We start from the raw sequence: 57671 nt of genomic DNA on the forward strand, positions 1-57671 counted from the left end.
GTAGATCAGCTTGGTGGCGCTCCCTGGATGATGAAAGCTCGTGGTCGCGCCCAGCTTATGCATCAATACACGGCGTTCGAGATCCGGCGTCATCCCCATGAACACGGTGGTGTGAAAGCGGTTTGTCATCACGTAAACGTAGTACGGCTTGCTTCCTGGCACTGTTACCCCTCCATATAGCCCCTAACCCGAAGGGCCTATTCTGGGGAGGTTACCAACGCTGGGCCGTACGAGGCTCGCGCATAAACGTGTCAGACATCTCTGACAATAGGCTTAAGAGATTGCCCTCATTTGCCTGTGAAGTGAGCCAGCCCACAAGAAGAATGCAGACCACTTACTGTACTTTTAATATATCTCAAGGCATTGATATCATTGAAAAATCACCGCGCCATCAGCCCCCTGGCATCACCATCAACGCCATAAAATCCGAGACTGTGGTCGCTTCCAGCCGCTGTTGATCGTTGCACAACGCCCAGATCCGCTCACTACGGGCGTGCGTAAAACAGGTACGCAGATTCCTGCGAAACTTTTCTTCCAGTAGCGGGATACCCTCCTCCCGCCGGCGGCGGTGCCCCAGAGGATATATCACCTCGATCTTTTCGGTGTGCGTGCCGTCGTTGAAAAAAACCTGCACCGCATTGGCTATGGCGCGCTTGTCGGGATCAAGGTAGTCAACGGAATACTGCCGATCTTCCTGCACCTGCATCTTGTCTCGCAGCACATCAATCATCGGCTGCGCTGCGTGAAAGGCATCTTCGTAATGCTCCGCCTCCAGCGCACCGAAGATCAGCGGCACAGCCACCATATATTGCAGGCAGTGATCCCGGTCGGCCGGATTCGCCAATGGCCCGGTCTTGGAAATGATGCAGATGGCCGATTCGTGTGTGGTCAGCTCGATACGCAGGATATCGTTGAGCCGGGGCGCCACCAGGGGATGCAATATCATGGCCGCTTCACAAGCGGTCTGCGCATGAAACTCCGCTGGAAATGCGATCTTGAAGAGAATATTTTCCATGACATAGCTGCCGTACGCCCGCGGAAAGCGGAACTGCCGTTCCGATTCCGGCTTGAGCGCAAGATCCTTGCAGGTATGACTGAAAGCCACATCATAAAAGCCCCACTGGGCTGCGGTCAGCGCGCCGGGGATACCCATTTCATCCCGCAGGGCGATATCGGCAAGCCGTACGCCCCGGCTGCTGGCATCACCGGCTGCCCAGGATTTGCGCGAGCCTGCATTCGGTGCATGACGATAAGTACGCAACGCCGAGCCATCCACCCAGGCATGGGAAACGGCTGCCATGATCTGCTCACGGGTGCCACCCATCAGCTGTGCCGCCACGGCGGTGGATGCCACACGCACCAGCAGCACATGGCAGAGGCCCACCCGGTTGAAGCTGTTTTCCAGTGCGAGCACGCCCTGTATCTCGTGAGCCTTGACCATTGCCTCCAGCACATCGCGCATGGTCAGGGGCGGCCTGCCCTGCCGCTGGTTCTTTTGCGAGAGATGATCCGCCACAGCGAGAATGGCGCCGAGGTTGTCGGAGGGATGCCCCCATTCGGCGGCGAGCCAGGTATCGTTGTAATCCAGCCAGCGGATAGTGCAGCCGATATCCCAGGCTGCCTTGACCGGGTCGAGACGATACGGTGTGCCCGGCACGCGCACACCATCAGGCACAATGGTGCCCTCCACCAGCGGCCCGAGGTGTTTGACGCAGTCGGGGAAGGTCAGCGCCAGCACGGCGCAGCCGAGCGAGTCCATGAGGCAATACCGTGCAGTGGCCAGCGCCTCTGCCGAGGTCACACGGTAATCAAGAACGTAATCGACAATATCCTGAATGGGCTGGTCGTAATCGGGACGGGTGTTCAGATCGGCATTGGCTGCCGAAGCGGGCATCTCGGACACGGGCAGGCTCCTTCCGTGGTGGATGGGACCAGCACGATGCCGCAAAGTCCGGGGGTTCCCGGGCGGCATCGCCGCCAGAGATTTACCCTAGCACAACTAAAATCAGGCTGCGCATCCCGATCGCGGGGTTATGCATCGCCTCACGTCATTCTCGCACCGCACGACTTTGCAGCACATTTTCGCCCGTCGGCGCTGCTTCGGTCACATCTCTCATCAAGGCTCTCGGGGTTCTCAGCACCGAGCCGTCAAGAGTGCCCTGAATGCATCTTTCGAGAATGCTCCGAGAGTGCTCCCCCGGGAATGCATGTCCGCACCGTCACCGAGGCGCAGTCGTTTTCTGAAGAAAAGCCCGCCTCGGGGATATGTAAAAAGGCAACTATCTAAAAAGCATCGCCCGGCACGCGCACCCAGCCTTCCATCAACACCCGCGCACTACGGCTCATCACCGCTTTGGTCACCGCCCAATCATTGCCCGCCTGCTGGGCGGCGGCCCCCACGCGCAGCGTGCCGGATGGATGGCCGAAACGCACGGAGGTGCGCTCGCCCCCGCCGGCGGCCTGATTGACCAGTGTGCCGGGAATGGCTGCGGCGGTGCCGATCGCCACCGCTGCGGTGCCCATCATGGCATGGTGCAATTTGCCCATCGACAGCGCCCGCACCAGCAGATCCACATCTGCCGCTTCGACCGCCTTGCCGCTGGACGCGGTGTACGCAGCCGGCGGCGCCACAATAGCAATTTTTGGTGTGTGCTGGCGGCTGGCTGCTTCCTCTATATTCCGGATCAGGCCCATGCGCACCGCGCCGTAAGCCCGAATCGTCTCGAACATCGCCAGCGCTTTTGCATCGCTGTTGATGTCATCCTGAAGCTCCGTACCTTTATAGCCCAGTGCTTCGGCATTGACGAAAATGGTCGGGATCCCGGCATTGATCAATGTCGCGGCCAGCACCCCCACACCAGGAACCTCCAGCTCGTCCACCAGATTTCCCGTGGGGAAAATGGCGCCCTCGCCGTCGGCCGGGTCCATGAATTCGATCTGCACTTCCGCAGCGGGGAAGGTAACGCCATCCAGCTCGAAGTCGCCGGTTTCCTGCACTGCGCCTTGCGTGATGGGCACGTGCGCAATAATGGTTTTTTCGATATTGGCTTGCCAGATGCGCACCGTGCAGATGCCGTCATCCGGAATGCGTGTCTTGTCGACCAGCCCATTACTGATCGCGAACGCGCCCACCGCTGCGGTGAGATTGCCGCAGTTTCCGCTCCAGTCGATGAAGGGCTTGTCGATGGACACCTGCCCGAACAGATAATCCACATCATGCTCCGGGCGGCTGCTTCGCGAGAGAATGACTGTCTTGCTGGTGCTGGAGGTCGCCCCGCCCATGCCATCAGTGTGCTTGCCGTAAGGATCGGGGCTGCCGATCACGCGTAGCAACAACTGATCGCGTGCCGGCCCGGGCTGCTGGGCTGCCGGAGGCAGATCGGTCAGGCTGAAAAACACACCTTTGCTGGTGCCGCCACGCATATAGGTGGCGGGAATCCTGATTTGTGGCGCGTGCTGCGGCATGGTTGTGTTCCTTGATGACAATTCTGGTGGATGGTGAAAACAAGCCTGTTCTTCCTGGTCTCTCCCCGCCTTCTCGCCCTGATCCCTTATGCGCTACGCTCACCCTTCGGCTGTTCTGCGCAGCACATGCCTTACCAAGAGGATAGAGGCTAGAAGCGGTTGCAAACTTCGGCAAGAATGCCGCCTGCATGCGCTGATATTCCGTCAGCTGCATTCAGGCGGCGCCGCTGTGCCTGCTTGGTCCGCCGTTAACCGGCTTCTGCCATGAACTCCTTGGCGAATTTTTGCAAGATACCGCCAGCGGCATACACCGACACTTCTTCCGCTGTATCCAGGCGGCAAATAACGGGCACGCGCTCCACATCACCGTTCTGACGACGTATCACCAGTGTCAGTGTTGCGCCCGGTGCTGGCTCACCTTCCACATCGAACACCTCGGTACCATCAATGGCTAGCGTCTTGCGGGTCGTGCCCTCTTCGAACTGTAGCGGCATTACACCCATACCAATCAGGTTGGTGCGGTGGATGCGCTCGAAGCCCTCGGCCACGATTGCTTCAACACCGGCCAGAGCCACCCCTTTTGCAGCCCAGTCACGAGATGAGCCTTGCCCGTAATCTGCGCCGGCAATGATGATCAGTGGCTGCTTGCGCTCCATGTAGGTTTCGATGGCCTCCCACATGCGCATGACTTCACCTTCCGGCTCTACCCGCGCCAGCGAACCCTGGATCACTTTGCCCTGTTCATCCCGAACCATTTCATTGAACAGTTTCGGGTTGGCCAGGGTGGCACGCTGGGCGGTCAGGTGGTCGCCCCGGTGGGTGGCGTAGGAGTTGAAATCCTCCTCCGGCAAGCCCATTTTGGCGAGGTATTCACCCGCTGCGCTATCCGGCAGAATCGCGTTGGAGGGCGACAGGTGATCGGTGGTGATGTTGTCCGGCAGCACTGCCAGGGGGCGCATGTTTTTCAGCGCTCGCTGCGCGGCCATGCTGCCTTCCCAGTATGGCGGCCGGCGGATATAGGTGGACATCGGGCGCCAGTCGTACAGCGGGCTGGTAGCCTTCTTGTCGTCCCCTTTTTTCTCGAACATCGGAATATAAGTCTGGCGGAATTGCTCCGGCTTCACCGAGGCCTTGACGATGGCGTCGATTTCTTCATCGCTCGGCCAGATGTCTTTCAACGTCACGGGCTGACCATTGGCATCGTGGCCCAGCACGTCCTTCTCGATATCGAAACGGATAGTGCCGGCGATAGCGTACGCCACTACCAGCGGTGGCGAGGCCAGGAATGCCTGCTTTGCATAAGGATGAATGCGCCCATCAAAGTTGCGGTTGCCCGACAGCACTGCTGTGGCGTAGAGATCCCGCTCGATGATCTCTTGCTGAATAGCCGGGTCGAGCGCGCCGCTCATGCCGTTGCAGGTGGTACAGGCAAAGGCCACTACATCAAAACCAAGCTGTTGTAGCTCGGGCAACAGATCAGCCTCCTCCAGATACATCTTCACTGTTTTTGAGCCAGGCGCCAGCGAGGTTTTTACCCAGGGCTTGCGCAGCAAGCCAAGCTTGTTGGCGTTCCGCGCAATCAGGCCCGCCGCAATCATGTTGCGCGGGTTGCTGGTGTTGGTGCAGCTGGTGATAGCAGCGATGATGACGGCACCATCCGGCATCAGGCCTTCCTGTTCTTCCCAGGGCTTGGCGATGCCACGTTCCGTCAGCTCCGACACCGGCAGCAGGGCATGTGGATTGGAAGGCCCGGCCAGATTACGCTCCACGGTAGACATATCAAACCGGAGCACGCGTTCGTACTCCGCTGTTTTCAGGCTGTCTGCCCACAGGCCGGTATGCTTGGCGAACTTCTCTACCAGAGCGACCTGCTCATCGTCGCGCCCGGTCAGCTTGAGGTAATCGATCGTCTGGCCATCGATAAAGAACATCGCGGCCGTGGCGCCATATTCCGGGGTCATGTTGGAGATCGTGGCGCGATCACCAACCGTCAGCGCGTCGGCACCTTCGCCGTAAAATTCCAGATAGGCGCCCACTACCCGCTCGCGACGCAGGAATTCCGTCAACGCCAGCACCAGGTCTGTGCCAGTGATGCCCGGCTTGAGCTTCCCGACCAACTCGACGCCGACGATATCGGGCAGGCGCATCATGGAAGGGTTGCCGAGCATGACGTTTTCAGCTTCCAGGCCGCCTACACCCACGGAAATCACACCAAGCGCATCCACCATGGGGGTGTGGCTATCGGTGCCTACACATGTATCCGGGTAGGCAACACCGTCCGCTACCTGTACCACCGGCGACATCTTCTCCAGATTGATCTGATGCATGATGCCATTGCCAGGCGGGATCACATCGACGTTATCAAACGCGGTTTTGGTCCAGTTGATGAAGTGGAAGCGATCTTCGTTGCGGCGTTCTTCCACCGCACGGTTTTTCTCGAACGCGTTTTCTTCAAAACCGGCGTGTTCGACGGCCAGCGAATGATCGACGATGAGCTGTGTCGGCACCACCGGATTGACCTTGGAAGGATCGCCGCCCTGCTCCGCGATTGCATCGCGCAAGCCCGCCAGATCCACCAGCGCCGTCTGGCCGAGAATGTCGTGGCACACTACACGGGCGGGATACCACGGGAAATCCAGATCACGCTTACGCTCGATCAGCTGCTTGAGCGAATCGGTCAGTGCTGCCGGTGCGCAGCGGCGCACCAGTTGCTCGGCAAGGATTCGGGAGGTGTACGGCAGCTTGTCATACGCACCCGGCTGGATGGCATCGACAGCCTCACGGGCATCGAAGTAATCCAGCTGCGTGCCGGGCAGTGATTTGCGATATTCAGTATTCATGGGTCGTGGTCACCTGAGTAGCGTTACCGGGGTTACCCGTTCAACTTTTTGGCCTCGCGCCGACCGGTGCGGCTTTGTTGCAGCCTGGCACCGTTCTGGCGGAGCACTGTTCAACGATTTCACTATTTAACAACTTCACTGGCGCCTGAAAAACGCGGCAAGACAGGCAAGTCTGTCTTGAGCCAGCGGACACTCCGAGGCGCGGCCTTCCCCTCTCCCCCAACCCCTCTCCCACAAGGGGAGAGGGGAGCAGGAATGATGCCAGCTCTCCCCTTTTTTGGGACGAGCGAAGCGCAGAACAGCCGTAGGCTGGTTCGAAGGGTGAGCGTAGCGAATAAGGGGCTGGGGAGAGAGGAGGTCAAATGGCACCTCTTTCCCGCATGAAAAAACCTCAACGAACCATCACCTCATTCCCCCTCTGTCAGAGAGGAGTTCTGTGCAGTGGAAAGCTTGCGACAAACCACCCTCCACACGTTGGAAACCTTAACAAGCCCCCTTTCTTTCTAGCCCCTCTCCCCTTGTGGGAGAGGGGTTGGGGAGAGGGGGGAAAGCTCAGCGCTGCTCGATTGCCGTTACCTTGCGCGGTGCCTCGCCAACATACTCCGCGCTCGGGCGGATAATACGGTTGTCCGCGCGTTGCTCGAACACATGCGCAGCCCAGCCAGTCAGCCGGCTCATCACGAAAATCGGCGTGAACAGCTTGGTCGGAATACCCATGAAGTGATAAGCAGAAGCATGGAAGAAATCGGCGTTACAGAACAGTTTCTTCTCGCGCCACATCACCTCTTCACATCGTACCGACACCGGGTAGAGCACGGTATCGCCTACGTCTGCGGCAAGCTTCTCCGACCACTGCTTGATGATCGCGTTACGGGGATCGGATTCACGGTAGATGGCGTGGCCGAAGCCCATGATCTTTTCCTTGCGTGCCAGCATGCCCAGCATTTCCTGCTCGGCATGATCCGGGTCGCGGAACTTTTCGATCATATCCATTGCCGCTTCGTTGGCGCCGCCGTGCAGCGGGCCGCGCAACGAGCCGATCGCACCCGTGATGCAGCTGTGCAGATCCGAAAGCGTGGAGGCGCAAACGCGGGCGGTGAAGGTCGAGGCGTTGAACTCGTGCTCGGCATACAGGATCAGCGACACGTTCATGACCTGCTCGTGCAAAGCATTGGGCTTCTCGCCGCGCAGCAGATGCAGGAAATGGGCGCCGATGGAATCATCGTCGGTTTCCACATCAATGCGCACGCCATCATGGCTATAGCGGTACCAGTAGCAGATCATCGACGGGAACGACGCCAGCAGACGGTCCGCTGCGTCACCTTGTTGGCTGAAATCGGTTTCTGTTTCCAGGTTGCCGAGCACCGAGCAACCAGTGCGCATCACGTCCATCGGATGTGCTTCCCTGGGCAGGCGCTCCAGTACTTCTTTCAATGCCTGTGGCAGTCCACGCATGCTTTTCAGGCGTGCCTTGTAGCTGTCCAGCTCAGCCTGAGTCGGCAGCTTGCCTTTCAGGATCAGGTAAGCCACCTCTTCAAACTGACAGTTCTCAGCCAGATCCTGTACATCATAACCACGATAGGTCAGCCCGGAACCGGATTGGCCGACGGTGGACAACGCTGTCTTGCCCGCGACCTGGCCGCGCAGGCCGGCACCACTGAGTTGCTTTGCTTCTGCCATGCTTGTTCTCCTTCAATAATCCCGGATTTTTAGGCCCGCTCCCGTGACAGGAGGGGGTTGGGAAAAGATGCCCCAGGCCGAAAGCGCTGCCGCGCAGCATATTATCGGCGCTGCCTCCTTCTCCCTGCCCTCTCCTGAATGGGAGAGGGTAAAGAAACCCAACAGCTCCCGTTTCAGATACAGCGAAAGCGAAGAAGCTGAAAAACCTTTTCCGTCGTGTCATGCCAACCCAACGGGGCTGACATCGTCTTGCCAAACGCATCTTTTCTCTGGCAAGCAGAGGCAGGACACTACTCCACGCTCTCTGCGCGGCAACTTCACCGGCAGAGGCGCGGCGTCAGGCTTTGCCCTGGCTGAACAGTTCATCCAGCTTTTGCTCGTACTCGTGGTAGCCGAGGAAGTCGTACAGCTCCATGCGTGTCTGCATGGTATCGACCACGCCCTTCTGGTGGCCATCCTTGCGAATCGCCTCATACACCGCGAGCGCAGCCTTGTTCATGGCGCGAAACGCAGACAACGGGTACAACACCATATTTGCGCCTGCCCCGGCCAGCTCCTCGCGGCTGAACAGCGGTGTAGCACCGAACTCGGTGATGTTGGCCAGCAGCGGCGCGCCGCCGATCCCGTCGGAAAAGGCCCGGTAGTCATCCAGGGTATGAACGGCCTCGGCAAAAATACCGTCAGCGCCCGCTTCAAGGCAGGCCCGTGCACGCTCGATGGCCGCTTCCAACCCTTCTTTCTGGAAAGAATCGGTACGCGCAATAATGAAAAAGTCGGCATCAAAACGGGCATCAGCCGCAGCCTTCACGCGATCGACCATTTCATCTTTGCTGACAATCTCCTTGTTGGGGCGATGCCCGCAGCGCTTCTGCGCCACCTGGTCTTCCAGGTGCACGGCGCCTGCACCGGCGCGGATCATCTCTTTCACTGTGCGGCCGATATTGAACGCGCCGCCCCAGCCGGTATCGATATCCACCAGCAGCGGCACTTCCGTGGCACCACTGATGCGGCGCACATCTTCCAGCACATCATTGAGGCTGGTCATGCCCAGATCCGGCAGCCCGTACGACGCATTGGCAACGCCGCCACCGGACAAATAAATGGCGCGGTAGCCCACGCGCTCGGCCATCATGGCGCAATACGCATTGATCGTGCCCATGATCTGTAGCGGCTGTTCCTCCGCGAGTGCCTTGCGGAACCGTCCGCCAGCGGTGAGTGCTGTCATGTGCTGCTTCTCCTGTGTCTGTTCTGTTGCTCTTGGCTGTGCGCTGTTCTTTCCTCTAAGGAACAGAACATGGTTGTTTCTTCTGCTCCCCTCTCAAGCGTGAGAGACGAAGCCAGTGTTTGTGCTTGCATCTGTGCACCCTAACCCTGCCGGCAATTCTATCCATCTGCTGTACCAGCGCTCTGTGTGGTCTGTTGTTCAATATTCTGGCGTGCCCGGCTGATATGCCGGCGCATCAGCAATTCGGCCATTTCACCATCCCGGGCTTCCAGCGCCTCCACGATGCCGCGATGCTCGCGCAAGGCGCGCTGCGGGCGATTCGTCACGGTGGAGAACTGATACCGATACATGCGCACCATGTGATACAGGCCACCGATCAGCATCTGGATCAGCGTTTCGTTATGGCTGCCCTGAATGATCCGGTAATGAAAATCCAGATCCCCTTCGCGCTGGAAGTAAGCAACATCTTCCTTGAGATCCTGCTGCTGCTCATGCTGCACCAGCAGATCGGCCAGGCTGGCGATTTCTGCATCGGTCATGAATTGCGCTGCGAGCCGGGCGGCCATGCCTTCCAGCGCTTCGCGCACATGGTAGATTTCGATCAGTGCAGGCAGCGACAGCGACGCGACGCGCGTGCCCACATGCGGCACCCGCTCAAGCAGTTTGCGGGATTCGAGGCGACGAATGGCCTCACGCAGTGGCCCACGGCTCACGCCGTAGCGGCTGGCAAGCTCGGTTTCGCCCAGCTTTGTGCCCGGCAGCAGGTGGCCGCGCACGATATCGTCCTGGAGCCGGGAGAACACCCGATCTGCCAAGGTGCGGCCATCGCTCTCGATCAGGTCAAGGCTTGGCTCGGCGGCAGTATTCTGGTGGGGTGCAGACATCGGTCACGGCCCGGTTGTAGACAATTACAAGCTATGGGCCGTGACTTTACCTCTGCGGAGGGGCAGTTTCAAGAGGATTGTTGACAATCAGAGCGGACAAGTCGCTCCGACATACTGCCATTCTACCGAACCTCGAACATGGGCCAGCAGGCGCTGCTTCTGCTCGTTGCTCAGCTCATCGACGCTGTCGACACCCTGCGCCTGGTAATATTTCTGTGGCATATAGATATCGATCCACTGGGCTGCTACCTGATCCGCGAAGTGCTCGTCAGAGAGGCGATAGATAGGCCGATCATTCTCGCCCGTGCCGTTCAGCGCGATTCGGCCCTGAATCTCGGTGCCGAAATGCCGCAGGTCGCCCTGCTCGTCAGCCTGCCCCGACAACATCAGCATCACGCCAGCACTTTCGATTACACCTTCCTCCACGACGGTTCGGCTGATGTAACCGACCGGGAAATCATTTTGTGGATCGCCAGTGGGGCATTGACCGTTGCGGCCAGCGTAGACAATCCCATGGCCGCCTACCTGACGGATCTCAAGAAACATTGTCGCATCACCGCCGTTATCAAGCCCGCCACCGCGAGGCGTGTCTTGGCTGAATGTGAAATTGACAGCCTCTGTGGTATCTGTCCCCGCCTCGATCTCGTAGCCGCCTTCGTAGTTGTAGTTCTTCTCATTCTTTTCTTCGATCAGCTCGCAGCTACCGGGATCATCAGCGATTTCCGCGTCGGTACAGCCGCGACGCAGTGTCAGCTGATAGAAGCCGACAGCAGCGTCGAGCGCTGCGGGGTCCAGGCTCGTTGCACCAAGCTCGACCCGCGCCATCCGCACCGGCAAGCCCTCGGGCGCCGGGTCGGGCTTTTTATGCAGCAGATCGGCCACAGGCGAGCCGAGGAAGGTTCCGAGAATACGGCCGAAATCATCCGCCACCGGACGGTAGTACATGGTCGGATACATCAAGGCGTAATCGACACCGTTCTGGCCCGGCACACCATGGTGAAGAACATTGCCCAGAAAGCGGCCGCTGACCGAGATATCCGTGGTGACGTCATTGTTCATCAACCCTTGCAACGCCACATTTTCGAGCACCAGCTCATCATCCAGGCGCGCATCACGGGAGAAGCTGAGCATGTCCTTCTCGGTCTCGGCGGGATCACTGCCGCCCTGAACATGGGATAACAGCACGGAGGCCAGCCCGACGACCTCGCCGGTCGGCAACGCCAACATGGTGCCGCTCAACGTACCGAGGGGATCTGCAGCGGGCTGCTTGTCTGTACTGATCAGGTCAAAAATCGTCGCCTGGTAGTCAACTTCGTAGAAGCCGGCGCGAGTCAGTTCGGTGCTATAGGCCAGACGCGCCAGCACATCACTTTCAGTGGCAAAGATATAAGGCGCGTTATTCCCGCCCACTTCCTCGCCTACCGCATCCAGCAGCGGGCTCCAGGCATCTTTGAACTCGACAAAATCAGTGGCCTCCAGCGACCTGCCTCGCACCAGTTCATTGTAACGCTGATTGATAATACCTTCGGCGCCATGCAGTACGTCGGGCAGTTCGATGTCAGCCGTGCTGGTATCACTGTCCAGCGCCAGCAACAACGCGGCGCGGTTTCTGATCCGTGCATCGGTGGCCGGCAGCCGCCGTGGCGATTCCAGCACATCCGCGAGCGACAGGCGCTGCACACCCCAGACAGTGCCATCCTCACCCAAGGTCGTGAGAATCGCCAGTTGCGGCAAAGCGGCGCGGCCAATCGGCAGCACGTTGCCGAGATAAACCCCGTAGCCCAGGAAGAACTCGATGCTGGTCGCACTTTCCGGGCATACTGCAGCCCCGGCCGGCACTATGCGCCCGTCCACCTCGGTGGGCTCGGTGTAGGTGCGCCCGAGGGAGGCGCCACAGCGGTAGCCGAGATTCAGCAAGCGCGGCCCGACGAACTCCACCAGCATATCCCCGCGCGGTGTCTCCTCACACAGCGCCCCTGCCGGGCAGCCCGGCAAATCCACATTGGAGAAATCTTCCTTGCCATTACAGCCTGCGAGCACCGCAAGTAGCACGGTGGCGCCAGCGGCGGAAAGGAAACGGGTCAATTTCATCATGTCGAAAATTCTCGGTTAGATTTCGCCTGTGGCTGGGCACAGTACCCGGCGCGGCAAGCAGGGTAAACCCTGGCCTGTCGCCATATTGCCGCCACTTAATATCCTCTCACCACTACACTGCCTTCTATCGCCAGCTCGCTGTCCGGCTCGCCCACCAGCCCAGGCAGCCCACCCTCGGCATAGCCCAGATAGACGACCAGGTAACGCTGACCCGGCTCCCGTGGCAGAGTTCCCTCAATGTAAGCGTAGCGCAACCAGCTTTCCTGGAAGCGTCGCGTAAAGACGTTATCCACTTGCAGCAACGGCTGGCCCTGTTCATCGAGCAACAGCAGCTGGGGGTGAAGGTAGCGGCCACGCTGTTTGAAACTCAGTACGCGCACGCCGCTCAATTCATCCGATAGCGCCAGCACTCGCGCTGGCAACCAGCTACCGCCGAGGTAAATACGGGCGCTCTGCCCGTCCGCGTACTGCAGCAGCCGCTCCTTGCCGGGCCGCAACGCCTGAGCTTCCTCCAGCAGCGTCAGGCAACAGCCTGCCTCCACGGGAGTGACAGTTTCCAGGTAAGCGCCGTCCAGCGCCGGCTCGATAGGCTCGTAGGCCGGCACCCGCGCCTCGTTGGCGCGCCGCTCGGCGGCAAGATCAACACGCTGCCGGGTTACCTGCCCGTCACCATCAATGTAGGTGACGAAGCGCTCCTGTTCCGGCACCTCTTCTCGATCCCGTGGTGGCGCGTGCTCGACCGGTTCACGATCGCCAGCTTCTTCCACCTGGTAGGCGAGCAGCTCGTCGTCCGTGATGGCAGGCGCCACAACGGATTCCTCCGTGTGCTGCACAGGCTGCTGCCTAGCCGGCTCGGCCGGTATCTCGCCCGTGACCAGATTGCCCTGCTCGTCCATATAGACGTACAAGCCACCGCCCTGTCCGCCTGTCGAGCAGGCAGACAGCAGCAGGCACAGCAGCGCGATGCTGATCCCGTTACGCATCAGAACCGGGTACGAAAAGCCAGGCCGAACATGGTAATCGACGCCTTGGTTGAAATATCCAGGCCCGCATAGGGGTTGTAGACCAGGTTGTTGATGCCGGTGCAGTTGGCGGCGCAACTGGTGCCCGCCGGAATATCATCCCGGCTCTGCAGCACACCCACAGCAAGATCCACCTCGGTATTCTTGTCCCAGCGATAGCCCAGCCCGAGGCTGTAATATCGCGCCTTGTTGATCGGTACCAGCGGCGCACGCCGATCATCCGGTATCGCCGAGGCACGCGGCTCGAATCCTGCTCGCAGGGCAAGGCGGTCGGTCATCGCGTATTCGGCACCGAAGGCAAGGTTCCAGGTGGATTCATATCCGAGTGGAAAATAAAGGCTGGTGGGCGTAGAGCCTGGTGAGAACAGGCGTGCCAATGCCAGCGCCGCGTTCGTGCCGTCAAACTGGAAGTTGAACGCATCCCACTCCTTGTAATCTACCCACACTGCGTCGATATTCAGCTGCAAGCGCTCGGTCGGCTTGAACTTTATGCCAGTTTGAAAATGCGCCGGCATAACCAGATCCATGTTCAGCTGCCCCACATCTTCCGGCGCGAGATAACTTGGCACCCCCAGCACCGCCAGCGCGATGGCACCCGTCGGGCTGGAACCGATACCGTTTACCGTTTCCCGCGCTGCGTTGGAATAAGCGATCCGGTAGCGGCCACGCATATGCACTTTGGTCGGCGCGTGCCACACCGCACCCCACGCAAAGCGCTCGTTCGGCTCCCACAACACGCCCAGATTGTACGACGGGCTGAAACGCTGATGCATGGCAACATCCATGGAGGCCAGGCTCTTGAACGGCCCGAGCCCTTCGTTCGGGCGACAGATACCGAACAGGATAATATCCAGCGCAAAATTCGACTCGCCCTTGAACGGTGCGCACAGGCTTTCATCGATGATGCGCGCAAAGCCAAGCAATTCATTCGGCGACCGGAAATCGGTTTCCAGGGCAACAGCCTGATAAGAGAAACCGATCGAGGCACCAATGGCGAGCGTGTCGTTGACCTGATAACCCACCGACGGCGCCAGATAGGTGATCCGGTTCAGTGCCACCCTGCGGCCCATGAAATTGCCCGGATCGCCATCGTCACGATAAAAACCTGCGGCCATGGGCAAATAAGTCGCCGTGGCAAACGTGAACTTCGAGCCTGGGGGCTTGATCGAGAATGCCGGGATCGGCCCAGCCACAAGTGGCCCCGGCGGCAAATCCACCAGATCATTCACGATCGGCAGATAAAGCGACACACCCGCAATGGTGCTGGTACTGCTGCGAAAGTTGCGGCACACATCCGAGCCGTCGTTGGGTGTATCGGCGCACACCACCGGGTCGTCGGAAAAGCCGAAGACGTTATAACCTGGCGGCGCGCTGAATTTTGATTCAACGGACATATCCACCGCCAGGAACTGGAGGTCCATGCGGCGCCCTTCCAGCCGTGCCAGACCAGCAGGATTGAAGTGAATCGACATGATACCCGGCGGGTCCGCGGTCACCGCATGCGCCATGCTCATGGCTCGCACATCAATGCCCAGGTTGGTCGCCAGCTGTGCGCTCGCGGTGAAACTGGCGAACATCAGCCCCAGCGCCAGGCCGAGCTTCGCAAATCTACTGCTCATGGACATCAGCCCCCCTCTGGCCGGCCACATCATCAAGCGCCCGGCTTCAGGCCCGTCACATCAATCGGCAGCGAAATGCCGAGCAACACGTCTGGCGAATCCTCGGTCAGGCCAAAACCAAAGCTGATATTGATGATCCGGTTGCTGGAGGTGCGCAAACCCAGGGAAGTGTTGAGAATACTGCTGGTGGAATCGCTGGATTCCGCCACATAACGACCGCCGTGCTGATTGCTGTCGAAATGGAAACGGGAGGCGAAGTTGTACGACTGCTGATAGCTCGCCGATACCGACACTTCGTAAGACAGCGCATAAGCCAGGCCCATGGAAAAACTGATGCTGTCACCGGGCTCCACCCGCCGCAATGTGCCCGTGCCCCGGCGCTGACGCAGGCCCGTAGCATTGAACGCCTTGGTGTAGCCAATTGAGCCGAACAGCACCACCGGATCAACAATCTTGCTCATGCTGACGCCGCCGCCCAGGGAGTAATAGCCTTTTCCGCTGGATAGCTCGTTCAACACATTGATGTCGTAGGGGCTGTCACCTGTGGCGGTAGAAAGCGTGGTGTAAAGGGTCGTGTTGACGCCGCCCGGCCGCACCGGAAACGGCTGATAGCGCAGCCCGAAGCTGACATCACCCAAGGCCACCGATTGCGTGTCCTTGTTGGTGTCGTATTTGTATTGCACAGGCAGCCGGGTGTTGAACGTCAGGTTATTACGCAGCCCGTAATCCACCGATAGCGATGCGCCGAACGCATGCTCCGCGTCGTTCTCGATGCGGTAGCGATTCAGCGAACCACTGGATTCATCAATGCCGATATCAATCGTATCGTTGCGGTAGTAGCTGTAATCACCCGAGAAGTTCACTGCCAGCCGGCCAGCTGCCAGGAGCGAATACTGCCGCTCGGAAGCCTGGAAAACCTCTTCCAGGTTACTTTCTTCCGTAACGTCCGTCTCGCGCTGCTGCAATGCCTCGCGCGCGGCCTCTGTCTCATCTTCAGGCGCAACCTGTGCCGACGCACCGGCCGCTGCCAAGAGCCATGCCAGAAGAATCATGCTCTGGCCTGCCCACCCCCGGAAACGCTGAAAGCACATCATCATTCGTTATTCTCGTTGTTGTAAAATCAATGAGAGTCTGTTGGGTCTCAGTTGGTACTTGAGCTGTTATTTGTTGCGGTAATAGGTTCTCGTCGGCACATTGATGACCCGCTCGACCCCTTCACGATCCGTGGTCAATACTGGCACCAGTGTGCCCGCTCTATCCGCCCACTGCTCCATCGGCCGGGTGAATACCGGAAACTCCTGAAACGCCAGCATATTGATGGTCTGCTCATCAATCTGGCGCAGGTCATAATCGGTCAGCGCGAGGCCATCACGCGGCTCGAAGCCGTTCGGGAAAACGATGAACAGCACGTTCTGGTCCCAGATTTCCTCGAACTTGGATTCGGTAAAGCTGATATTGCCAAGCGCCGGGTCGGCCACGTAAATGTGCCCGTCGCGCCACTCACGCAGCACCACGAAATGTTTGAAACCGCCATAGGCAATCGGCACGATCGCCGGGTGATCCAGTGTGCGCAGGTCTTTCATCTGAGCGCGAAACCCGCCGCTGGGATGCCCCAACGCGGTAGCGAGCCGGCGCATGTCGAGCAGGGAAAATCCGCGCCGCTCGACGATCTTGTCCGTTTCGCCAAAGCGCAGCAGGCCCTCCATGATCTGGCGCTCGTCGAACTGCCGTCCCAGATACTGGTTCAGAACAGTTGTCAGCGCAGCAGAACCACAGGAATAGTCATATGCCTGGCGGGTCAGGTTGCGGTAGCGGAATTCGGAAACAGGCTTGGCCAGAATGTCGCGCTCGGCGACGGGGCCCTCGTGCGTGGGGTGCTCATAATGGATATAACCGCGGGGGTGTTCCTCCACCACGGCAATCTGATTGACGGCAAAGAAGATCAATGCCACGCCCAGCACACTTACCAGCATCTGCGATGCCCTTTTTATTATATATGTTTGTTATTTCACTGATCTGGCGCGGCCAGATCCCACCCGGTTTCAAAATTCATCCGCCGCTCCTGGTTACCGAAGCGCTACGGGATGTTGCATGGTAGCTCAGGAAAGGCAGCACATTGTTGGCTTTTTGTAACGACCAGCTCCGAAAAGCAAACGGGCCCGGTACTGATACCGGACCCGCTTGCGGTCATCAAGCTGGCAAAACTTACTTGCCGTTGATGGAGACGACGGTACCACCCAGATCAAGGCCGGAGATGTAGACGTTACCCAGATAGGCCTGGTTTGCGCCCGCATTGGCGTTCAACGAAACGCGATCCATGGCGATCTCGATACCGCTCATTCCTGCACCCAGTGCCAACTCCAGCCCGTTGTCAGTCAGCGAGCCTGTGGTGCCGGTCAGGTTAACACCGGTGATCTCGATCTCGTCGATACCAATGGCGCCGCCAACAACACCGCCACTCAGATCATTCAACTTGAAGTTGCTGATACCCAGGGTGCCGATTTGACCAGCGGTAATATTCAGGAAATCAGAGGCACCTGCACCCAGCTCGATCTCCATGCTGAAGTCATCAATATTGATGTCCATCGAATCGAGAATGCGGGTGTTGCCATCGGCTTGGCCCACCTGGGTGTTCAGGTTAGCCATGCCAGCCTCGAGATCATTGCCGTCGGTGCCCGGCATGACATGGATGTCCCCCGTGGCAATCTTCAACTGGTCCACATTCACACCAACGCGCAGCACACCATCGCCACCGCGAGTACCGGAATCCAGATCAATACGCAGGCCGCCATCAATCACAAGATCGGTGAGCAACAACAACCCGGGATCGGTGAAGACCGGGTCGTTATCTACATCGACACCAGTCTGGAAACCATCAGTGTCTTCGATACCGACGTTGAGAGTAATCTGGTCGAGGTCCATGATGATTGAAATACCATCCTGACCGGTCACCCCGGAAAGAGCCGCATCGTCCATTGCCTGCATGGCGAAGCCGGTCGCCGGCAGAGTAGCAATAGCGGATACGAGCGCGAGTTTCCTGAAAGCTTTCATTTATTATCTCCTAGGCGTGCACAACGCTTATTATTTTTTCGTTTTTGCAGTGCCCTCTGTCGTGGCGTGCTGCGGAGATCACATTAACACTACCGATACAAAACCACCAACAACCGTTACGAACGTTCACTCGCTAATCACAAAACAGTAAGTCACTGTTTTAAAAGGAATTAAAAGCAGGCGATCCAAGCATCGCATGATCCGTCGAACTGCCGTTCGTCGCTTTGTCATCACCGAGAGTTACAGTCGGTAACGTACGCCAGTACAAAAATCAGGCGCGCCGGCCGCCCCGTCAGACAATCTGGTTGCCGCCCCTGCACTACTCCAGCCACCTGCCCCGCCACAGTCGGCCACGGCAACCAACACCGAAAGGTCGCCCTCTACCGGTTCGGCGGGTACACTCTCCGCCCATTCACCCGGGCTGGCCCGGCACGAAGCTTGAACACTTGCTCGGCCCCGACAATGACGTGCTTGCCATAGCCGGCCACGCAGAGCATCAGGTCGTATCGAGAACAGGCCATATTAGAGAGCCTCATGAACCGCACCACCGCTCCCGCCCCACTCAGCACCGTATTTCATGACGGCTATTGCTGGCGCCTGGGCGGGGCTCCCGCACATTCGCGCCACGTTCATGCCGGCGAAACCGCTGCACTGTCAGAGCTGCCCGCTGCGGCAGAAGCGTGGCTGGCCGGGCATCCGGGCCGCTGGGTGGTGGGCGTGCTGGCCTACGAAGCCGCAGCCTTGCTGCACCACACCGATTGCGCTCATGCGCCGATGACGCCGCTAGCGGTGCTCCATTTTTATGAGCACTTGCCGGGCGCCGCTGTGCTGCCCGCAGCCGCACAACCGTTCACGTTACGTGAGCCCTTTCGGCACGACTGGGCACGGCCGCAATATCTGTCGGCAGTAGAGAAAATCCGGGCTTATCTGCGCGCCGGCGATTGCTATCAGGTGAACCTTGCGCAACGTTTCAGTAGCCGCTACGACGGCGACAGCTTGAATGCCTGGTTACGTTTGCAGGCCGATCACCCCGCTCCCCATGCCAGCTATTTCGATTATGGCGAGGGGCAGATATTCGGTGTCTCGCCAGAACGCTTTCTCGCCATCAACGGCCGTGAAATCCTGACCGAGCCGATCAAAGGCAGTCGGCCGCGTGGCATCGATCATGCACAAGACGCCCAACTTGCCCGGCAGTTGCTCGAAAGCAACAAGGATCGCGCCGAAAACCTGATGATCGTGGATCTGCTACGCAACGATCTGGGCCAGCTATGCCGGCCGGGCAGTATCACAGCCGCCCCGCTTTTCGAATTGCGCCAGTTTTCCAACGTGCAGCATCTGGTCTCGACGGTTCGAGGCACGCTGCGTGACGACGTGCCCCCGCTCGCGGCGCTGCTGGCCTGCTTTCCCGGCGGCTCGATCACTGGCGCCCCCAAGCGGCGGGCCATGCAGATCATTCGCGAGCTGGAGCCGGTGGCACGAGGTTTTTATTGCGGCAGCCTGTTTTGGCAATCGGCGGATGGCCGTTTCGATTCGAGCATATTGATTCGTACCTTGCAGGCGCACCAAGGCGAGATTGTCTGCCATGGCGGCGGCGGCATCGTCTACGATTCTGACCCTGAGCTGGAATATGCAGAGAGCATTTTCAAGGTGGAGAAACTGATGGCGGCGCTGGGCTGACAGGATGCTGTGACGGCTTGTGCACTGCCAGGCCAGAGTGCGCCTTTCACACATGGTTGATGCGCTGGTTTGGCGGCTGGTTGATGGCGGTCAGATGGCTGGTTTGGCGCACCCTCTCCCCCGGCCCCTCTCCCATCAAGGGAGAGGGGAGATTGCTGCCCCACCTTTAGCGGCAAGGATTACTGCCTGCCTTCCTGAGCTTGCCAGGAGAGTGCTGTGGGTCTTCTTCAGCCTGTGAGAACATCGGTCTTCTTCAGTCCGGGAGAGGAGAAACTGTTTGCTTTCCTTCGCGCCCGAGAGGAAAAGCTATCTGCTTTCTTCGACCCCGAGAGGATAAGTTGTCCGCCTTTCTCTGATGCTTGCTTGATGATTCTTTACCGCTTACCGAGTAGCGCCGCGTCTTGAATTGCCGCACTGCGCTTTCCACATTTTCCACGCTTTTCAGCTCACGGCAGCGCCACGCCGCCTTCCGGCTCGATACTCGGTTGCTCCGTTGCTCCGTTGCTCCGTTGCTCCGTTGCTCCGTTGCTCCGATGCTCCATTGCTCCGTTGCTCCGTTGCTCCGTTGCTCCGTTGCTCCGATGCTCCGATGCTCCGATGCTCCGATGCTCCGATGCTCCGATGCTCCGATGCGATCAGAGCGTCAAGTCGCGGTGGCTCGCCTGCAAAATCGCCCGCTTCAGCTCTTCGTAATTGTTCATTGCCGGGAACTGTGGAAACTCGTCAATCACATTCTGCGGCGCGTGCAGCAGAAAGCCTGCGTCGGCCTCAGCGAGCATGGTGGTGTCGTTATAGGAATCACCGGCGGCAATAACGCGATACTGCAAGCTGTGAAATGCCTTGACCGACATTCGCTTGGGGTCTTTCTGCCTTAGTTTGTAATCGGTGATGCGGCCGTTGGCGTTCACCTCAAGCTTGTGGCACAGCAGTGTTGGCCAACCCAGCTGGCGCATCAGCGGCTGGGCAAATTCATAGAAAGTGTCGGAGAGAATGACGACCTGGAAGCGCTCGCGCAGCCAGTCAAGAAACTCGCGTGCGCCTTCCATCGGGCCCATCTGGTCGATCACGGCCTGGATATCGGGCAGGCCATAGCCATGCTCATCCAGGATGCGCAGGCGCTGCTTCATCAGCACGTCGTAATCAGGGATATCGCGGGTGGTGGCGCGCAGCTCGTCGATGCCTGTGCGCTCGGCGAAGTTGATCCAGATCTCCGGTACCAGCACACCTTCCAGATCAAGACAGACGATTTCCACGGTATCCCCCAGGGCAGCAATGACAGTGAATGAAAGCGGCGTCAATGTAGCCCCGCAGGCAATTCAATGCAACGCCCCGCGCCCTGATTACAAGCATAGGGTTATAAGCATAGAACCAGATGGCGGTTCAGCCACCTGGCCGGCGCTGGTAGACTGGCCGGCCCCGACCAAGCCGACCAGAGCAGCACGATGACTTTGACCGAACAGCAGATCCTTGACTGGAATGACGCCCTGCAACAAGCCACACCGCGGGCGCTGCTGGAGCAGGCGTTGGCCCGCTTTGAGAATATCGCCATTTCGTTCAGCGGCGCCGAAGATGTGGTGCTGATCGATCTGGCGACACGCATCAACCCGAATGTTCGCGTCTTCACGCTGGATACCGGCCGCCTGCACGCGGAGACATACCAGTTTCTGGATCGGGTGCGCGAGCGTTATCAGATTGATATCGAGGTAATGTTCCCCCAGGCCGAAGCGGTGCAACAGCTGGTCACCGAGAAGGGCCTGTTCAGTTTCTACCGCGACACCCATCATGAGTGCTGCGGCATCCGCAAGGTCGAGCCGCTCAAGCGCAAGCTGGCCACCCTTGATGCCTGGATTACCGGCCAGCGCAAGGATCAATCCCCCACCCGCAATGACATTCCGCTGGTGCAGCGGGATGAAGCACTGGCCGCTCCCGGCCGGCAGCTGGTGAAGTTCAATCCGCTCGCCAACTGGAGCTCCACTCGGGTCTGGGACTATATCCGGGGCAATGACGTGCCCTATAACAGCCTCCACGAACAGGGTTTTGTGTCAGTCGGCTGCCAGCCCTGCACCCGGCCGGTGCTGCCCAACCAGCACGAGCGCGAAGGCCGCTGGTGGTGGGAAGAGGCAACCCAGAAGGAATGTGGCCTGCACGCAGTGAATCTGCGCGAAGCCTGAGGCTTGCCGCCCCTGGCAATCAGGGGGCGGCCGTCAAAGCACCGGTAGCGGAATATCTGCAAACAGCGTGGCGAGCTCGTCACGGTTCTGGCAGGCAACAGCGCTATCCACCAGCTCGCGTGTCAGATGCGGCGCAAATTCGTTGATGAACTGGTACATGAAGCCGCGCAAAAAAGTGCCCTTGCGGAAACCGATGCTGGTGGTGCTCGCCTCGAACAGATGATCCGCATCCAGTTTCACCAGGCCGGTATCCCCCGGTTCCAGTGCCATATGAGCGATGATGCCCACCCCCATGCCGAGCCGAACATAGGTCTTGATGACGTCGGCATCCGCGGCGGTGAACACCACTTTCGGCGTCAGCCCGTGGCTGCGGAATGCCTCGTCCAGCTTGCTGCGGCCGGTAAAGCCGAAGGTGTAAGTGACCAGCGGATGCTCGGCCAGTTTCTCCAGAGTGAGATTTCTCTCTTTCGTCAGCGGATGCCCTTGCGGTACCACTACACTGCGGTTCCAGCGATAGCACGGCATCATGATCAGGTTCGAGAACAGCTCCAGCGCTTCGGTGGCAATGGCAAAATCCACGGTGCCGTTGGCGGCCATTTCGGCAATCTGCATCGGCGTGCCCTGATGCATATGCAGAGACACATCGGGAAATCCGTCGGTGAACTTGCGGATCACGGGTGGCAATGCATAGCGCGCCTGGGTATGCGTGGTGGCGATACTGAGCTCGCCGCGCGTCTCGTCACGAAATTCCTGCGAAACCCGTTTGATCGATTCCACCTTCTGGAGGATCTCGTCTGCCAGTTGCAGCACCGCCTGCCCGGCCGGCGTGACATGCGTCAGGTGCTTGCCCGAGCGGGCAAATATCTCGACGCCGAGCTCGTCCTCCAGCATACGGATCTGCTTGCTGATACCCGGCTGGGAGGTGAAAAGCGCCTGTGCCGTGGCCGAAACGTTCAGATCGTGCCGTGCCACTTCGCAGATATAGCGCAACTGCTGAAGCTTCATAGAGGTCGCACCGGTTATAAGAAACGACCGTCAGTATGCTACTTGCGTATAAAAGATGCCACGGGGCCGTGCTCAGGCTTCGCCGCTGCGCTCGTTGGTGACGCCGTGCGGCACATGCCCGGCTGCCACATGGCGTGCAGCCGATTCGCAGTGCCGAGCCTGATCGTCGAAGAACACATCGGCGGCGAAAGCCTCCAGAAAAGCACCTTTGTCCAGACCGCCCAGAAACAGGCTCTCATCAATACGGACGCCCCATGCACGCAGGGTACGCACCACCCGTTCATGCGCGGGCGCTGATCGCGCCGTGACCAATGCGGTGCGGATCGGGCTCTGCTCGGGGCTGAATTCGCTCTGCAACCTGTGTAATGCCGAAAGGAAACCCTTGAAAGGCCCACCGGAAAGCGGCTCATGAGCGGCGCGACGCTCGTTTTCGGCAAACGCCTCCAGCCCGCTCTCCTGGAAGATCCGCTCCGATTCGTCGGAAAACAGCACCGCATCGCCATCAAAAGCGATGCGCAGCTGGCCATCATGGCGCCCCAGCGCGCCGCTGGGCAAAATCGTGGCCGCCGCATAGCCGGCAGCCAGCGCCTCGCGGACATCTTCTGCCGCAGTAGAGAGAAACAGATGCGCCCCGAATGCGGATACATAACGGTGCGGGCTTTGCCCGCCAGCGAAGGCTGCCCGTGTGATCGGCAAGCCATAATGCTCAATGGAGTTGAACACCCGAAGGCCGGTGTCGGAGCTGTTACGCGACAGCAAGATCACTTCCACCCGCGTATCGTCACCAGCAAGGGTATTGATGCCCAACAACTTGCGCACCAGCGGGAAGGCGTCGCCCGGCTCAAGCGCCTCGTCCTCGTGCGCAACCTGATATTCGCGATAGGCATCCAGCCCGTGCTCTTCGAAAACACGGTGGCTCTCGCTGAGATTGAACAACGCACGCGAGCTGATGGCTACCACCAGCTTACCGTCGAAACTTACCGGCATCTCTTCTTCCTGGCCTGTCGTGATGTGTACCCTGATGCCTGCCCCACCGGGCGGCTTGCACGATATATAGCGCACGGGCCGTCGCGGTCGTCAAATGGGCCTGTTCTCGCACCGCAACTTCTGGCATAAAGTCGCCAGGGCCTGATGAGCATATGCTCGCCGTAACAGCCCGCCGTCAGCTTCGCCGATACGCGCCGCGAAGTCACCTGCCACTCAGGGGAAAGGGAGTCATCCATGGCTGCAAAGAAGGTAAAAGATCGGGTAGAAGAACTGCAAGAGCAGATTCGCAAACTGGCCGAACGCTTCGACCGCGAGCGGGAAAAACAGGTGGCTGCCCTGGAAAAGCAGCTCGACAAAGCCCGGCAGCGTGTCACCAGGGAAATCCGACGCCAGCGAGAAAACCTCAATCAGTTCGAATCCCTCCAGAACGAGTATCGTGAAAAAGCGAATACCAAGCTGAAAAAGCAGCTGGAGCGCGCCCGCAAGGCGGTCGAGGAAACGCGCGAGCGTGTAACCGAGTCCGAGGCCCGGCGCATCCTTCTGGAAACCGAGGTCAAAGTACTGAAGGCCACCGCCAAGCAGGCTCACAGCCTGGCCAAGGTGATCAGCCAATACGAGAAGGATCTGGAAAAGCGCGTCCGGGAGATTGAGAAGAAATCGCTCCCTGGCGCAGTAAAGACGGCAACGAAGACCACAGCAAAAACCAGCGCAGCGGCCACATCGAAAGCTGGCAAAGCGAAGAAAAAATCCGGCGACGGCAAGGCGTCCGAGAAGACGAGCACTGCAAAAGCTGCTGTGAAGCACGCATCGACCAAGAACGCATCGGCCAAGCAAACACCTGTGAAGAAAGCACCTGCCAAGAAAGCGACTGCCAAGAAAGCACCCGCAAAGAAAGCATCTGGCAGCAAAAGCACCGTAACAGCCGCTGCCGAGGCACCGGCAAGCAAGGCCACCGCCACAAAGGCCAGCGCGCCAGCGAAGAAAGCACCGGTAAAGAAAGCACCGGCAAAGAAAGCGCCAGCTAAAAAAGCACCAGCCAAAAAAGCACCGGCCAGAAAAGCCACCACTGGCACGGCAGCCACCGGGAACCCGGCCACTGCCAAAGCCTCTTCGGCGCCATCATCCCGTAACACACCTGTCAGCGACAACTCAGCTACCGAATAAGCCTCGTCCGGCCCGCCATGCCGCTGCGTATCAGCGCCGGCACGGCGGGCTCTTCAGTCGCCTCGCCAGAGCAACGTGGCAGTCACAGAGCACATCACCGAGTGCTGCAACAGCACAGCAGGAAGGCACTGCCTGCCACCCACCCGAGCCCGTCCCGCCCTGCTCAAGCTGGCTGCAACATACCGTCGAAATGCCGCACCACCGGCTCCTTGTGCGCCCGTCCCAGCGCCGGCAGACCTTTCTCCACCGCCATATAAGCGGCCTTCTGGATCGTCTTGCGCGCCGTCGCGACCACGCCCCGGCTGAACGCATTCAGCCGTACACAGGCAACCAGCGCGTCAAAATATTGCGCCAGCGCATCGTCACAGAGCTCGCGCATCACCGCGACCAGCTGCACCGAATAACCGCTGGCGCCGCTGAGATAGGCCGTGAATACGCGCTGGATCTCCGTGGTGCGGGCCTCCGACATCGGCAGCCTTATCCGCAGCTCGTTACCCTGTACCAGCGCCAGCGTGCGAAAGTGATCGGCCAGTGCCTCGCGCTCTGCGGGCCCTGCCTTGCCAATCAGGCTGCGAATCAGGGCACGGGCCGCCTTGCTGATCACCTTGACGCCACCTTGCACCATGGTCGCAACGCTGCCCTGAGCGCCCACCGCCTGAATGGGCCCGTCGAAAAACGCAGCCATAAGATCACTCAGAAAACTATCGAGCAATGGCACCAGGTGCACTTGCTCTCCCGGCGCTTCAAGAAACGCATCCAGGTGTAACCGCAGCTCGTCCGAAACAGGAAACGCCAGCGTCATGGCCGCAGAATTCATTTCGACTCCATCAGATCCGATAACAACGGAGCCGGATTGTAACCAGTCGTGAACGCCCCCCGTTGACCACAAAGAAGCGCACTGCGGGCAGTCAGGCCGATGACACCCTATGCGCAGCCAACTGATCGCCATTGCGGCAACACCGCCAGCAAGCGGGCGGCAGCCGCTTCCACCGCCTTGCCCTGCTCCGCCTCCAATTGCTCTCGGTGCTGATCCTGTTGCCGGCGATCCGCCCGCGCCAGCGCCTGCCGTTGTACGCCTCGTGCAAACGGCTCGGCTGCGGCCGCCAGTTGGTGGATGGCGGCGAGATCCACCGGCTGCTGCGGCGGCTCCACCAGCAGATCAAGCAGTGTTGCCATGCGCAGTGCGCCCTCGGTCACGTTCACCTGCCCCTGCACCACCGTGCGCGCCAGCACCTCAAGCTGATCCAGCACACGCGCCTGTTGCGTGCGCCGCTGTGTGCGCAGTGCCTGACGATGCAGCCACACCCGGCGCCAGAGCCACGCGGCATAGCCCCCTAAAGCCAGCAAGATTGCTCCGCCTGCCATTGACCAGATTGTCATCTCCTTGCTCCCGGTTTTCAGGTATCTTGGCGCTTGGTCAGCATCCCATATGGGCTGACAAACCACTCGGCCCGTTATTGAATTAACGCGACAGATCACCATCTTAGCTGATATTCGAGCTGTTACCGCCGCAGCAGCTTGTGAACCGGAACGCACCGCCGAAGGCAGGCAGGCGAACACAGATCAGGGAGACGATGTGCCGGCAGTGACAGAGCAGAGTTTCACTTCGGCCTGGGCCGCAATCGCGCCCTGGGTGCCGCTGCTCACGGGGCTGGGCGTCATCATGGCGATTGCCTCCACCATCGCCATCCCCTGGCTGATCGTGCGCATGCCGGCGGATTACTTTGTCACGCGCCGCAAACCGCGTCTGGAGCGAGGGCCGCTGGTGACACTATTCTGGCTGCTGCGCAACACGCTTGCCGTGCTGCTGGTGCTGGCCGGTATTGCCATGCTGGTGTTGCCCGGCCAGGGCTTGCTGACGATTCTGATCGGCATCGGTATCAGCACCTTTCCGGGGAAATACCGTATTGAACGCGCTATCATGCGCCGCGCTGCCGTTTACCGCAGCGCCAACTGGATACGACGCCGGGCCGGCCGTATACCATTGCAATATCCCGCCGCTGGCGATGATAGCGGCCCTGACACCCCTGATTGACGGAGACACCGTGGCGCTGACAGCCCTGCGTTGGCGGGAAGACCGCCTTGAACTGCTTGATCAACGTTTGCTGCCCGCGCAAAGCCGCTGGCTTACCTGCCATAGCGCCGACGACGTGGCCGGTGCCATCCGTGACATGGCAGTACGCGGTGCGCCAGCAATCGGCATCAGTGCGGCATATGGGGTGGTGCTCGCCGCCCGCGCACTGGGCGCCGCGGCCACGGCCGCCACACTGACGCCCGCACTGGACACACTGGCTGCCAGCCGCCCCACCGCCGTCAATCTGTTCTGGGCGCTGGCGCGCATGCAGCGCATCGCAGCAACACAGCAAGGCGCAACGCTGATCCAGGCCCTGACCAACGAAGCGCTCGCGATTCACGACGAAGACCGCCGCATGAATCACCGCCTTGCCGCATTCGGCCTGCCCTTGCTGCCGGAAGGCGGCCGCATCTATACCCACTGCAATACCGGCGCGCTGGCCACCGGCGGCCATGGCACCGCACTGGGTGTGCTGCGCTCCGCTTGGACAGCGGGCCGTATTCGCGGCGTGATCGCGGGTGAAACGCGGCCCTGGATGCAAGGCAGCCGGCTGACCAGTTGGGAGCTGATGCAGGAAGGCGTGCCGGTGACGCTGGTCACCGACAACAGTGCCGGCCATCTGATGCAGCGCGGTGAAGTGCAGGCGGTGATCGTCGGCGCCGACCGCATCACTGCAAATGGCGACACTGCAAATAAAATCGGCACCTACGGGCTGGCCGTGCTGGCCCGGCATCATGGCATTCCGTTTTATGTTGCCGCACCGCTCTCTACCATTGATCCGGCGCTGCCCGACGGCAGCAGCATTGTGATCGAAGAGCGGGACGCAAGCGAAGTGCGGCAAATCCAGGGGACGCCGATTGCGCCGGCCGAGGTGCCCGTCCAGAACCCGGCCTTTGACGTGACGCCGGCCGCGTTGATCACTGCCATTATTACGGAGCATGGCGTCATCCACGCTCCGGATACTGCTAACATGGCCGCCTACCTGGCCAATATTGAAGGCCGCGACGTTGACGATGCCGGGGTGAACCCATGAGCCAACCCACTGATTCTTCTGCACGCCCCTGGTCGCCTGCCCGCTTTCGCGAAGCGGCGCGGCAGATAGCGGCCACCGGGCAGCGCATTTATCACCATGGCTGGTCGCCGGCCACCAGCAGCAATTATTCCATGCGGCTGAACGACCGCTACTGCGCTGTGACAGTTTCCGGCCGCGACAAAGGCCAGCTGACCGAAACCGATATCATGGTCGTCGATCTTGATAACCAGCCCGCCTCGCCCGGCAAACCGTCAGCGGAAACCGGGCTGCATACCCAGCTTTACCGGCAGCTGCCCGACGCCGGCGCCGTGCTGCATACACATTCTGCGGCAAGCACCGTGCTCACCATGCATTATCCGCACGAAACCGTCTGGCGCCTGCAAGGCTATGAGTTGCTGAAAGCGTTTTCCGGCGTTACCACGCACGATTGGCAACTGGATATCCCGGTGTTCGACAACACCCAGGATATAGACTTGCTGGCGCGTCACGTCGAGCAGGCCATGGCCGACGGCAACATCAGCCATGCCTATCTGATCCGTGGCCACGGCGTTTACACCTGGGCCGACACCATGGAAGCCTGCTACCGGCAGCTGGAAGCGCTGGAATTCCTGTTCGGCGTCGAAGTGCAGCGCCGCCAGCTCAGATCCTGAAACAGGGGGAGATTCAATGAGCCATATCCGCGTCTACGCAGACCAGTCACCGCAACACACATTGCAGAGCACCAGCGACCACGCCGCCATTGCCACCATCCTGGGCGATGCGGGAGTGCGTTTCGAGCGCTGGCAAGCAAGCCAGCCGATCGCCCCGGGCGCTAGCCAGGACGAGGTCATCGCCGCTTATCGCGCCGACATTGATCGCCTGATAGCGGAAGCGGGTTATCAGACCGTTGATGTGGTGAGCCTGGACGCCAGCCACCCGGACAAAGCCGCACTGCGGCAGAAATTTCTCGACGAACATCGGCACGCCGAAGACGAAGTACGTTTTTTCGTGGCCGGCGCCGGGCTGTTCAGCCTGCACATTGGCGACAAAGTCTATGAAGTGCTGTGCGAACAAGGCGATCTGATCTCGGTGCCGGCCAACACACCGCACTGGTTTGATATGGGGCCCAACCCGCACTTTGTGGCAATCCGGTTGTTCAACAATCCGGAAGGCTGGGTGGCGCACTTTACCGGCAGCGATATCGCCAGCCGCTTCAATCGCCTGGAGAACTGAGCGCCATGGTGAAGGCGATTGTGACGGATGTCGAAGGCACCACCAGCAGCATTTCCTTCGTGAAAGACGTGTTGTTTCCCTATGCTGCCCACGCCCTGCCCGGCTTTTTGACGCAGCACTGGGAAGCGCCGGAGGTGAAGGCGCAAATTGCCGCCCTGCGCGAGCAGACCGGCGATACCCTCGACAGCGCCGAGGCTGCCAATACGCTGCTTCAGCAATGGATAGCCGAGGATCGCAAAGCGACACCGCTGAAAGCATTGCAAGGCATGATCTGGCGGGAAGGCTATCTGCGCGGGGACTATCAAGCGCACCTGTATCCCGAAGTGGCAGCGCGGCTACGCGACTGGCAACGCCAGGGCCTTCGCCTGTATGTGTATTCTTCCGGCTCCATCGAGGCCCAAAAACTGTTCTTCGCTTATAGTGAGGCCGGTGATCTGAGCCCTTTGCTGGAAGGTTATTTCGATACCACTTCCGGGCACAAGCAGGAGAGCGACAGCTATCGCCGCATCACCGCCGCGATCGGCCTGCCTCCCGCACAGATTCTGTTTCTGTCCGATGTCATCGCCGAACTTGACGCGGCCCGCGACGCCGGCCTGCACACTGTGCTGCTCGACCGCGACGGCCACGCCCCGGCAACGAGCCACCCTTGCGTCAGTAATTTCGATCAGATAGCGCTGCCCGCCTGAGCCCTTCAGGCTCAGCGGCGGCGGGCTCAGCGATGGCGAGCACTCAAGACAGTAAATTTCGGCCCCTGTTCCAGCACTGAAACCGCGCCGAAATAACGCCGCAAAGGCACCTCATAACGCAGGTGGCGATTACCGATCACGCGCAATTCGCCACCAGGGGCCAGCTTGCCGGCCGCTTGCTTGAACAGCACTTTTGCGACGCCATCGTCCACCGCATGGCCACGATGAAACGGCGGGTTGAGCAACACCAGATCAAACTCCCCGGCAAGCCCATCCAACCCATTGCCCAGATGAAACGCCACCGCCGAACGGGCGTAACGTGCGGCATTCTCCCGCGCACTTTGTATCGCCTGCCAGGATTCATCACAGAAAATAACCTCCGCAGCGGGATTTCGCTGCGCCGCCAGCAGCCCGATCACACCGTTGCCACAACCGAGATCGACAATGCGCCCGGTGCGGCCGGCCGGAACATGCTGCATGAATCTGCGCGCACCGATATCCAGCTGCGACTGCGCGAAAACACCGGCGTGCGCCAGCAACGTCCAGCCCATTTCCGGGACTTCCACACGGCTGGGATAAAGCGGCGCCGGCACAGCCTCCCCGGTTACCGCAGCCTGCAAACCATGCGCCTTGTAACGGCCCCGCAGCAATTGAAGCTCGGGCAGATAACGTCGCACTAGCGCCAGCAGGTTGCCCGGCAGATGCTTGTCCATCCACGCCAGCCACACCGGCGTCCCGGCCGGCAATTCTGTGGCAATGCGCCAGAGCTGGTATTCCAGCAGCGCCAGCTGCTTTGGCACACGCACCACCACGCCTTCTGGCGCCACGGGCCAGGCGCTGTCCGGCCAGCGCCAGGCATCACTGGCAACGGCAATCTGATTGTCGTCCGCATTGCCCAGCCAGGCCGCTCGCGCCAGCCAGGAATCGCCGCTGCTATGGCAAGCCGGATGCGCCAGTGCCAGCGCGCCACATTGGTCGTTGAGTACCAGCCACCCGGCCGCGCCATGTGCTGCCATCTCGTCGAGCAAATACAAATCGGCGCCGTCCCAGGCGCGCAACGTCTCGTTACGCCGCCGTGGCCAGCGGCGCAGCCGCAGGGTAACGCCGGCATGGGTCAGCCGGGTATCAGGAAGAGGTGTGCCGGGTCGTTTCATGGCGCGCATTATGCACTTGCCGACGCAAAAATACGCCTGCCAGGCAGTGTATTGTCACTTCGCTCTGGCATTCTCAATTTTTTTTGTTAGAATGCACCCCGCTTTCGGAGTATAGCTCAGCCTGGTAGAGCACTACGTTCGGGACGTAGGGGTCGTAGGTTCAAATCCTGCTACTCCGACCAGACACACTGCACCCCGCCCGATGCGCCCGCCGCAGGGGAGCAGCCTTGAAAAAACCGCGTTGATCGCTCGCTGGCGAACAACGCGGTTTTTTTATGCCTGTCTTCTATATCTGCGCTGGTGTGCCCATGCGACAGCCCGCTTCATCATGTGCGCAGCCGCCGCGATGGTTTTACAGCTCAACGTGGCCGGCCGAAAGCCCTGATGAACGTATCCAGCCCTGCCTGCACCCGCTGCTCAAGCTCGGCCGCCGTGGGTGGATCACCTTGCTGAAATACCAGTGACTCGTGCAGGGCACCTCGCCACATACCCATCAGTTGTTCCGCAGCCACAGCGCTGTCCGGCACACACAGCAGCCCACGCTCGTCGAGCCGCTGCAATAACGCGGCAAGCGCGGCGATGGTGGCCAGCGGCCCCTGCTGATACAGCATCTGGCGGATGTCCGCCGGAATCGGTGCCGGCGACGACAAGGCACGATACAACAGCACACAATCCTCGCTGCACAGGAACTCCAGCAGCGCCACCCCGAACGCGGTGAGCGAGCGGCGTACACCAGCGGTGTCATCAACCGGCAAGCGGAGGGAGGCGAACAGACGCTGCTGCACGTCCGCAATGATGGCCTGGATCAAAGCATCGCGATTGGCGTAGTACGCATACACCGTCACCTTCGACACTCGCGCATCCCTGGCGACCGCTTCCATTGTCATCCCCTGCGGGCCGGCGCGGAAGAACAACGTGCGCGCCGCCTGGAAGATAGCGGCCTGCTTTGCCGGGTCGCTGGGGCGCCCCCGCGCCGCTTTGAGAGTCATCTGGTGCTCCTTGATTATCCGTCATCGCCGTACGACGGGCGCTGAGGCTTTTTTATTTGCCGGCATACCACTTTACCGCCAACTCACCGCGGCGATAGCGCTTATGTCGCCCCGTCAGGCGGCGACGGCACTCATTCTGGCAGCCACCCGCCCTTTCAACCAGCCGCCCTGACCGCTTTTTCACTAATTATTGAACACAACCGTACACTAAATATATACTGGCGTTTTTGCTTGCCTTGTTCACGGATGATGGCCAATTGGCCAGGAGCTCTCATGTCTTCGACGCGCCTGCAATCAGCCTGTTCTGCCGCCCTGTTGCCTGCCTCCCTGTTGCTGACTGCCTGGCTGTTTTTAACCGCCTGCGGGCCAGCCGAGCCTGCCGCCGACCAGCGCGCCACGGCGGCGCCGGTCAAAGCGGTTACATTACGGCCTGCCGCACTGGATACCTGGACGCTCAGCGGCACGGTGCAAGCTCACATTCAATCGCCTCTGGCATTTCGGGTGGGCGGCCAGATTGTTGCCCGCCACATCAACGCCGGGCAGGCGGTGCGCAAGGGCCAGCCGCTGCTGACACTGGACGAAAAAGATCTGCAAGAACAACTCACCTCTGCCCGTGCGCAGCTCAACAGCGCACGGGCAGAGGCCGCCAATGCCGCTGCCGAAAGCCGGCGCATGCAGGAGCTGGCCGCGCAGAAACTGGTTTCAGCTCAGGTGGCGGACAACACCCGCACCCTTGCCGAAGCTGCACAACAGCAGGCGGCTGCCGCCGAGGCGCAGTGGCAGCAAGCGCGCAACGCCATGGCTTACGCCACGTTGGTAGCCCCTGCCGATGGCGTTATTCTCGATCTTCAGGCACAACCGGGCCAGGTGGTCACCGCAGGCCAGCCTGTTGCGCTGCTGGCCCAAGACGGCCCCCGCGAGGTGGAAGTATTTGTACCGCAGGAGCGCCGCCACGCTTTGCCAGAGCAGGCGCTGGTGCGTCTGGCCGGTGCCGCCGAGGAAACAACTGCCACCTTGCAGGAAGTCTCCGGCGCAGCCGATCCGATGACACGCACCTGGCGCGCCCGCTACCGGCTTGATCCGGCCGCAGCCGCCACAGCCGATCTCGGCAGCGTGGCCCGCGTCCGTTTCACCACGGATGCTGCCGGCGCGGGCATGATTTACCGCGTCCCGCTGGGCGCATTGTCCGAACGGGGTGAAGGTGCCCGGCTATGGGTCATTGAAGACGGGCAGGTACAACCACACGCCGTGCAGGTGCTCGGCCTGGATACCGAAGATGCGTTCGTGAGCACCACCCTGCCGCCCCAGACCCGCATCGTCGCGCTAGGCACGCACCTGTTGCACGATGGCCAGCTGGTGCGGGTGATCGACTGATGGCGATCCCCAATCTCTCCGCCCTCGCGGTACGCGAGCGTGCCATCACATTATTCTTCATCATTCTGATCGGCATTGCCGGGCTCAATGCGTTCTTGTCGCTGGGCCGTGCGGAAGACCCGGCCTTCACCATCCGCGTGATGATGGTATCCGCCACCTGGCCCGGCGCCACCGCGAAAGAAATGCAGGAACAGGTGGCCGACCGCCTGGAGAAACGCATCCAGGAGGTGGAATATTTCAAGCGCGTGGTGACTACGGCCCGCCCCGGCCGGGTCGACATGCAAATCGAATTCGAAGACTATGCGCCCGGCGACATGGTGCCGCAGCTATTTTATGAAACCCGCAAACGCATGCAGGACGAAGCACCCAACATGCCGCCGGGTGTCATCGGCCCGATCGTCAACGACGATTTTTCCGACGTGTATTTCAGCCTCTATGCACTGACCGCCCCCGGCCTGCCGCCGCGCTTGCTGGCGCGGGAAGCGGAACGGGTTCGCGATCGCCTTGCCCGCGTAGACGGCGTGCGCAAGGTGGATTTGCTCGGCGAGCGGGTGGAGCGCATTTTTATCGAGTTCGATAATTCGCGCATCGTCAATCTCGGCATTTCCATGCCGGCGGTGCTGGATGCGGTGGATGCACAAAACCAGCTTGTCGCTGCCGGCTATATCGACACACAAGGCCCACGCAGCTATATCCGGCTTGGCGAAGGCCCGACTGACCCCGACACCCTGCGCGAGCTGCCGATCCGAGTGGATGATCGCTTGCTGCGGCTGGGCGATATTGCGGAAATCCGGCGCGGTTACGAAGAACCGCCCTCCTATCTGGTGCGCGCCGGTGGCGACGACGCCGTGCTGCTGGGCGTGGTCATGGGGCGCGGCGAAAACGGGCTTGATCTGGGCGCTCGGCTGGAGCGATTCAATGAAGCAGAAAAAGCACGGCTACCGCTGGGGCTGACGCTGCACCAGCTCACCAATCAGGCCGACGCCATCAGCGAAGCCGTCGATCTGTTTCAGGTGAAATTCTTTGTCGCCGTGGCAGTGGTCACGCTGGTGTGTTTTCTGGCCATCGGCTGGCGCGCCGGCATCGTGGTGGCAATCGCGATTCCACTGACGCTGGCGCTGACCTTTCTGTTGATGCGCGTTACCGATGTGAACCTTGATCGCGTCACACTTGGCGCACTGATTATTGCCCTCGGCCTGCTGGTCGACGATGCCATCATCGCCATCGAGATGATGCTGGTAAAAATGGAACAGGGCTGGGAGCGCGTCAAGGCGGCGGCCTATGCCTGGCAGGTCACCGCCGCGCCGATGCTGTTCGGCACGCTGGTCACGGTGGCAGGATTTGTGCCGATCGGTTTTGCCGAGTCGGCGGTCGGTGAATTTGCCGGCAATATTTTCTGGGTGCTGGCTTATGCGTTGCTGGTTTCCTGGCTGGTCGCGGTGATCTTCACACCGTATCTGGGGGTGAAATTGCTGCCGGACATGGCATCTGCCGACGACGATCATGACCCCTACAGCTCGCCCCGCTACATCAAGCTGCGGCGCTGGATCGGGCTGTGCGTTCAGCATCGCAAGAGCGTGGTCTTCGGTACCCTCGGGTTATTGGTGCTGGCGTTGCTGTTGATGGTGGCCGGCGTGCAGCAGCAGTTCTTCCCCAGCTCCGATCGCCCGGAAGTACTGGTGGATATTTACATGCCGGAAGGCACCGCGATTGATCGCACTGACGAAGTCACCCGCCGTATCGAGGCTGTCTTGCGCGAAATGCCGGGAGTCAAAACATTGTCCGCTTACGTCGGTGCCGGCGCCCCGCGCTTCTTTCTCGCGCTGAATCCGGAGCAGCCAAACCCGGCCTTCGCGAAGATCATCGCCGTGGCCGAGGATGGTGAGCAGCGTCGTGCCATCGAGGCACAACTGCAGGCGCGGGTCGATGCCGGCGAGTTTCCGGAAGCGCGGGTGCGTGTGCATCATTTGTTATTCGGCCCGCCCGTGGTCTGGCCTGTTTCGTTCCGCGTCATTGGCCCTGATCTGATTACCCTGCGCCATATTGCCGAGCAGGTGCGCACCATCACCGCTGCCGTGCCGCAGGTCGCCGAGGCACACCTGGAATGGGGCGAACGAGTGCCGGCGATTCGCTTGCAAATGGACCCGGATCGCTTACGCCTGCTGAACCTCACGCCCAGAGATGTGGCGCAGCAATTCCAGTTCGAACTGGATGGTTTGCCGGTAACACAGGTACGCGAGGACATCCGCAGCGTCGAGGTGCGAGCACGCGGCCTGCCCAGCGCACAACCGGACTCGTTGCTGGACATGGAAATCAAGACCGGCGACGGTCGCAAGGTGCCCGTGGCACAGCTTGGCGACGTGACGATCTCCTATGAAGACCCGGTGCTGAAACGCTACAACCGCGAGCCGTTCATTGCCGTCAACGCCGACATTGCCCAGGCGCAGCCGATCACCGTCACCCATGCGGTGTGGAATGCGCTCAGCGAGTTGCGTGCCGACTTGCCGGAAGGCTACCACATCGAGATCGGTGGCTCCGTGGAATCCTCCAGCGAAGCGGATGCCTCGATCCACAAGATGCAGCCGATCATGATCGCGCTGATGCTGATCTTCATCATGCTGCAAATGCGCTCCTTCTCCGGCACCTTCGTGGTGATGGCCACCGCGCCCCTGGGCGTGATCGGCGCGGTGTTCGCCCTGCTGCTGTTCAATCAGCCATTCGGATTTGTGGCGCTGCTGGGCATGATCGGCCTGGCTGGCATCCTGATGCGTAATACGCTGATCCTGACCCAGCAAGTGACCGACAACGTGCAGCACGGCATGAGCATGGTGGATGCCGTCATCGAGGCCGCCGTGCGCCGGGCGCGTCCAGTGATCCTCACCGCGCTGGCAGCGGCGCTGGCATTTATTCCGCTGACCACTGATCCATTCTGGGGACCGCTGGCTTATGTGCTGATCGGCGGAGTATTGGTCGGCACGTTGATTACACTGTTGTTCGTACCAGCGCTGTACTCGTTGCTGTTCCGCCTGCCGAAACCGCAGACGGCACCCGCCAGCACTCCCTGAGCGAATGGCAGTACGGCCGGGCACTGGCTCGGCCGTGTTGCGCGCTCAGGATTGCCCCAGCGGCCAACGGGCCTGAACCCGGTAACGCCGCCCTGTGGCATCGGGCGGCTCGCTGCGATACAGCACCAGCTCATTCGCCGGCAGCATCACCGGCTCAGGCAATGGCGGCACTGCCCTGCCCCTCGGGTACTGCCGTGCGAGTGTCACATGCGGGCGAAACGCGCGTGGCTCCCACGGCAACCCCAACCGCAAACAGACCGGCGCCACCGCAGTGCGCAGCGCCACCAGCGCCGACACCGCCTCACCTTCCAGCACCAGCAGCGGCCCGCTTGCGGTGGGGAACCGTGCCGGCGCGGCGAGCGGCTGACGAATCACGGCTGCCTCGGCGCAAATACGCTCCATGGCAGACGCCAATCTGGCCACGGTGCCGGCATCGGTATGCCCGAGAAAAGCCACCGTCAGATGCCAGTCGTCATGATGTTCCCAGCGCGTCTGTTCTTCAGGCGCAGGCATTTCTTCAGGCATAGCCGCTTCCGTAGACGCGGCCGCGCACCATTGTGCTAGCTGCTGGCGCAGCGGCGCTGGCACCGGCAAACCCAGAAAGCAGCGCATGATGCTCTCCTCTTTCAGCTTCTCTCGGCATCTTCTCAGTCTCGTCTCGACCCAGTCCCGGCCCAGGCTCGCCTGATCTCGGCCCGATCTCGGCCAGGCATGGTCGCCACCGCCCGGCGCAGGTAGAATTGCCGCCCCCGAACAGGAGACACCCCGCTATGCCCGGTAAGGTCGGATTCGTCAGCCTCGGTTGCCCGAAAGCATTGGTCGATTCGGAACGCATTCTCACCCAGTTGCGCACCGAGGGCTACGAAGTCGTGCCCAGCTATCAGGGCGCCGATGTCGTGGTGGTGAACACATGCGGCTTTATCGACGCCGCCAAGGCGGAATCGCTGGAAGCCATCGGTGAAGCCTTGCATGAAAATGGCAAGGTGATCGTCACCGGCTGCCTTGGCGCTCAGGAAGACGATATCCGTAGCGTGCATCCACAGGTGCTGGCGGTAACCGGCCCACAGCAATACGAGCAAGTCGTCAGTGCCGTTCATGCAGTGGTGCCGCCGTCGGCCGAACATGATCCGTTTGTGGATCTGGTGCCGCCGCAGGGCATCAAGCTGACGCCGCGCCATTATGCCTACCTGAAAATCTCCGAAGGCTGCAATCACAAGTGCAGCTTCTGCATTATTCCCAGCATGCGCGGCAAGCTGGCCAGCCGCCCGGTGGGTGAGGTGCTGGACGAGGCACAGCGGCTGGTGCGCGCCGGAGTACAAGAGCTGCTGGTGATTTCGCAGGATACCAGCGCTTACGGTGTGGATCGGAAATACCAGACCGGCTTCTGGGATGGCATGCCGGTGAAGACACGGATGCTGGAGCTGTGCCAGGCGCTGGGCAGCCTTGGGGTCTGGGTGCGGCTGCACTACGTTTACCCTTACCCGCACGTGGATGACATCATTCCCCTGATGGCGGAAGGCAAGATCCTGCCGTATCTGGATATTCCGTTCCAGCACGCCAGCCCACGTATTCTGGCGCTGATGAAGCGCCCGGCACATGCGGAAAATACGCTGGAACGCATCCGCAAGTGGCGCGAAATCTGCCCTGACCTCACCATTCGCTCGACGTTCATTGTCGGCTTCCCCGGCGAAACCGATGAGGATTTCGAGCTGCTGCTGGATTGGCTGGAGGCGGCCGAACTGGATCGCGTCGGCTGCTTCACTTATTCGCCTGTCGACGGTGCGCCCGCCAACGAGTTGCCGGATCCTGTGCCAGAGGATATCGCAGCCCAGCGGCTGGAGCGTTTCATGAACGTGCAGGCGCGCATCAGCGAACGCCGCCTGGCCCGCAAGATCGGCCGCGAGATCGAAGTGCTGATCGACGAGGTCAATGAAGATGGCGCGATCGGCCGCTCGCAGGCAGACGCGCCGGAAATCGACGGCCTGGTCTATCTCGATGGTGAATATGACCTGGCGCCCGGCCAGCGCGTGCGGGTGCGCGTCGAGCACAATGATGAGCATGATCTGTGGGCCAGCCTGATCGAGGGCCCCTGAAGCGCCGATGCACAACCAAGTGGGCCACGGTGCCCTGCTGCTGATCTTCAGCGAGCTGCTGCTGGCGATCATGGCCGCCATGGTCAAGCACATCAGCCAGGAGCTGGCGCCCGAGGTTGTAATGTTCTTTCGCAACCTGCTGGGCTTGGTTGTGCTGCTCCCGCTGCTGCTGCAACGGGGCGGATTGCGCGGCATGGCCACCCGGCGGATCGGCGGGCATTTCATCCGTGCTGCCGCTGGGCTCAGCGCGATGTATTGCTATTTTTATACCATTGCGCACATACCGCTGGCCGAAGCCGTGCTGGTCAAGATGACCACGCCGTTTCTGATGCCGCTGGTGGCCTGGTGGTGGCTGGGCGATCGCGTCAGCCGACGCACCTTGCTGGCCATCATGCTCGGCTTCGTGGGCGTCAGCTTTGTACTGCGCCCGGTGCCGGGCCATTTCGACCCGGTGCACCTCGTCGCGCTGGCGGGCGCCGCGTTGATGAGTGTGGCCATGGTCGGAATCCGCAGTATTTCCGATACCGAGCCGCCGCGTCGCATTGTGTTCTGGTTTGCTGTGTTCAGCACCTTGTTCTCGGCGCTGCCCCTGTTCTGGGCCAGCACACTGCCCAGCGCGCAACACTGGCCCTGGCTGATCGCCATCGGTGTGATTGCCACCGGCGCACAAATCACCATGACCACCGCCTACAAGCTCGCCAGCCCCGGCCGCATAGGCATCTACAATTACACCTCGGTGATATGGGCGGCGCTGCTCGGCCTGGTGTTCTGGCAGGAGGCGCTCCACTGGAGCACCCTGGTCGGCACGGCGCTGATCTTTACCGCCGGCCTGTGGAACCTGCGCCCTGTCAGCGCGGCGCCCGAAGCTCCGGCGGTGTCCAGTCGAACGGCACCTGATAAGCCATCAGAAAACCGCCAATCGTGATCAGCACCCGCGAAATGCCGATATAGGAATCGGGAATCTGCACTCGTTCCTCGCGGAATTTCTCCATCAGCTCCTGCATCGCCTCCAGCGGGTGCCGGCCGCTGAGGCGATCGGTGAGCACATACAAGGCCAGCTCTCGCAAGGTTTCCGGCCGGCCGCCGACGAAGCCGGCATCGGCAAACAGCTGTGCCACATCCACCTCCCCGGCAACCCCCATCAGGCCATAGAGCAGGCGGGAATAATGCCTCACTTCATTCGGGCCGAGCCGCCCCATGGCGCCAAAATCCACGATGGTGATGCGCCCGGCCTCATCAACGATGAAATTGCCGGGGTGCGGGTCTGCCTGGTAAAGCCCGAAACGGGTCACCTGTTGCAGATAGCTGGCAAACAACGTGCCCAGCAGACGCTCGGCCTGCTCCGGGTGCGCATCAAGATAAGTGCGCAACGGCTGCCCCGATACCCAGCTGGTCACCAGCACCGCCTCGCTGCTCAGCGCATCGTGCAGCACCGGCGTGGCGATCTCCGGCGGGTGCGGCAGGCGGGCAAAGCGACGCAGGTTTTCCGCCTCGTTGCGCAGATCAAGCTCTGCCGCGGTCATCGCCAGCAGCTGCTCCGTGACTTGCACCACGTCGACTTCATGCACGATGGATGAGAGCAAGCGCGACAACAACCTAAAGATGCCCGCATCCTGATCAAATAACCGGGCCACATCGGGGAGGCGGATTTTTACCGCCACTTCCTCGCCGTTGACCAGCCGGGCGCGATGCACCTGCGCAATGGACGCTGTGGCCACCGGCACAAGATCGAATTCGCTGAACCGTGCTGGCCAGTCCTCGCCGAGGGCCGCGCCCAGCACCGGTTTGAGGGCATCGAAAGAAACCGGCTCGGCTTCGGTCTGCAAGGTTTGCAGTGCGGTGATGTAAGGCGCCGGCAGGATGTCCGGCCGGCAACTGAAAAACTGCGCCGCCTTGACCCAGGTCGCGCCGTTGCGCCGGCACAACTTTGTGATGTGCGCCGCCGCTTGCGCGTGCGCCGCCTCCAGCGAGCGGCGCCCGCCCGTACGCTGCCGGCCATAAATTGCCAGCACCCGAGCCAGGGTCGAAAGTGCCCTGAGGTAGCGGCCACGCCCTGCCACCAGGCTGGTCAGCGCCCGCGCGCCGATATCGATATTCTCTCGCAGCCCCGCCAAATCGGGCCTCCCCGGTTGCAACGCGATAACGCCTGCAGGCGTATCGCGGCCGCAGGCATCCGCCCGTGGCACTGTCTCTAATTCTTCAGCGCTACTCTCTACGCTACTCTCTACGCTGCTCTCTACGCTGCTCTCAACGAGACTCTCAGCGATGATCTCTGCGCTCTTGTGAGCGTTATGGCAAGCGCCATTATGCCTGCCACCTTACCTTTGCTATCCATCAAGTTGAACAATAACAGCCGTCTTCGTAAGGTGTGCGGCAATTACCGAACGCGACCCGCCGTTCGGCAGTTTCAGTTATCCGGTTTCCGGCACCGGATGCCATGACCTGAGGAGCTGCAATGGCCGCCAGAAGAGCCAATGAGATCCGCACCCGCGGCATCACCATCCTGCAAAGCGGCCACCCGGAAATCCGGCGCCTGCGGCGCGCCGCGCATATCCCCTCCATTCATGGCAACAAGGTCTGGAGCTCGAGCTATGTGGTGATGGATTACCTGCGGCGGCACCGGCCACCGGCAGGCAGCCACCACATGGATATCGGCTGTGGCTGGGGCGTGCTGGCGGTTTATAGCGCGAAGCAGCTTGGCCTGAAGGTCACCGCGGTGGATGCCGACCCGGATGTCTTTCCGTATGTGGCGCTGCATGCGGAGCTCAACGACGTAGCGATAACCCCCCTGCAAGCCCGCTTCGAGCGGATCACCGGCAAACAGCTTGCCGGCGTGCACACCCTCACCGGCACGGATGTCTGCTTCTGGGATGAACTGACGCCGGTACTGTTCAACCTGATCCGCCGGGCGCTCAGGGCCGGTGTGCAGCAGGTTATCATCGCCGATCCCGGCCGTGCACCCTTCTATGCGCTGGCCGAACGCTGCATTGATCGCCTCGGCGAGAGCGTGGACGTGCGCCTGGACGAGTACCGCACCGCTTACCCACAGCCCGCCAACGCAGACCTGCTCATCATCGAACAACCCTGACGCAGAGTGCACAGCAACATCATTGAATTCCCTGCTATCGTCACCATCATCTATAGCACTCGTGTTTTCTATTAGGGATGCCCCGAATGAGTGATGAGCAGGAAACCCAACCCGGCCTGTCGCTGGTGCTGCCAGATCAGCGGCCGCAGCGTATCTATCTGTTGCCCGTCAACCAGCGGCCTTTCATGCCGGGGCTGGTAACACCGGTACTGTTCAAACAGGATGTCTGGCAACAGACCGTCGAGCGCGTCAGCCAGACACCACATCACACGCTGGGACTTGTCTATACGGGTGAACAGGCGCCGGAAGACATCAGCCCGGATGACTTCCCGGAGTACGGCTGCCTTGTTCGCGTGCACAATGCCACCAGCGAATCCGGAACCTTGCAACTGGTCGCCCAGGGACTGGCGCGCTTTCGCATTACCGGCTGGCTGAGTCGCAAGCCGCCTTATCTGGTGGAAGTGGAATATCCGGAAGAAGACGACGAGCAGGATTCCGACACCGTGAAAGCCTACGCCATGGCGATCATCAACACGATCAAGGAATTGCTGCCGCTGAACCCGTTGTACAATGAGGGCCTGAAGCTTTATCTGCAAAACTTCAGCCCGCGGGAGCCCTCACCGCTGACAGATTTCGCCGCTGCGCTCACCACCGCCACCGGCGCCGAGCTGCAAGGTATTCTGGAAACCGTGCCGCTGCTCAAGCGCATGGAAAAAGTGCTGGTGCTGTTGAAAAAAGAGCTTGAAGTAGCACGCTTGCAAAGCAGCATCAACGAGCAGGTGAACGAGAAGATTTCCACCCAGCAACGGCAGTTTTTCCTGCGCGAGCAACTCAAGGTGATCCAGAAAGAGCTGGGGCTGGCGAAAGACGACCGCACCGCAGACCTTGAAGAGTTCGACACTCGCGTGGCAAAGCTGGTGCTACCCGAGGCGGTGGCCAAACGCTACCAAGAGGAATACAAGAAGCTCTCCGTACTGGAAACCGGCTCACCGGAATACGCGGTTACGCGCAACTATCTCGATTGGCTGACGCAGGTACCCTGGGGCGTCCAGTCGGTCGACAATCTTGATCTCGCCCATGCACGCGAAGTATTGGAAATGCATCACGCAGGGCTGTCCGACATCAAGGACAGGATCGTCGAATTTCTGGCGGTCGGCGCCATGCGTGGCGAGATGCGCGGCGCCATTGTGCTATTGATCGGCCCGCCGGGTGTGGGCAAGACCAGCATCGGCCGCGCCATTGCCGAATCCCTGAACCGGCGTTTCTACCGGTTGAGCCTTGGCGGCATGCGCGACGAGGCCGAGATCAAGGGCCATCGGCGCACCTATATCGGCGCCCTGCCCGGCAAGCTGGTGCAGGCATTGAAAGAGAGCGGCACCAGCAATCCGGTGATCATGCTCGACGAGATCGACAAACTCGGCCAGTCATTCCAGGGCGACCCGGCTTCTGCGCTACTTGAAGTGCTCGACCCGGAACAGAACGGCCAATTCCTGGATCATTATCTGGATTTGCGGGTGGATCTTTCCGGCGTGTTGTTTATCTGTACCGCCAACACTCTGGATTCGATTCCGGGGCCATTGCTTGATCGTATGGAGGTCATCCACCTTGCCGGTTATATCACCGAGGAAAAAGTGGAGATCGCCCGCAAACATCTGTGGCCGCGCACACTGGAACGCGCCGGCATAAAGCCCTCGCAGCTGAAAATTTCCGACAGCGCCCTGCGTGCCGTCATCGAAGGTTACGCACGCGAATCCGGCGTCCGGAATCTCGAAAAACAGCTGGCGCGTATCGCCCGCAAAGCCGTAGTGAAACTGCTTGATGGCACGCCGCGCCTGTCCATCACCGGCAAGAATCTGGAAGAGTTTCTCGGCAAGCCGTACTTCCGCCCGGAAAAGCTCCAGCGCGGTGTCGGCGTCGTCACCGGCCTGGCCTGGACAGCCATGGGCGGCGCTACGCTGGCAGTGGAAGCAAGCCGTATCCATAACCATACTCGCGGCTTTCGCCAGACCGGCCAACTCGGCGATGTGATGCGCGAATCCAGCGAGATCGCCTACAGTTTTGTCAGCAGCCATACCGGCCGTTACGGCATTGCCGATGACTGGTTCAAGGAGGCCTTCCTGCACCTGCATGTACCGGAGGGCGCCACCCGCAAGGACGGCCCCAGCGCCGGCATCACCATGGCCACGGCGCTGATATCGCTGGCACGCAACCGGCGCCTGCCGCGCAAGGTGGCGATGAGCGGCGAGCTGACCTTGACCGGCCAGGTACTGGCGGTGGGCGGCATTCGCGAAAAGGTCATTGCTGCACGACGGCTCGGCTTGCGTGAATTGATCCTGCCCGAAGCCAACCGACGTGATTTCGAGGAATTGCCGGATCATCTCCGCGACCGCCTCACGGTACATTTTGCCCGGCATTATGACGATGTTTACGAGGCTGTATTCGGGGAGCAGCCTGTGTGAGCAGCGAGCGCCCCTATTACATAGTCCCGCCCTGCCACGCCCCGGTGCGCACGCTGTTTCGCGATGCGCACTGCTGGGTAGTGGAGAAACCACCCCTGCTGCTTTCCGTGCCCGGCCGCGGCCCGGAAAACCGCGACTCCGTCAGCTGGCGCCTGCAACAACAGGAGCCGGAAGCCCGGGTGGTGCATCGGCTGGATCTGGATACTTCCGGGCTGATGGTATTCGCCATCGGCATCGAGCCGCAGCGACGGCTGAACCGCGCCTTTGCCGAGCGCGAGGTGGCAAAGGAATACGAGGCCGTTGTCGACGGCCTGGTGGCACAGGATGAAGGCGAGATCCGCTTGCCGATCATCGCCGACTGGGCCAACCGACCACGTCAGAAAATATGCCACGAACGCGGCAAAGCATCACTGACCCGCTATCAGGTGCTGGCGCGAGACACAGCCGAAAACCGGACGCGCCTGCGCCTGATGCCCGTCACCGGCCGTTCTCACCAGCTGCGCATTCATATGCGTGAGATCGGCCATGCCATACTCGGCTGCGACCTCTACGCACCACCGGACGTGCTGGCCCGTAGCGAACGGTTATTGCTGCACGCCACTCACCTGGGTTTCAAGCATCCGATGACAGGCGACTGGCAGTCGTTTCGCTCGCCCGTACCGTTCTGACCGACGCCGCCTTGCCACGCTTGTTTGGTCTCGCGAGCACTTGCAACCACGACATCATGTAGGCCGCAACGGACTGCGCTACGAGCCGGCCCGGCCCTACTGCTGCCACAGGCATCAGCCTGGCGGGCGGCTGTTCTGCGCTTTGCTTGTCCCACAAAGGGAGAGGAGGAAAAGCTCGGTATTCTGGACAACCCCCTGGTGCTTCCACGGATATCAGCGCCACCTCCACGGAAATCGACGAGGAACCAGATTTCTCACGCCCCTTCCCGCCCCTCTTCAGGAGTGCCCTGCTTCATGACAGTTCTTTCAAGGGTATGGGCAGTGCTGCCTCGGCATCAGCCATGCCACACGCTCACAGCGCCGGCGCCGGGCAGCTCACGCCTGTGCCGGCCAGCCCGCAGTAGCCATCGGGATGCCGATCCAGATATTGCTGGTGGTAGGTTTCCGCATAATAAAATACCGAGGCAGGCATGATTTCGGTGGTGATTTCAGCCAGCCCGGCAGCGCTCAGCGCCTGCTGATAAGCGACCCGGCTACGCTCTGCCTGCTCGCGCTGCTGGTCATCAAAATAATAAATGCCCGAGCGATACTGTGTGCCCACATCATTGCCCTGCCGCATGCCCTGTGTGGGGTTGTGGCTTTCCCAGAACAGCGTCAAAAGCGCCTGATAACTTGTTTGCTCAGGATCAAAAACCACCAGCACAGTTTCATTGTGGCCGGTGCGGCCGCTACATACTTCCTCGTAGGTCGGGTTCGGCGTCAGGCCGCCGCTATAACCTACGGCGGTCACCAACACCCCCGGATGTTGCCAGAAGCGCCGCTCGGCACCCCAAAAGCAACCGAGCCCGAAAAGTGCCTGCTGCGCACCTTCAGGCCAGGGCGGCGTCAGCCGCAGGCCCGTGACGCGATGCGGCTCTGTCACCGCAATGGCCTCCTGCCGCCCCGGCAAGGCGTTAGCGGCGTCCGGCAGTTGTAATTTCTCTGTTCTGATATGCCACATGTCTTATCTCCGGCCATGCGCGCCGCACGATGCGACGCGCTCTAAAGCTTCGTTGCCCTGACACTGCGTGCAAACAGCCCCTTCGCTGCTGACTCTCGGCAGCTATGGTGGGCGCATTGCACATGCAGCCTGAGACTGATGAAACCCGACGCCAACCCCTGCCTTCAAACCGCCCGTGCGCTCTGCTCCTGTGTCTCGCCAGCGGGTGATATTCTCGACGCCAGATCGCCCGGATGCCACCGCGCCCGGTAAGGCTTTTTGACGGCCAGGCGTCCTCGAACGTTCCCAGCATCGCCCATTACGGGTAATACTTGGCACTCGCGGTATAATTGCCAGCCCACGAAGGTGACGGCAGCGCGGCGCTCCTCTCGCGCCCTGAAGCTTGAGCTCTGAAGCGACCTCGGAGCAACGCTGCCACACCGTCCGAGCGGCAGGCGGCAAGGTACGCCGCCGTGCGCAAGTGGCAACAACCCGGCTGGCCATGCGCGGCTACCGGCACAGACCAACCATGGAGTCTCTATGGCAATGATGAAACGATCTGCCCCACGCGCCATCGCGCTCGGCCTGGCCGGGCTGTTGGCCGCTTGCGCCACCTCGCCGCTGGGCCGGCAGCAGTTCCTGCTGATGCCTGCCGCACAAATGGACGAAATGGGCGTAGCCGCTTATGCGCAATTGAAGAATGAGACGCCGGTAAGCAAAGACCAGCGGCAAACGGCCTATGTGCAGTGCATCGCAGATCATATCATCCAGGTGCTTGATCCACAGGATCAGCAAGGCTGGGAGGTCAATCTGTTCCAGGATGACAGCGCCAACGCCTTTGCCTTGCCCGGCGGCAAGATCGGCATCCACTCCGGGTTGCTGCGGGTAGCCACCAATCAGCACCAGGTGGCTGCCGTGATGGGTCACGAGGTCGGGCACGTGCTGGCGCAGCATTCCAACGAGCGGGTTTCCGTGCAATATGCCACGCAAAGCGGCATGCAGATTCTGGCCGCTATCAGTGGCGAGGCCACCACCGAGAAACAGATGCTGTTCGGCCTGCTCGGCCTGGGCGCGCAATATGGCGTCGCCCTGCCCTTCAGCCGCAAGCATGAGACCGAGGCCGATGTCATCGGGTTGCAACTGATGGCGAAGGCCGGTTTTGATCCACGCGAAAGTGTCACCCTGTGGCAGAACATGGCGGCCGTCAGCGGCGGTAGCCCGCCACAGTTTCTGTCTACGCACCCGTCTCACGCCACCCGCGTGCGCGATCTACAGGCGCAGATGGCAGAAGTGATGCCGCTGTACCAGCAAGCCCAGGCGGCGGGTCGCCGACCGGACTGCTAGTGGACAATTGTGGTGATGCGTGAGCGGCCTGTTGTTCACTGAACTGTTGGACGACAGCCCGCCCTCACACGAAGCTGTGGGGCCAACCCCGGGCCTCTCTCTGGCTCGGGGCATAGCAAACCTCGGGGCATAACACGCCCCGGGAATAAAGAGCCTGCCCGAACATCAACAGCCAGGCATCAACCGCAAGAACCGGGCACATCCGATAGCGTGCCCGCCGCCACCTGACGGGCACACTCGCGCTGCCTCGTGGCCGCTATCAGAATGGCTGCTCACTTATTTGTAATAAGCGTTCTCGGTAACACTGTGATCGGTGCTGTCACGCACGCCGGCAAGCTCCGGCAGGCGTTCTTTCAATGTCCGCTCGACGCCGCTCTTCAATGTCAGATCCACCGCTGAACAGCCCTGGCAGCCGCCGCCGAATTCCAGCACCGCAACGTTGTCATCGGTGAGCTCAAGCAACTGTACGTTGCCGCCGTGGGAGGCCAGACCGGGATTGATTTCCGAGTAAAGAATGTAGTTGATGCGCTCTTCCAGCGAAGCATCTTCATTCAATTCCGGCACCCGCGATTTCGGCGCACGGAAAGTGAGCTGCCCGCCCATACTGTCTTTTTTGTAATCAATCACGGCATCTTCAAGATAGCGCACGCTGGGGCCATCAATCCAGGCGTGAAAGCCCTCATAATCCAGCCGCAAATCGTGCTCTTCCTGCTCGCCTTCCGGGCAATAGGCCATGCAGCATTCCGCGTGCGGCGTGCCCGGCCGTTCCACGAATATCCGTACTCCAATCCCCGGCGAGCTCTGTTTGGCGAGCAGATCGCGCAGGTAATCCTGCGCGCTGGGGGTGACTGTAATCGAGGTTTCTGTCATAACTGTCTCTGACTCCGGCTATGGCCGTAATTTCCGACTATTTTAGTCAACTATGCCGCCACATGCCAGCATGTGTGGCTCGCCTTTGCTATGATTGCGCCCCCCTTGCCCTGGACCCCATCGTGCTCGATCTGGAACGCAGCCGCCGTATTTTATCTCTGGCCTTGCCGATCATGGCGGCCATGGCCAGCCAGAGCCTGCTCAATCTGGTCGATGCGATCATGGTCGGCAGCCTTGGCGGCGCTGCACTGGCGGCGGTAGGTATCGGCGGTTACGCCAACTTCATGGCCATCAGCCTTGTACTTGGCCTGGGTGCTGGCGTACAGGCACTGGTGGCGCGGCGCAAGGGCGAGAGGTTAAGTGAAGTATATGCCGAGCCGCTTAACGCGGGCCTGATTCTCGGCGCGCTGATCTGCCTGCCCGTGCTGCTGTTTTTTCTCACATTTGCGGGTGATCTGGTACGGCTGCTCAATAGCGACACCGCTGTGCAGGCGTTGGCAGAGCCCTACCTGATCGCACGCGTGTGCGGTGTATTCGCGGTGGCGATGAATTTCAGCTATCGCGGCTATTGGAATGGCATTAACCGCTCCGGTGTCTACCTGCGCACCCTGGTATGCGTTCATGTGTTCAACGTGGTGATCAGCTACGGGCTGATCTACGGGGCCTATGGCCTGCCGACGCTCGGCAGCACCGGCGCCGGCATTGGCACCACGCTAGCGCTGTATCTGGGCAGCGCACTTTATCTTTTCCAGACCTGGCGCGAGGGGCGCCGGCACGGTTTTCTGCAACGCCTGCCATCACGCCGCACCTTCGCTGGCATTGTGCGTGTATCAGCCCCGAATTCACTGCAACAGCTGTTGTTCTCCGGTGGCCTGACGGTGTTGTTCTGGATTATCGGCAGTGTCGGCACGGCAGAGGTGGCCGTGGCCCACGTGCTTATCACCTTGATTCTGTTGCTGATCCTGCCCGCCATCGGTCTGGGCCTCTCCGCCACCTCGCTGGTTGGTCAGGCGCTCGGGCGGCGTGACGCAGAGGATGCCTATCGCTGGGGCTGGGATGTCACCCGCCTCGCCATCCCGCTGCTGGGCTTGATGGCCATGCCCATGTGGCTTGCCCCGGATCTGATCCTGGGTGTTTTCCTGCACGATCCCGCCCTGATCGAGCTCGGGCGCCTGCCGCTGATGATTACCGGCCTGGCCATCTGTCTGGACGGCATCGCCATCGTGTTTACCCAAGCCCTGCTGGGTGCCGGCGCAGCCCGTTCGGTCATGCTGGTGACACTGTGCGTACAATGGTTTTTCTTTTTGCCACTTGCCTATATCATCGGCCCGGTGCTCGGCGCCGGCCTGCTTGGCATCTGGCTCCTCCAGGCCGGGCAGAGGCTGCTGACCTCGACGCTGCTGGGGTGGCTCTGGAAGCGACGCCGCTGGGCCAGCATCGAATTGTAATCATCCGGGAGACACCATGCGTAACGAACGCAGCGCACAAGACGTCGTCAATGAACGCCAGCCCAATATCTTCCAGGTGATCTGGAGTATTCTGGCGGGGCTGTTCGGCGTACAAAGCAAGAACAACCGGGAACGGGATTTCAATCAGGGCAAGGCGAGCGACTACATTATCGTTTATGTGGTGTTGGTGCTGACATTGACGATCGGTGTACTGATTGCGGTCAATATGGTGCTGGATGCCGCCGCGAAATAACCCCTGCTTATAACCTTATGGCAATTGAGTACTTCCCCGCCCCCCCTCTATTTGCTAGAGTGCCGAGCCTTCCTGCAGTCGGGAAGGCCTATTAAATGAACGACTTAGGGTGACACCCCGCCGCCATGTACGTTTACCAGGATTATGACCGCCAGCTTCTGACCGAGCGTGTGGCGCAGTTTCGTGACCAGACTCGCCGCTTTCTCGCGGGCGAGCTGACCGATGAAGAGTTTCTGCCGCTGCGCCTGCAAAATGGCCTGTATATCCAGCGCTACGCGCCAATGCTGCGCGTCTCGGTGCCTTACGGGATGCTCAACAGTACACAGCTGCGCACGCTAGGCCACATCGCACGCCATTGGGACAAGGGCTACGGCCACGTTTCCACCCGCCAGAACGTGCAGTTCAACTGGCCGGCGCTGGAAGACGTGCCGGATATCCTGGCCAAGCTGGCCGAAGTCGAAATGCATGCGATTCAGACCAGCGGCAACTGCATTCGCAACGTGACCACGGATGAATTCGCCGGCATCGACGCCGCCGAAATCGAAGATCCGCGCCCCTGGTGCGAGATTATCCGGCAGTGGGCCACCTTCAACCCGGAATTTGCCTACCTGCCGCGCAAGTTCAAGATCGCCGTCAATGCGGTACCGGCCAAAGATCCGGCGCTGATCGGGGTGCACGATATCGGCGTGCAGATTGTCCATCGTGAGGGCGAAACCGGCTTTGCGATTCTTGCCGGCGGCGGCCTTGGCCGCACGCCGATGATCGGCGAAGTCATCGGCGAATTCGTTGCCTGGCCGCACCTGCTTTCGTACCTGGAAGCGATCCTGCGCGTGTACAACAAGTACGGCAACCGGGACAACAAATACAAGGCACGCATCAAGACGCTGGTGAAAGCGCTGGGTGTGGAGAAATTCCGTGAGCTGACCGAAGCGGAATTTGCCGAAATGAAAGACGGCCCGATGACGCTGACAGCAGAAGAAGTCGAGCGGATGCGCGGCTTCTTCAGCGAGCCGCCGTATGACACCAAGGCGACTGATCAGCCAACGGCACTGACCGACGCGCTGGGCTCGAACAAAGCATTCAATCGCTGGTATCACACCAACGTGCGCGCCCACCGCCAACCGGGCTACGCCGCTGTTACGCTGACCTTGAAGAAAACCGGCCGTGCGCCGGGCGATATCACCGACGACGAGTTCGATGCCGTGGCCGATCTTGCCGACCAGTACAGCTTTGGCGAAGCGCGCACCACGCACCAGCAGAACATGGTGCTCGGTGATGTACGTCAGGATCAGCTGTTCTCGCTGTGGCAGGCACTGGACGCGCTCGGCTTTGCAACGCCGAACTTCAAATTGCTGACCGATATCGTGGCCTGCCCCGGTGGTGATTTCTGCTCACTGGCGAACGCGAAGTCGATTCCCATTGCGGAAGCGATTCAACGCCATTTCGATGACATGGATTATCTCCATGATCTGGGCGAGCTGGATCTCAATATCTCCGGCTGCATGAACGCGTGCGGACATCACCATATTGGCCACATCGGCATTCTCGGTGTGGACAAGAAAGGCCGAGAATATTATCAGATCACTCTGGGCGGCCGTGGTGACAAAGTGACACAGATCGGTGAAAAACTGGGCCCCTCGTTCGATACCGACGACGTGGTGCCGGTCATTGCCCGTCTGATCGACCTTTATGTCGAGCAGCGCCGGCCGGATGAGCTGTTCATCGACACCTACGAGCGTATCGGCATCGAGCCTTTCAAGGAGCGCGCCTATGCCAGCAATAATTAAGGATGGCGCCATCATCGAAGATGGCTGGGTGCGCCTGACCGCTGAACAGATCGAACAGGATGGCTTGCCCGCAGACGGTGATCTGATCGTGCCGCTGAGCGTATGGAAATCGCAGCGGGAGGCCATTGCCGCCCGCAGCGGCCGCACCACCGTGTGCCTGGCGCCCGGCGACGAGCCGGCAGAGATCGCCGATGATCTTGCCGGCCTGCCTCTGGTTGCCGTTTATTTCCCCGCGTTTCGCGATGGCCGCGGTTACTCCTATGCGCGGGAGCTGCGCACACGCTATCACTACGAAGGCGAAATCCGGGCCGTAGGCGATGTGCTGCGCGATCAATTGTTCTATATGCAACGGGTGGGCTTCAATGCCTTCCAGATCCGTGCCGACCGCGATATTCATGATGCCCTGCAAGGGCTGAAAGTGTTTTCCGTCACCTATCAGGGCGACGTGAAAGACCCCCGCCCGATCTATCGGCGGCGCTGAGACCTAGCGTCGCCGGCGTCCCGCCGCACGCACAATGCCTTCGCTTCCCATTGCACGGAGCGAAGGCAGCCCTGTGACAACATGACAACGCCCTTGCGCGGTAGCGGGTTGCTGCGAGCCAGCATGGCGGAGTAAAACCTTGCCAGGGAAATCGGCCGGACCCCGCCTTTCGATCATCCTTTCGACCAAGCCTTTCGGTAAAGGCGTGCGCCATCACGTTTTGATAACGTGTCTCCAGCCTTCTCGCCGCGCTCTGTCACTGCACTTCCTATCCTGTCGCGCTTTTTTCTACTGCCGTCTTCTACAGCGCTTTTCTTGCCGTGCGTCCCTTGCCGTACGCCCCTTGCCGCGCTCTACTTGCCACACGTTGCTTGCCCTGGTCTGCTCATCGCGCTTTCCTGACGCACTCCTTACCGCACTTCCTTCGTGCCCTGCCGCGCTTCCCGCTGCGCCCCTCTGCTCTCGACATCGCGATGGCCCTCACTGCGCTCACAACCACTTCCAGCGTTTCAGCGCCAGCACGATCACCAGGCCCAGCGCGCCCAACCCGAGGGCAAAGCCGGGAAAGCCCCAGGGAGATTCCGCACCGGGAATACCGGCGAGATTGACGCCCAGCAAACCGGTCAGCACGCTCAACGGCAGAAATACAATCGACACGATGGCCAGCACGTACATGCGCTGGTTAAGCACATCGGCGAGGCGGCTGGTCAGATCTTCCTGAGCAATCAACACGTGCTCCCGGGCGACGTCCAGATCCTCCAGCAGCCGTTGCAGCCGGTCGGCCACTTCGCGCACCTGCGCCCGTTCGCGCTCGGCCAGCGGGCTGCCGGGGTCGTATAAACGCGCTAGCGCATCCCGCTGCGGCGCAAAAAAACGGCGTAATAGCGTAAGCCGCCGCCGCACCAGCGCAAACTCGCCGAGCATGGTCCGGCTCTGGCGGGCAATGGAGGCGGTCTCGTAATCGGACACCTGATCCTCCACCTGATCGACCACGTCTTCCATGTTCCAGGTCAGCACATCGATCAGCTCCACCAGCAGCCCATAGGTGCTGGCGGGCGCTTCACCCTGCTCGGCACGGGCCAGCAAATCAGCCACAGCACGCAGCGAGCGTCGCTGCGTGCTGATGATGCGCTCCGGCGTCACCCACAAGCGGATGGCAATCATGTCCGCCGGCTCAGCGCCGGGATTGAGGTTGACGCCACGCAGGTAGACCAGCAGGTTAGGCTGCATCACCGTCACGCGGGGGCGTGTCTCCTGCGCCAGCAAGGCGTCCGCTACCAGCGCCGGCACGTCCGGGTGGCCATATAGCCACTGCGCACTGCTCTCGTCGGTGTAATCCAGATGCACCCACAGCAGCCCGTCTCCCGCTTGCCATTGCTGTACCTCGGGCCAGCTCAGTGCTCTCGAGCCGCCTTTTCCATCGAGCAATACAGCGTGCACACATCCGTTCATGTGATGGCTCCCGCAAGCGGTGTCAGCCCAGCTTTACCAGTACCCTGCCCCGCACACCACCAGCCAGAATAGTGCTGAACCAGGGTGGCAATGCCTCCAGCTCCACCTCCGCCGTACACAGCTGCGCCAGCACCGGCACACGCCAATCGCCTGCCAGGCGCTGCCAGATCGCCGCTTTGGCGGCGAGCGGTTGTTCCACGCTGTCCACACCCAAGAGGCGCACATTGCGCAAGATGAATGGCAACACCGTCAGCGGCAGGTCGGCTGATGCGGCCAGCCCGCAGCAGGCCACAGTGCCGCCGTAAGCGGTGCTTTTCACAACGCTGGCGAGCGGCTCGCCGCCCAGGGTATCCACGGCGCCGGCCCAGCGGGGCTTGCCAATCGGCCTGCCTGCGGCGGCCAGCACTTCATCGCGCCCCACCACCTCGCTTGCGCCCAGCTCACGCAGCCATTCAGCCGCCTCCGCCTTGCCGCTGCTGGCGACGACGGTAAAGCCCAGATGTGCCAGCAAGGCGACCGCCACCGCGCCCACACCGCCACTGGCGCCGGTCACCAGAATATCGCCGTTACCCGGCGCTACGCCGGCATCAAGCAATGCCTGAACGCACAACCCGGCTGTCAGCCCGGCGGTGCCGTACAACATTGCCTCACGCGTGGTCATGCCTGCCGGTAACGGCAGCACCCAGCCCGCCGGCACGCGAATGTACTCGCCGTAACCGCCAGCGGTATCCATGCCCAGGTCGTAGCCCGTGACCAGCACTTCACTGCCCGCCGCAAACTGGCCGCTGGTATCGGTTACCACCACGCCCGCCGCATCAATGCCCGGCGTGTGCGGATAGTTACGCGTCACCCCCTTGTTGCCGGTGGCAGACAATGCGTCCTTGTAATTCAGCGATGACCACTGCACCCGAATCAGCACCTCTCCGGGGGGCAGCTGATCCAGCGAACGGCGCACCAGCCGTGTGACGAACGTGTCGGCGTGCGATTGCGTCTGCAAGGCAGCGAATGTGTCGGTCATGGTTTTCTCTCCTCGCCTGCTACCACCTGATGGCCTGTCTGGTTAGTTGGTTACCTTAAGTTCGGATGGCTGAGGTTCTGAGGCAAGGCGTTGCGACGAGTCATAGCGCGCTATGGCGAGGAGCAGCACCGCAGCATCAACGCCTCAGACACCGGAATTGACTGCTTGAACTAGCCAGGCAGGCCACTAGCTGCGTGCCGGCTGTTTCAGTACCGTGCCAGTCAGCTCACTGCCACCAGCGCTGGCCGCCGCGATGAAACCAGCGCTCGGTAATGCGCATGACGGCGCTTTCAAACGACAGCCCGAGGCGCTCGGCCAGCTTTTGCCGGGCGTGCCAGGTGACTTCGTAGACCTCCGCATCCCGGCAGCGGCTCAGCAGGTAATCGTCGCTGGTATGCAGATCGTCCACCAGGCCCAGCTCTTTTGCGCGGCTGCCAAACCAGTGCTCACCCGTAGCCACCCGGTCGATATCCAGCGAGCGCCGGTTCTCGCGCACAAAATCCTTGAACAGAAGATGGGTATCTTCCAGCTCTTCCTGAAACTTGGCGCGGCCGTGGTCGGTGTTTTCTCCGAACATCGTGAGGGTGCGCTTGTACTCGCCTGCGGTAAGCAGCTCCACATCGACATCGTTGCGTTTCAGCAGGCGATGAAAATTCGGCACCTGAGCAACCACGCCGATAGAGCCGATCACCGCGAATGGCGCGGCAATGATGCGATCCGCGATGCAGGCCATCATGTAACCCCCGCTGGCGGCTACCCGGTCCACGCACACCGTCAGCCGCAGCCCGCCCGCACGAATCCGCCGCAGCTGCGAAGCAGCAAGGCCGTAGCTGTGCACCAGACCGCCGGGGCTTTCCAGCCGCAGCACCACCTCATCTTTTTTGTCAGCAACCTGCAACAAGGCGCTGATTTCAGCGGCCAGTGCGTCCACACCGCTCGCGTGAATATCGCCATCGAAGTCGAGCACGAATACCCGCGTCTTGCGCTCGGCAGCCACCGCGCCAGCCTTCTTTTCGGCTTTTGCACGCGCTTTATCGTCCTTGCGCTGCTGTTTCGCCAATACCTTGCGCTCCGGCTCCGACAACACCGCTTCGCGAATGCCATCCCGCAAGGCATCAAATTCGCCGTTGAGGTGCCGCACGCGGATTTCACCATCCTGATCTCGCGAGCCCCGTTGCCGGGCAGCGCTGCTGACGATGCCGCCAACCACAAACAGAATCGCTACCACGAGGGTAGCGACCTTGGCGAGAAACAAACCGTACTCCATTAAAAACTCAATCACTCACAACTCCTGGCTACTTCCAATTGCGGCGAGCCGCTATTCCAGTATCACGCCTGATCCGACAACGCGCTCGAGCCGGCAGGGCAGTCATTCCAGCATCGCGCTTTCTGCCACCCCGTTGAGCGGCCGCCCTTCCAGCTGACCGGCCACGGGCACCACCTGAAAAATCGCGCCGTCCGCCATGGGCAGGTAGGCGGCACTGAGCAACGCGGTATCCAGTAACAACCGGTGCTGCTCGCCACGCAGGTCGAATCCCAATGAGGGGCGATGTATGGCATGGCTGGCGCGCTCGCGTGAACGCTGGTGCTCCAGCGCCAGGTAGCGCCCCTGAATGCGCTCCAGCTGATAACCCGGCCGTGCGCCCAGCAGTGCGAACAAGCCTTTCCAGTGCACTACCCGAACATCCAGCTGCCATAAATCGCCACTCAGGGCGTAATCATGACTCTCACCGTCCGGCAGCGCTACTGTGGCAACAAAACTCTGTGGTGCAAGCTGGCGAAAGCTGATCGTGGCCACCGGGGCATCAGGCTTGAGCTCCCGATAGCTGTACAGATTCATGGCATACAGGGCGCTGCACACGGCCAGCGCCACCAGCAGCAGCCCGGCGCTTCCCTTGAGCCATTGCAGCAGCCATTGCTGGCGCAACAGCAGCCAGGCGCCCAGCCCGACCAGCAGCAGGCTCAAGCCGATCAGCACGATCGGCACACCGGTAAAACTCATTACACACCCCCTTCGGCCAGCGCTCTGCGCCGCTGCACCCAACTCTCGATCAATGCCCTGGCGATACTGCCGGTTGGCGGGATCGGTGGCAGATCGGTGTAATGCCACCAATGCGCCTCGACGATCTCTTCGCCATCCACCTGGATTTCCCCGCCGGCGTAATCGGCGTGGTAGCCGAGCATCAGCGCATGCGGGAACGGCCAGGACTGGCTCGCATAATAATGCAATGTGCCGAGCTTGAGCCCGGTTTCTTCGAATACTTCTCTATGCACCGCTTGCTCGGCACTTTCGCCCGCCTCGATGAAGCCAGCCAGGCAACTGAAAAAGCGCGCCGGGAAACGTGCCGCGCGCGCCAGCAGGGCTTCGTCGCCACGGGTTACCAGAGCAATGATGCAGGGGGAAATACGTGGGTAAGCCGTGTATTCACATTGGGAACAGGTCATGGCGCGGTCGTGGGCGTGGCCATGCGCCGGCGCACCACAGCGGGAGCAGAACTGGTGGTTGCGGTGCCAGGTCACTACCTGGGAAGCGCGCCCGGCCATGGCGAAGGTGACTTCGTCCGTCTGCCCGAGCAGCTGCCGCAGTGCAGCGAGGTGGTAACCCGGCAATAGTCGCTCTGGGCTGTCCAGCGATACCGCAAAGCAGTGCTGGCCACGCAACCGGCCGAGATAATGCGTCGGCAGGCCATCCAGCCCCAGCCAGCGCGCATCTTCCGCCTGCGGCAGCAATGGCAGCGCCGGGTCGTCGGACACCATCATCTGCCCATCATGAAAGGCAAACCAGATTGCCTCGCCTTCCAACCGGGCCGGCGGGCTGGCCAGGAGCTCGAATTCGCTCTGCAGAGACTGAAACGTCGGCACGGATTACCTCATCGCTCCGCCGTGGTGCTCAAGCCGGTTGCGCCGCCTGCCTGACCGGGAAACCCAGCTCCGCCAGACTGATCTCTGCGACTTCCAGCACTGCATCACCGATCGGCTTGTGTTCTTCCATACTCTCCAGATAGTAATCGATACTGGTGATGGCGTCGGCCAACGTTTCCATTTGCTCCAGCACTGGCGCGCCACTTCCTTCCGCCAGCAACTGCTGTTCGATAAAGTGCCGGCAGCCTTCCAGCACTGCACGGGCGCGATCAAGCTCCAGGAACATCAGGCCGCCCGCCACCCCTGTCAGCACCGCCGGTACGTTGCTCAAGTGCATGCGATCGCCTTGGCTGTCGATAAAGGAGGTCAGTGACCGTTTCGTCAGCGACATCCCGGCG

The 57671-nt window shown here is 60.8% G+C and carries 50 protein-coding genes and 1 tRNA gene (2 of these 51 cut by a window edge); 21 read left to right on the top strand and 30 right to left on the bottom strand.

The window, feature by feature from the left end; genetic code table 11:
- The 13 genes from MU846_RS01605 to MU846_RS01665 form a co-directional block, all read right to left on the bottom strand.
- Nucleotides 1–162, bottom strand: partial view of a GIY-YIG nuclease family protein gene (locus MU846_RS01605; RefSeq protein ID WP_246947585.1) — the 5' portion only. Its footprint begins 189 nt before the window's first position; only the first 162 of its 351 coding nucleotides appear in the window; its start codon is at nucleotides 160–162; the stop codon falls past the left edge of the window.
- 229 nt (nucleotides 163–391) lie between these two features.
- Complete coding sequence (locus MU846_RS01610; RefSeq protein WP_246948263.1) at nucleotides 392–1894, bottom strand: bifunctional 2-methylcitrate dehydratase/aconitate hydratase; 1503 nt, start codon at nucleotides 1892–1894, stop codon at nucleotides 392–394.
- Nucleotides 1895–2283: 389 nt separating this feature from the next.
- Nucleotides 2284–3465 (bottom strand): 2-methylaconitate cis-trans isomerase PrpF, encoded by a 1182-nt coding sequence (gene prpF, locus MU846_RS01615; protein ID WP_246947588.1) that lies wholly within the window; start codon nucleotides 3463–3465, stop codon nucleotides 2284–2286.
- A gap of 248 nt (nucleotides 3466–3713) precedes the next feature.
- Nucleotides 3714–6305: a Fe/S-dependent 2-methylisocitrate dehydratase AcnD gene (gene acnD / locus MU846_RS01620; RefSeq protein WP_246947590.1), complete on the bottom strand. Its 2592-nt coding sequence runs from the start codon at nucleotides 6303–6305 to the stop codon at nucleotides 3714–3716.
- 552 nt (nucleotides 6306–6857) lie between these two features.
- Nucleotides 6858–7985: a bifunctional 2-methylcitrate synthase/citrate synthase gene (prpC, locus tag MU846_RS01625; protein ID WP_246947592.1), complete on the bottom strand. Its 1128-nt coding sequence runs from the start codon at nucleotides 7983–7985 to the stop codon at nucleotides 6858–6860.
- Between the two features lie 337 nt (nucleotides 7986–8322).
- Nucleotides 8323–9210 carry a methylisocitrate lyase gene (prpB, locus tag MU846_RS01630; RefSeq protein WP_246947594.1) on the bottom strand — a complete coding sequence of 296 codons (888 nt, stop codon included), beginning with the start codon at nucleotides 9208–9210 and terminating at the stop codon, nucleotides 8323–8325.
- A gap of 158 nt (nucleotides 9211–9368) precedes the next feature.
- Nucleotides 9369–10094 (bottom strand): GntR family transcriptional regulator, encoded by a 726-nt coding sequence (locus MU846_RS01635; RefSeq protein ID WP_246947596.1) that lies wholly within the window; start codon nucleotides 10092–10094, stop codon nucleotides 9369–9371.
- Between the two features lie 87 nt (nucleotides 10095–10181).
- Nucleotides 10182–12188 carry a hypothetical protein gene (locus MU846_RS01640; protein ID WP_246947598.1) on the bottom strand — a complete coding sequence of 669 codons (2007 nt, stop codon included), beginning with the start codon at nucleotides 12186–12188 and terminating at the stop codon, nucleotides 10182–10184.
- A 95-nt stretch (nucleotides 12189–12283) separates the two neighbouring features.
- A complete protein-coding gene (locus tag MU846_RS01645) occupies nucleotides 12284–13171 on the bottom strand; it encodes a hypothetical protein (RefSeq protein WP_246947603.1) in 888 nt (295 codons plus the stop codon).
- A complete protein-coding gene (locus MU846_RS01650; RefSeq protein WP_246947605.1) occupies nucleotides 13171–14829 on the bottom strand; it encodes an OmpP1/FadL family transporter in 1659 nt (552 codons plus the stop codon). Before MU846_RS01650 ends, MU846_RS01645 begins: the two co-directional genes overlap by 1 nt.
- Before the next feature lie 32 nt (nucleotides 14830–14861).
- Nucleotides 14862–15926 carry a transporter gene (locus tag MU846_RS01655; protein ID WP_246947607.1) on the bottom strand — a complete coding sequence of 355 codons (1065 nt, stop codon included), beginning with the start codon at nucleotides 15924–15926 and terminating at the stop codon, nucleotides 14862–14864.
- Nucleotides 15927–15989: 63 nt separating this feature from the next.
- Nucleotides 15990–16802 (bottom strand): C39 family peptidase, encoded by an 813-nt coding sequence (locus MU846_RS01660; RefSeq protein ID WP_246947609.1) that lies wholly within the window; start codon nucleotides 16800–16802, stop codon nucleotides 15990–15992.
- Between the two features lie 232 nt (nucleotides 16803–17034).
- Nucleotides 17035–17880 (bottom strand): DUF6160 family protein, encoded by an 846-nt coding sequence (locus MU846_RS01665; RefSeq protein ID WP_246947611.1) that lies wholly within the window; start codon nucleotides 17878–17880, stop codon nucleotides 17035–17037.
- Nucleotides 17881–18414: 534 nt separating this feature from the next.
- Between MU846_RS01665 and MU846_RS01670 the strand changes: the two genes are divergently transcribed.
- Complete coding sequence (locus tag MU846_RS01670) at nucleotides 18415–19557, top strand: anthranilate synthase component I family protein (protein ID WP_246947613.1); 1143 nt, start codon at nucleotides 18415–18417, stop codon at nucleotides 19555–19557.
- A 635-nt stretch (nucleotides 19558–20192) separates the two neighbouring features.
- On the opposite strand, the gene thrH is transcribed toward MU846_RS01670, so the two are convergent.
- Complete coding sequence (gene thrH, locus MU846_RS01675) at nucleotides 20193–20810, bottom strand: bifunctional phosphoserine phosphatase/homoserine phosphotransferase ThrH (RefSeq protein ID WP_246948265.1); 618 nt, start codon at nucleotides 20808–20810, stop codon at nucleotides 20193–20195.
- 189 nt (nucleotides 20811–20999) lie between these two features.
- On the opposite strand from thrH, the gene MU846_RS01680 reads away from it, so the two are divergent.
- A complete protein-coding gene (locus tag MU846_RS01680; RefSeq protein WP_246947615.1) occupies nucleotides 21000–21728 on the top strand; it encodes a phosphoadenylyl-sulfate reductase in 729 nt (242 codons plus the stop codon).
- Nucleotides 21729–21761: 33 nt separating this feature from the next.
- Here the strand turns inward: MU846_RS01680 and cysB are convergent, their stop codons facing one another.
- Together cysB and MU846_RS01690 are read right to left on the bottom strand one after the other, a co-directional pair.
- Nucleotides 21762–22733 (bottom strand): HTH-type transcriptional regulator CysB, encoded by a 972-nt coding sequence (cysB, locus tag MU846_RS01685; RefSeq protein ID WP_246947619.1) that lies wholly within the window; start codon nucleotides 22731–22733, stop codon nucleotides 21762–21764.
- A 72-nt stretch (nucleotides 22734–22805) separates the two neighbouring features.
- Entirely contained in the window at nucleotides 22806–23720 is a 915-nt protein-coding gene (locus MU846_RS01690; RefSeq protein WP_246947620.1) for a 5'-nucleotidase, read from the bottom strand.
- 327 nt (nucleotides 23721–24047) lie between these two features.
- Between MU846_RS01690 and MU846_RS01695 the strand changes: the two genes are divergently transcribed.
- Nucleotides 24048–24884, top strand: coding sequence for a hypothetical protein (locus MU846_RS01695; protein WP_246948303.1), 837 nt, complete (start codon nucleotides 24048–24050; stop codon nucleotides 24882–24884).
- A gap of 163 nt (nucleotides 24885–25047) precedes the next feature.
- Here MU846_RS01695 and MU846_RS01700 read toward each other — a convergent pair whose 3' ends face one another.
- Nucleotides 25048–25701, bottom strand: a complete 654-nt coding sequence (locus tag MU846_RS01700) for a hypothetical protein (RefSeq protein WP_246947621.1) — start codon at nucleotides 25699–25701, stop codon at nucleotides 25048–25050.
- 107 nt (nucleotides 25702–25808) lie between these two features.
- Nucleotides 25809–26264 (bottom strand): DUF2489 domain-containing protein, encoded by a 456-nt coding sequence (locus MU846_RS01705; protein ID WP_246947623.1) that lies wholly within the window; start codon nucleotides 26262–26264, stop codon nucleotides 25809–25811.
- A 196-nt stretch (nucleotides 26265–26460) separates the two neighbouring features.
- On the opposite strand from MU846_RS01705, the gene MU846_RS01710 reads away from it, so the two are divergent.
- Genes MU846_RS01710 through mtnC form a run of 5 tightly spaced genes read left to right on the top strand, consistent with a single transcriptional unit; the run spans nucleotide 26461 to nucleotide 29889 of the window.
- Nucleotides 26461–26919 carry a PGPGW domain-containing protein gene (locus MU846_RS01710; RefSeq protein WP_246947625.1) on the top strand — a complete coding sequence of 153 codons (459 nt, stop codon included), beginning with the start codon at nucleotides 26461–26463 and terminating at the stop codon, nucleotides 26917–26919.
- Nucleotides 26920–26929: 10 nt separating this feature from the next.
- A complete protein-coding gene (mtnA, locus tag MU846_RS01715; RefSeq protein WP_246947628.1) occupies nucleotides 26930–27991 on the top strand; it encodes an S-methyl-5-thioribose-1-phosphate isomerase in 1062 nt (353 codons plus the stop codon).
- Entirely contained in the window at nucleotides 27988–28641 is a 654-nt protein-coding gene (locus tag MU846_RS01720) for a methylthioribulose 1-phosphate dehydratase (protein ID WP_246947630.1), read from the top strand. Before mtnA ends, MU846_RS01720 begins: the two co-directional genes overlap by 4 nt.
- Before the next feature lie 16 nt (nucleotides 28642–28657).
- Nucleotides 28658–29203: a 1,2-dihydroxy-3-keto-5-methylthiopentene dioxygenase gene (locus MU846_RS01725; RefSeq protein ID WP_246947632.1), complete on the top strand. Its 546-nt coding sequence runs from the start codon at nucleotides 28658–28660 to the stop codon at nucleotides 29201–29203.
- Nucleotides 29204–29208: 5 nt separating this feature from the next.
- Nucleotides 29209–29889, top strand: coding sequence for an acireductone synthase (gene mtnC / locus MU846_RS01730; RefSeq protein WP_246947633.1), 681 nt, complete (start codon nucleotides 29209–29211; stop codon nucleotides 29887–29889).
- Nucleotides 29890–29915: 26 nt separating this feature from the next.
- Here mtnC and MU846_RS01735 read toward each other — a convergent pair whose 3' ends face one another.
- On the bottom strand, nucleotides 29916–31043 hold the full coding sequence (locus tag MU846_RS01735; protein WP_246947635.1) for a class I SAM-dependent methyltransferase: 1128 nt from the start codon (nucleotides 31041–31043) through the stop codon (nucleotides 29916–29918).
- Nucleotides 31044–31148: 105 nt separating this feature from the next.
- Here MU846_RS01735 and MU846_RS01740 point away from each other — a divergent pair.
- Nucleotides 31149–31225: transfer RNA gene (locus tag MU846_RS01740), tRNA-Pro, on the top strand.
- A gap of 177 nt (nucleotides 31226–31402) precedes the next feature.
- On the opposite strand, the gene MU846_RS01745 is transcribed toward MU846_RS01740, so the two are convergent.
- Complete coding sequence (locus tag MU846_RS01745) at nucleotides 31403–32032, bottom strand: TetR/AcrR family transcriptional regulator (protein WP_246947637.1); 630 nt, start codon at nucleotides 32030–32032, stop codon at nucleotides 31403–31405.
- Between the two features lie 273 nt (nucleotides 32033–32305).
- On the opposite strand from MU846_RS01745, the gene MU846_RS01750 reads away from it, so the two are divergent.
- Both MU846_RS01750 and MU846_RS01755 read left to right on the top strand, forming a co-directional pair.
- A complete protein-coding gene (locus MU846_RS01750) occupies nucleotides 32306–33406 on the top strand; it encodes an efflux RND transporter periplasmic adaptor subunit (RefSeq protein ID WP_246947639.1) in 1101 nt (366 codons plus the stop codon).
- On the top strand, nucleotides 33406–36471 hold the full coding sequence (locus MU846_RS01755) for an efflux RND transporter permease subunit (protein WP_246947641.1): 3066 nt from the start codon (nucleotides 33406–33408) through the stop codon (nucleotides 36469–36471). The genes MU846_RS01750 and MU846_RS01755 overlap by 1 nt, the downstream gene beginning before the upstream one ends.
- Nucleotides 36472–36516: 45 nt before the next feature.
- Here MU846_RS01755 and thpR read toward each other — a convergent pair whose 3' ends face one another.
- Complete coding sequence (gene thpR / locus MU846_RS01760; protein ID WP_246947643.1) at nucleotides 36517–37083, bottom strand: RNA 2',3'-cyclic phosphodiesterase; 567 nt, start codon at nucleotides 37081–37083, stop codon at nucleotides 36517–36519.
- 158 nt (nucleotides 37084–37241) lie between these two features.
- Between thpR and rimO the strand changes: the two genes are divergently transcribed.
- Nucleotides 37242–38564: a 30S ribosomal protein S12 methylthiotransferase RimO gene (gene rimO, locus MU846_RS01765; RefSeq protein ID WP_246947644.1), complete on the top strand. Its 1323-nt coding sequence runs from the start codon at nucleotides 37242–37244 to the stop codon at nucleotides 38562–38564.
- Nucleotides 38565–38571: 7 nt separating this feature from the next.
- Nucleotides 38572–39489 carry a DMT family transporter gene (locus MU846_RS01770; protein ID WP_246947645.1) on the top strand — a complete coding sequence of 306 codons (918 nt, stop codon included), beginning with the start codon at nucleotides 38572–38574 and terminating at the stop codon, nucleotides 39487–39489.
- On the opposite strand, the gene MU846_RS01775 is transcribed toward MU846_RS01770, so the two are convergent.
- Nucleotides 39413–40678 (bottom strand): ABC1 kinase family protein, encoded by a 1266-nt coding sequence (locus MU846_RS01775; RefSeq protein ID WP_246947646.1) that lies wholly within the window; start codon nucleotides 40676–40678, stop codon nucleotides 39413–39415. The genes MU846_RS01770 and MU846_RS01775 overlap by 77 nt on opposite strands.
- 341 nt (nucleotides 40679–41019) lie before the next feature.
- On the opposite strand from MU846_RS01775, the gene MU846_RS01780 reads away from it, so the two are divergent.
- From MU846_RS01780 to MU846_RS01790, 3 genes are all read left to right on the top strand, one after another.
- Entirely contained in the window at nucleotides 41020–41652 is a 633-nt protein-coding gene (locus MU846_RS01780) for a class I SAM-dependent methyltransferase (protein ID WP_246947647.1), read from the top strand.
- Between the two features lie 86 nt (nucleotides 41653–41738).
- The gene (gene lon, locus MU846_RS01785; protein ID WP_246947649.1) at nucleotides 41739–44111 is read left to right on the top strand and encodes an endopeptidase La; all 2373 of its coding nucleotides are present in this window, start codon (nucleotides 41739–41741) and stop codon (nucleotides 44109–44111) included.
- Nucleotides 44108–44779, top strand: a complete 672-nt coding sequence (locus tag MU846_RS01790) for a pseudouridine synthase (RefSeq protein ID WP_246947650.1) — start codon at nucleotides 44108–44110, stop codon at nucleotides 44777–44779. Before lon ends, MU846_RS01790 begins: the two co-directional genes overlap by 4 nt.
- 352 nt (nucleotides 44780–45131) lie before the next feature.
- Here the strand turns inward: MU846_RS01790 and msrA are convergent, their stop codons facing one another.
- Nucleotides 45132–45779: a peptide-methionine (S)-S-oxide reductase MsrA gene (msrA, locus tag MU846_RS01795; RefSeq protein WP_246947652.1), complete on the bottom strand. Its 648-nt coding sequence runs from the start codon at nucleotides 45777–45779 to the stop codon at nucleotides 45132–45134.
- A 528-nt stretch (nucleotides 45780–46307) separates the two neighbouring features.
- Between msrA and MU846_RS01800 the strand changes: the two genes are divergently transcribed.
- Entirely contained in the window at nucleotides 46308–47102 is a 795-nt protein-coding gene (locus MU846_RS01800; RefSeq protein ID WP_246948269.1) for a M48 family metallopeptidase, read from the top strand.
- A 276-nt stretch (nucleotides 47103–47378) separates the two neighbouring features.
- Here MU846_RS01800 and nfuA read toward each other — a convergent pair whose 3' ends face one another.
- Nucleotides 47379–47972, bottom strand: a complete 594-nt coding sequence (gene nfuA / locus MU846_RS01805) for a Fe-S biogenesis protein NfuA (protein ID WP_246947654.1) — start codon at nucleotides 47970–47972, stop codon at nucleotides 47379–47381.
- Nucleotides 47973–48094: 122 nt separating this feature from the next.
- On the opposite strand from nfuA, the gene MU846_RS01810 reads away from it, so the two are divergent.
- The 4 genes from MU846_RS01810 to MU846_RS01825 all read left to right on the top strand — a co-directional run bounded on the left by MU846_RS01810 (nucleotide 48095) and on the right by MU846_RS01825 (nucleotide 51941).
- Complete coding sequence (locus MU846_RS01810; RefSeq protein ID WP_246947656.1) at nucleotides 48095–49420, top strand: MATE family efflux transporter; 1326 nt, start codon at nucleotides 48095–48097, stop codon at nucleotides 49418–49420.
- Between the two features lie 16 nt (nucleotides 49421–49436).
- Nucleotides 49437–49673, top strand: a complete 237-nt coding sequence (locus MU846_RS01815; RefSeq protein WP_246947658.1) for a DUF2970 domain-containing protein — start codon at nucleotides 49437–49439, stop codon at nucleotides 49671–49673.
- A gap of 125 nt (nucleotides 49674–49798) precedes the next feature.
- Nucleotides 49799–51460, top strand: coding sequence for a nitrite/sulfite reductase (locus MU846_RS01820; protein ID WP_246947660.1), 1662 nt, complete (start codon nucleotides 49799–49801; stop codon nucleotides 51458–51460).
- A complete protein-coding gene (locus MU846_RS01825; RefSeq protein ID WP_246947662.1) occupies nucleotides 51444–51941 on the top strand; it encodes a DUF934 domain-containing protein in 498 nt (165 codons plus the stop codon). Before MU846_RS01820 ends, MU846_RS01825 begins: the two co-directional genes overlap by 17 nt.
- Before the next feature lie 489 nt (nucleotides 51942–52430).
- On the opposite strand, the gene MU846_RS01830 is transcribed toward MU846_RS01825, so the two are convergent.
- The 6 genes from MU846_RS01830 to MU846_RS01855 form a co-directional block, all read right to left on the bottom strand.
- Entirely contained in the window at nucleotides 52431–53393 is a 963-nt protein-coding gene (locus tag MU846_RS01830) for a zinc transporter ZntB (protein ID WP_246947664.1), read from the bottom strand.
- Between the two features lie 22 nt (nucleotides 53394–53415).
- Entirely contained in the window at nucleotides 53416–54411 is a 996-nt protein-coding gene (locus MU846_RS01835; RefSeq protein WP_246947665.1) for a YhdH/YhfP family quinone oxidoreductase, read from the bottom strand.
- 226 nt (nucleotides 54412–54637) lie between these two features.
- On the bottom strand, nucleotides 54638–55693 hold the full coding sequence (gene sohB, locus MU846_RS01840) for a protease SohB (protein ID WP_246947666.1): 1056 nt from the start codon (nucleotides 55691–55693) through the stop codon (nucleotides 54638–54640).
- Nucleotides 55694–55780: 87 nt separating this feature from the next.
- Entirely contained in the window at nucleotides 55781–56413 is a 633-nt protein-coding gene (locus MU846_RS01845) for a hypothetical protein (protein WP_246947667.1), read from the bottom strand.
- On the bottom strand, nucleotides 56413–57273 hold the full coding sequence (nudC, locus tag MU846_RS01850) for an NAD(+) diphosphatase (RefSeq protein ID WP_246947668.1): 861 nt from the start codon (nucleotides 57271–57273) through the stop codon (nucleotides 56413–56415). The genes MU846_RS01845 and nudC overlap by 1 nt, the downstream gene beginning before the upstream one ends.
- A 28-nt stretch (nucleotides 57274–57301) precedes the next feature.
- Nucleotides 57302–57671, bottom strand: the 3' end of a protein-coding gene (locus MU846_RS01855) for a FimL-related protein (RefSeq protein ID WP_246947671.1). Its footprint extends 1325 nt past the window's final position; the window shows 370 of its 1695 coding nt (coding positions 1326–1695); the start codon falls outside the window, past its right edge — the gene reads right to left on this strand; the stop codon is at nucleotides 57302–57304.

This window comes from Alcanivorax quisquiliarum (assembly GCF_023051175.1).
Taxonomy (GTDB): domain Bacteria; phylum Pseudomonadota; class Gammaproteobacteria; order Pseudomonadales; family Alcanivoracaceae; genus Isoalcanivorax; species Isoalcanivorax quisquiliarum.

Bases quoted from the DNA above. Each gene is read 5' to 3' on its own strand.
- MU846_RS01610 (WP_246948263.1), bottom strand. From the start codon at position 1,894: ATGCCCGCTTCGGCAGCCAATGCCGATCTGAACACCCGTCCCGATTAC.
- prpF (WP_246947588.1), bottom strand. From the start codon at position 3,465: ATGCCGCAGCACGCGCCACAAATCAGGATTCCCGCCACCTATATGCGT.
- acnD (WP_246947590.1), bottom strand. From the start codon at position 6,305: ATGAATACTGAATATCGCAAATCACTGCCCGGCACGCAGCTGGATTAC.
- prpC (WP_246947592.1), bottom strand. From the start codon at position 7,985: ATGGCAGAAGCAAAGCAACTCAGTGGTGCCGGCCTGCGCGGCCAGGTC.
- prpB (WP_246947594.1), bottom strand. From the start codon at position 9,210: ATGACAGCACTCACCGCTGGCGGACGGTTCCGCAAGGCACTCGCGGAG.
- MU846_RS01635 (WP_246947596.1), bottom strand. From the start codon at position 10,094: ATGTCTGCACCCCACCAGAATACTGCCGCCGAGCCAAGCCTTGACCTG.
- MU846_RS01640 (WP_246947598.1), bottom strand. From the start codon at position 12,188: ATGATGAAATTGACCCGTTTCCTTTCCGCCGCTGGCGCCACCGTGCTA.
- MU846_RS01645 (WP_246947603.1), bottom strand. From the start codon at position 13,171: ATGCGTAACGGGATCAGCATCGCGCTGCTGTGCCTGCTGCTGTCTGCC.
- MU846_RS01650 (WP_246947605.1), bottom strand. From the start codon at position 14,829: ATGAGCAGTAGATTTGCGAAGCTCGGCCTGGCGCTGGGGCTGATGTTC.
- MU846_RS01655 (WP_246947607.1), bottom strand. From the start codon at position 15,926: ATGATGATGTGCTTTCAGCGTTTCCGGGGGTGGGCAGGCCAGAGCATG.
- MU846_RS01660 (WP_246947609.1), bottom strand. From the start codon at position 16,802: ATGCTGGTAAGTGTGCTGGGCGTGGCATTGATCTTCTTTGCCGTCAAT.
- MU846_RS01665 (WP_246947611.1), bottom strand. From the start codon at position 17,880: ATGAAAGCTTTCAGGAAACTCGCGCTCGTATCCGCTATTGCTACTCTG.
- MU846_RS01670 (WP_246947613.1), top strand. From the start codon at position 18,415: ATGAACCGCACCACCGCTCCCGCCCCACTCAGCACCGTATTTCATGAC.
- MU846_RS01680 (WP_246947615.1), top strand. From the start codon at position 21,000: ATGACTTTGACCGAACAGCAGATCCTTGACTGGAATGACGCCCTGCAA.
- cysB (WP_246947619.1), bottom strand. From the start codon at position 22,733: ATGAAGCTTCAGCAGTTGCGCTATATCTGCGAAGTGGCACGGCACGAT.
- MU846_RS01690 (WP_246947620.1), bottom strand. From the start codon at position 23,720: ATGCCGGTAAGTTTCGACGGTAAGCTGGTGGTAGCCATCAGCTCGCGT.
- MU846_RS01700 (WP_246947621.1), bottom strand. From the start codon at position 25,701: ATGAATTCTGCGGCCATGACGCTGGCGTTTCCTGTTTCGGACGAGCTG.
- MU846_RS01705 (WP_246947623.1), bottom strand. From the start codon at position 26,264: ATGACAATCTGGTCAATGGCAGGCGGAGCAATCTTGCTGGCTTTAGGG.
- MU846_RS01720 (WP_246947630.1), top strand. From the start codon at position 27,988: ATGAGCCAACCCACTGATTCTTCTGCACGCCCCTGGTCGCCTGCCCGC.
- MU846_RS01725 (WP_246947632.1), top strand. From the start codon at position 28,658: ATGAGCCATATCCGCGTCTACGCAGACCAGTCACCGCAACACACATTG.
- mtnC (WP_246947633.1), top strand. From the start codon at position 29,209: ATGGTGAAGGCGATTGTGACGGATGTCGAAGGCACCACCAGCAGCATT.
- MU846_RS01735 (WP_246947635.1), bottom strand. From the start codon at position 31,043: ATGAAACGACCCGGCACACCTCTTCCTGATACCCGGCTGACCCATGCC.
- MU846_RS01745 (WP_246947637.1), bottom strand. From the start codon at position 32,032: ATGACTCTCAAAGCGGCGCGGGGGCGCCCCAGCGACCCGGCAAAGCAG.
- MU846_RS01750 (WP_246947639.1), top strand. From the start codon at position 32,306: ATGTCTTCGACGCGCCTGCAATCAGCCTGTTCTGCCGCCCTGTTGCCT.
- MU846_RS01755 (WP_246947641.1), top strand. From the start codon at position 33,406: ATGGCGATCCCCAATCTCTCCGCCCTCGCGGTACGCGAGCGTGCCATC.
- thpR (WP_246947643.1), bottom strand. From the start codon at position 37,083: ATGCGCTGCTTTCTGGGTTTGCCGGTGCCAGCGCCGCTGCGCCAGCAG.
- rimO (WP_246947644.1), top strand. From the start codon at position 37,242: ATGCCCGGTAAGGTCGGATTCGTCAGCCTCGGTTGCCCGAAAGCATTG.
- MU846_RS01770 (WP_246947645.1), top strand. From the start codon at position 38,572: ATGCACAACCAAGTGGGCCACGGTGCCCTGCTGCTGATCTTCAGCGAG.
- MU846_RS01780 (WP_246947647.1), top strand. From the start codon at position 41,020: ATGGCCGCCAGAAGAGCCAATGAGATCCGCACCCGCGGCATCACCATC.
- lon (WP_246947649.1), top strand. From the start codon at position 41,739: ATGAGTGATGAGCAGGAAACCCAACCCGGCCTGTCGCTGGTGCTGCCA.
- msrA (WP_246947652.1), bottom strand. From the start codon at position 45,779: ATGTGGCATATCAGAACAGAGAAATTACAACTGCCGGACGCCGCTAAC.
- MU846_RS01800 (WP_246948269.1), top strand. From the start codon at position 46,308: ATGAAACGATCTGCCCCACGCGCCATCGCGCTCGGCCTGGCCGGGCTG.
- nfuA (WP_246947654.1), bottom strand. From the start codon at position 47,972: ATGACAGAAACCTCGATTACAGTCACCCCCAGCGCGCAGGATTACCTG.
- MU846_RS01815 (WP_246947658.1), top strand. From the start codon at position 49,437: ATGCGTAACGAACGCAGCGCACAAGACGTCGTCAATGAACGCCAGCCC.
- MU846_RS01820 (WP_246947660.1), top strand. From the start codon at position 49,799: ATGTACGTTTACCAGGATTATGACCGCCAGCTTCTGACCGAGCGTGTG.
- MU846_RS01825 (WP_246947662.1), top strand. From the start codon at position 51,444: ATGCCAGCAATAATTAAGGATGGCGCCATCATCGAAGATGGCTGGGTG.
- MU846_RS01830 (WP_246947664.1), bottom strand. From the start codon at position 53,393: ATGAACGGATGTGTGCACGCTGTATTGCTCGATGGAAAAGGCGGCTCG.
- MU846_RS01835 (WP_246947665.1), bottom strand. From the start codon at position 54,411: ATGACCGACACATTCGCTGCCTTGCAGACGCAATCGCACGCCGACACG.
- MU846_RS01845 (WP_246947667.1), bottom strand. From the start codon at position 56,413: ATGAGTTTTACCGGTGTGCCGATCGTGCTGATCGGCTTGAGCCTGCTG.